Annotated in this window: 54 protein-coding genes and 2 pseudogenes (1 of these 56 cut by a window edge); 28 read left to right on the top strand and 28 right to left on the bottom strand. The window is 68.6% G+C overall.

Annotated features, from left to right (window positions below):
* Positions 1-512 carry the 3' portion of a crotonase/enoyl-CoA hydratase family protein gene (locus ACKOQ4_RS15910; RefSeq protein ID WP_526293549.1) on the top strand. The gene continues 283 nt to the left of window position 1, outside the view, so 512 of the gene's 795 nt are visible here — the last part of the coding sequence; its start codon lies off the left edge, out of view; it ends in the stop codon at positions 510-512.
* Positions 513-534: 22 nt separating this feature from the next.
* On the opposite strand, the gene ACKOQ4_RS15905 is transcribed toward ACKOQ4_RS15910, so the two are convergent.
* Positions 535-1731, bottom strand: coding sequence for a cytochrome P450 (locus ACKOQ4_RS15905; protein ID WP_526293547.1), 1197 nt, complete (start codon positions 1729-1731; stop codon positions 535-537).
* Positions 1732-1787: 56 nt separating this feature from the next.
* Here ACKOQ4_RS15905 and ACKOQ4_RS15900 point away from each other — a divergent pair, with 56 nt between their 5' ends.
* Positions 1788-2528 (top strand): acetoacetate decarboxylase family protein, encoded by a 741-nt coding sequence (locus tag ACKOQ4_RS15900; RefSeq protein WP_526293544.1) that lies wholly within the window; start codon positions 1788-1790, stop codon positions 2526-2528.
* Positions 2529-2586: 58 nt separating this feature from the next.
* Here the strand turns inward: ACKOQ4_RS15900 and ACKOQ4_RS15895 are convergent, their stop codons facing one another.
* Positions 2587-3618: an LLM class F420-dependent oxidoreductase gene (locus ACKOQ4_RS15895; RefSeq protein WP_526293542.1), complete on the bottom strand. Its 1032-nt coding sequence runs from the start codon at positions 3616-3618 to the stop codon at positions 2587-2589.
* Positions 3619-3674: 56 nt separating this feature from the next.
* Between ACKOQ4_RS15895 and ACKOQ4_RS15890 the strand changes: the two genes are divergently transcribed.
* Genes ACKOQ4_RS15890 through ACKOQ4_RS15880 form a run of 3 tightly spaced genes read left to right on the top strand, consistent with a single transcriptional unit; the run spans position 3675 to position 6906 of the window.
* A complete protein-coding gene (locus ACKOQ4_RS15890) occupies positions 3675-4667 on the top strand; it encodes a Zn-ribbon domain-containing OB-fold protein (RefSeq protein ID WP_526293541.1) in 993 nt (330 codons plus the stop codon).
* A gap of 9 nt (positions 4668-4676) precedes the next feature.
* Positions 4677-5738, top strand: a complete 1062-nt coding sequence (locus ACKOQ4_RS15885) for a beta-ketoacyl-[acyl-carrier-protein] synthase family protein (protein ID WP_526293539.1) — start codon at positions 4677-4679, stop codon at positions 5736-5738.
* Positions 5731-6906: a thiolase family protein gene (locus ACKOQ4_RS15880; protein WP_526293537.1), complete on the top strand. Its 1176-nt coding sequence runs from the start codon at positions 5731-5733 to the stop codon at positions 6904-6906. The genes ACKOQ4_RS15885 and ACKOQ4_RS15880 overlap by 8 nt, the downstream gene beginning before the upstream one ends.
* Before the next feature lies 1 nt (position 6907).
* Here the strand turns inward: ACKOQ4_RS15880 and ACKOQ4_RS15875 are convergent, their stop codons facing one another.
* Positions 6908-7435: a gamma carbonic anhydrase family protein gene (locus tag ACKOQ4_RS15875; protein WP_526293574.1), complete on the bottom strand. Its 528-nt coding sequence runs from the start codon at positions 7433-7435 to the stop codon at positions 6908-6910.
* Between the two features lie 58 nt (positions 7436-7493).
* Here ACKOQ4_RS15875 and ACKOQ4_RS15870 point away from each other — a divergent pair, with 58 nt between their 5' ends.
* The 3 genes from ACKOQ4_RS15870 (at position 7494) to ACKOQ4_RS15860 (ending at position 10430) form a co-directional block, all read left to right on the top strand.
* The gene (locus ACKOQ4_RS15870) at positions 7494-8756 is read left to right on the top strand and encodes a hypothetical protein (RefSeq protein WP_526293535.1); all 1263 of its coding nucleotides are present in this window, start codon (positions 7494-7496) and stop codon (positions 8754-8756) included.
* 76 nt (positions 8757-8832) lie between these two features.
* Positions 8833-9978 (top strand): 3-ketosteroid-9-alpha-hydroxylase subunit A, encoded by a 1146-nt coding sequence (locus tag ACKOQ4_RS15865; protein WP_526293533.1) that lies wholly within the window; start codon positions 8833-8835, stop codon positions 9976-9978.
* Entirely contained in the window at positions 9975-10430 is a 456-nt protein-coding gene (locus ACKOQ4_RS15860; RefSeq protein WP_526293531.1) for a hypothetical protein, read from the top strand. The genes ACKOQ4_RS15865 and ACKOQ4_RS15860 overlap by 4 nt, the downstream gene beginning before the upstream one ends.
* A 15-nt stretch (positions 10431-10445) precedes the next feature.
* Here ACKOQ4_RS15860 and ACKOQ4_RS15855 read toward each other — a convergent pair whose 3' ends face one another.
* The 6 genes from ACKOQ4_RS15855 to ACKOQ4_RS15830 are packed head-to-tail and all read right to left on the bottom strand — an operon-like array spanning position 10446 to position 16342.
* Positions 10446-11621, bottom strand: coding sequence for a sulfotransferase (locus ACKOQ4_RS15855; protein ID WP_526293529.1), 1176 nt, complete (start codon positions 11619-11621; stop codon positions 10446-10448).
* A gap of 31 nt (positions 11622-11652) precedes the next feature.
* Positions 11653-12435, bottom strand: coding sequence for an SDR family NAD(P)-dependent oxidoreductase (locus ACKOQ4_RS15850; RefSeq protein WP_526293527.1), 783 nt, complete (start codon positions 12433-12435; stop codon positions 11653-11655).
* Positions 12436-13566 carry a hypothetical protein gene (locus tag ACKOQ4_RS15845; protein ID WP_526293573.1) on the bottom strand — a complete coding sequence of 377 codons (1131 nt, stop codon included), beginning with the start codon at positions 13564-13566 and terminating at the stop codon, positions 12436-12438.
* Position 13567: 1 nt separating this feature from the next.
* A complete protein-coding gene (dmpG, locus tag ACKOQ4_RS15840) occupies positions 13568-14623 on the bottom strand; it encodes a 4-hydroxy-2-oxovalerate aldolase (protein WP_526293525.1) in 1056 nt (351 codons plus the stop codon).
* Positions 14620-15534 carry an acetaldehyde dehydrogenase (acetylating) gene (locus ACKOQ4_RS15835; RefSeq protein ID WP_526293523.1) on the bottom strand — a complete coding sequence of 305 codons (915 nt, stop codon included), beginning with the start codon at positions 15532-15534 and terminating at the stop codon, positions 14620-14622. The genes dmpG and ACKOQ4_RS15835 overlap by 4 nt, the downstream gene beginning before the upstream one ends.
* Positions 15535-15556: 22 nt before the next feature.
* On the bottom strand, positions 15557-16342 hold the full coding sequence (locus ACKOQ4_RS15830) for a 2-keto-4-pentenoate hydratase (protein WP_526293521.1): 786 nt from the start codon (positions 16340-16342) through the stop codon (positions 15557-15559).
* 76 nt (positions 16343-16418) lie between these two features.
* On the opposite strand from ACKOQ4_RS15830, the gene kstD reads away from it, so the two are divergent.
* Positions 16419-18101 carry a 3-oxosteroid 1-dehydrogenase gene (gene kstD / locus ACKOQ4_RS15825; protein ID WP_526293519.1) on the top strand — a complete coding sequence of 561 codons (1683 nt, stop codon included), beginning with the start codon at positions 16419-16421 and terminating at the stop codon, positions 18099-18101.
* A gap of 1 nt (position 18102) precedes the next feature.
* Positions 18103-18963, top strand: a complete 861-nt coding sequence (chsH3, locus tag ACKOQ4_RS15820) for an enoyl-CoA hydratase ChsH3 (protein WP_526293517.1) — start codon at positions 18103-18105, stop codon at positions 18961-18963.
* Positions 18964-19013: 50 nt separating this feature from the next.
* Here chsH3 and ltp2 read toward each other — a convergent pair whose 3' ends face one another.
* From ltp2 to ACKOQ4_RS15790, 6 genes are read right to left on the bottom strand one after another with little or no spacing between them, the layout of a single operon-like run.
* Positions 19014-20180 (bottom strand): 17-hydroxy-3-oxo-4-pregnene-20-carboxyl-CoA lyase, encoded by a 1167-nt coding sequence (gene ltp2, locus ACKOQ4_RS15815; RefSeq protein WP_526293515.1) that lies wholly within the window; start codon positions 20178-20180, stop codon positions 19014-19016.
* Positions 20177-20575 (bottom strand): MaoC family dehydratase, encoded by a 399-nt coding sequence (locus ACKOQ4_RS15810; RefSeq protein WP_526293513.1) that lies wholly within the window; start codon positions 20573-20575, stop codon positions 20177-20179. The genes ltp2 and ACKOQ4_RS15810 overlap by 4 nt, the downstream gene beginning before the upstream one ends.
* Complete coding sequence (locus ACKOQ4_RS15805; protein WP_526293511.1) at positions 20572-21528, bottom strand: OB-fold domain-containing protein; 957 nt, start codon at positions 21526-21528, stop codon at positions 20572-20574. Before ACKOQ4_RS15805 ends, ACKOQ4_RS15810 begins: the two co-directional genes overlap by 4 nt.
* Positions 21525-22688 (bottom strand): acyl-CoA dehydrogenase FadE29, encoded by a 1164-nt coding sequence (gene fadE29 / locus ACKOQ4_RS15800; RefSeq protein WP_526293509.1) that lies wholly within the window; start codon positions 22686-22688, stop codon positions 21525-21527. The genes ACKOQ4_RS15805 and fadE29 overlap by 4 nt, the downstream gene beginning before the upstream one ends.
* Positions 22689-22706: 18 nt before the next feature.
* Positions 22707-23717: an acyl-CoA dehydrogenase family protein gene (locus tag ACKOQ4_RS15795; RefSeq protein WP_526293507.1), complete on the bottom strand. Its 1011-nt coding sequence runs from the start codon at positions 23715-23717 to the stop codon at positions 22707-22709.
* Positions 23718-23739: 22 nt separating this feature from the next.
* Positions 23740-24996 carry a cytochrome P450 gene (locus ACKOQ4_RS15790; protein WP_526293505.1) on the bottom strand — a complete coding sequence of 419 codons (1257 nt, stop codon included), beginning with the start codon at positions 24994-24996 and terminating at the stop codon, positions 23740-23742.
* Positions 24997-25119: 123 nt separating this feature from the next.
* Here ACKOQ4_RS15790 and ACKOQ4_RS15785 point away from each other — a divergent pair, with 123 nt between their 5' ends.
* The 4 genes and pseudogenes from ACKOQ4_RS15785 (at position 25120) to ACKOQ4_RS15770 (ending at position 28491) form a co-directional block, all read left to right on the top strand.
* Complete coding sequence (locus ACKOQ4_RS15785) at positions 25120-26283, top strand: steroid 3-ketoacyl-CoA thiolase (RefSeq protein ID WP_526293503.1); 1164 nt, start codon at positions 25120-25122, stop codon at positions 26281-26283.
* Positions 26237-26623, top strand: a pseudogene (locus ACKOQ4_RS15780) (DUF8021 domain-containing protein); the annotation flags it as partial. The gene ACKOQ4_RS15785 and the pseudogene ACKOQ4_RS15780, both read left to right, overlap by 47 nt.
* Before the next feature lie 60 nt (positions 26624-26683).
* A complete protein-coding gene (locus ACKOQ4_RS15775; RefSeq protein ID WP_526293572.1) occupies positions 26684-27145 on the top strand; it encodes a nitroreductase family deazaflavin-dependent oxidoreductase in 462 nt (153 codons plus the stop codon).
* Between the two features lie 44 nt (positions 27146-27189).
* Positions 27190-28491 carry an esterase-like activity of phytase family protein gene (locus tag ACKOQ4_RS15770; RefSeq protein ID WP_526293501.1) on the top strand — a complete coding sequence of 434 codons (1302 nt, stop codon included), beginning with the start codon at positions 27190-27192 and terminating at the stop codon, positions 28489-28491.
* A 3-nt stretch (positions 28492-28494) separates the two neighbouring features.
* Here the strand turns inward: ACKOQ4_RS15770 and ACKOQ4_RS15765 are convergent, their stop codons facing one another.
* Together ACKOQ4_RS15765 and ACKOQ4_RS15760 are read right to left on the bottom strand one after the other, a co-directional pair.
* Positions 28495-29400, bottom strand: coding sequence for an SDR family oxidoreductase (locus tag ACKOQ4_RS15765; RefSeq protein ID WP_526293499.1), 906 nt, complete (start codon positions 29398-29400; stop codon positions 28495-28497).
* A 9-nt stretch (positions 29401-29409) separates the two neighbouring features.
* Positions 29410-30165 carry an SDR family oxidoreductase gene (locus tag ACKOQ4_RS15760; RefSeq protein WP_526293497.1) on the bottom strand — a complete coding sequence of 252 codons (756 nt, stop codon included), beginning with the start codon at positions 30163-30165 and terminating at the stop codon, positions 29410-29412.
* Between the two features lie 39 nt (positions 30166-30204).
* Between ACKOQ4_RS15760 and echA20 the strand changes: the two genes are divergently transcribed.
* From echA20 to ACKOQ4_RS15735, 5 genes are read left to right on the top strand one after another with little or no spacing between them, the layout of a single operon-like run.
* Positions 30205-30960: a (7aS)-7a-methyl-1,5-dioxo-2,3,5,6,7,7a-hexahydro-1H-indene-carboxyl-CoA hydrolase gene (gene echA20, locus ACKOQ4_RS15755; RefSeq protein WP_526293495.1), complete on the top strand. Its 756-nt coding sequence runs from the start codon at positions 30205-30207 to the stop codon at positions 30958-30960.
* Entirely contained in the window at positions 30957-31844 is an 888-nt protein-coding gene (gene ipdA / locus ACKOQ4_RS15750; protein WP_526293493.1) for a cholesterol ring-cleaving hydrolase subunit IpdA, read from the top strand. The genes echA20 and ipdA overlap by 4 nt, the downstream gene beginning before the upstream one ends.
* Positions 31841-32587 carry a cholesterol ring-cleaving hydrolase subunit IpdB gene (gene ipdB / locus ACKOQ4_RS15745; RefSeq protein ID WP_526293491.1) on the top strand — a complete coding sequence of 249 codons (747 nt, stop codon included), beginning with the start codon at positions 31841-31843 and terminating at the stop codon, positions 32585-32587. Before ipdA ends, ipdB begins: the two co-directional genes overlap by 4 nt.
* The gene (gene ipdC, locus ACKOQ4_RS15740) at positions 32584-33651 is read left to right on the top strand and encodes a (3aS,4S,5R,7aS)-5-hydroxy-7a-methyl-1-oxo-octahydro-1H-indene-4-carboxyl-CoA dehydrogenase (RefSeq protein WP_526293489.1); all 1068 of its coding nucleotides are present in this window, start codon (positions 32584-32586) and stop codon (positions 33649-33651) included. Before ipdB ends, ipdC begins: the two co-directional genes overlap by 4 nt.
* Positions 33652-33667: 16 nt before the next feature.
* Positions 33668-34081 (top strand): PNPOx family protein, encoded by a 414-nt coding sequence (locus ACKOQ4_RS15735; RefSeq protein ID WP_526293487.1) that lies wholly within the window; start codon positions 33668-33670, stop codon positions 34079-34081.
* Between the two features lie 10 nt (positions 34082-34091).
* On the opposite strand, the gene fadA6 is transcribed toward ACKOQ4_RS15735, so the two are convergent.
* Genes fadA6 through ipdE1 form a run of 4 tightly spaced genes read right to left on the bottom strand, consistent with a single transcriptional unit; the run spans position 34092 to position 37817 of the window.
* The gene (gene fadA6 / locus ACKOQ4_RS15730) at positions 34092-35240 is read right to left on the bottom strand and encodes a steroid 3-ketoacyl-CoA thiolase FadA6 (protein WP_526293484.1); all 1149 of its coding nucleotides are present in this window, start codon (positions 35238-35240) and stop codon (positions 34092-34094) included.
* Between the two features lie 11 nt (positions 35241-35251).
* A complete protein-coding gene (gene kstR2, locus ACKOQ4_RS15725; RefSeq protein ID WP_526293482.1) occupies positions 35252-35851 on the bottom strand; it encodes a TetR family transcriptional regulator KstR2 in 600 nt (199 codons plus the stop codon).
* Positions 35848-36639 (bottom strand): (5R,7aS)-5-hydroxy-7a-methyl-1-oxo-2,3,5,6,7,7a-hexahydro-1H-indene-carboxyl-CoA reductase, encoded by a 792-nt coding sequence (gene ipdF / locus ACKOQ4_RS15720; protein ID WP_526293480.1) that lies wholly within the window; start codon positions 36637-36639, stop codon positions 35848-35850. Before ipdF ends, kstR2 begins: the two co-directional genes overlap by 4 nt.
* Positions 36639-37817, bottom strand: a complete 1179-nt coding sequence (ipdE1, locus tag ACKOQ4_RS15715; RefSeq protein WP_526293478.1) for an acyl-CoA dehydrogenase IpdE1 — start codon at positions 37815-37817, stop codon at positions 36639-36641. Before ipdE1 ends, ipdF begins: the two co-directional genes overlap by 1 nt.
* 59 nt (positions 37818-37876) lie before the next feature.
* Between ipdE1 and fadD3 the strand changes: the two genes are divergently transcribed.
* The 5 genes from fadD3 to ACKOQ4_RS15690 all read left to right on the top strand — a co-directional run bounded on the left by fadD3 (position 37877) and on the right by ACKOQ4_RS15690 (position 43668).
* Positions 37877-39424: a 3-((3aS,4S,7aS)-7a-methyl-1,5-dioxo-octahydro-1H-inden-4-yl)propanoate--CoA ligase FadD3 gene (gene fadD3 / locus ACKOQ4_RS15710; RefSeq protein ID WP_526293476.1), complete on the top strand. Its 1548-nt coding sequence runs from the start codon at positions 37877-37879 to the stop codon at positions 39422-39424.
* Positions 39425-39435: 11 nt separating this feature from the next.
* Positions 39436-40572: an acyl-CoA dehydrogenase family protein gene (locus ACKOQ4_RS15705; RefSeq protein WP_526293474.1), complete on the top strand. Its 1137-nt coding sequence runs from the start codon at positions 39436-39438 to the stop codon at positions 40570-40572.
* Complete coding sequence (locus ACKOQ4_RS15700; protein WP_526293472.1) at positions 40569-41540, top strand: acyl-CoA dehydrogenase family protein; 972 nt, start codon at positions 40569-40571, stop codon at positions 41538-41540. Before ACKOQ4_RS15705 ends, ACKOQ4_RS15700 begins: the two co-directional genes overlap by 4 nt.
* Positions 41540-42478, top strand: coding sequence for an acyl-CoA dehydrogenase IpdE2 (gene ipdE2 / locus ACKOQ4_RS15695; protein ID WP_526293470.1), 939 nt, complete (start codon positions 41540-41542; stop codon positions 42476-42478). Before ACKOQ4_RS15700 ends, ipdE2 begins: the two co-directional genes overlap by 1 nt.
* 68 nt (positions 42479-42546) lie before the next feature.
* Positions 42547-43668, top strand: a complete 1122-nt coding sequence (locus ACKOQ4_RS15690) for a pyridoxal phosphate-dependent aminotransferase (protein ID WP_526293571.1) — start codon at positions 42547-42549, stop codon at positions 43666-43668.
* Positions 43669-43688: 20 nt separating this feature from the next.
* Here the strand turns inward: ACKOQ4_RS15690 and ACKOQ4_RS15685 are convergent, their stop codons facing one another.
* On the bottom strand, positions 43689-45023 hold the full coding sequence (locus ACKOQ4_RS15685; protein ID WP_526293468.1) for an MFS transporter: 1335 nt from the start codon (positions 45021-45023) through the stop codon (positions 43689-43691).
* 70 nt (positions 45024-45093) lie between these two features.
* Complete coding sequence (locus ACKOQ4_RS15680; RefSeq protein WP_526293466.1) at positions 45094-46314, bottom strand: esterase-like activity of phytase family protein; 1221 nt, start codon at positions 46312-46314, stop codon at positions 45094-45096.
* Positions 46315-46448: 134 nt separating this feature from the next.
* Between ACKOQ4_RS15680 and ACKOQ4_RS15675 the strand changes: the two genes are divergently transcribed.
* Positions 46449-47228 carry an alpha/beta hydrolase gene (locus tag ACKOQ4_RS15675; protein WP_526293464.1) on the top strand — a complete coding sequence of 260 codons (780 nt, stop codon included), beginning with the start codon at positions 46449-46451 and terminating at the stop codon, positions 47226-47228.
* Here ACKOQ4_RS15675 and hsaB read toward each other — a convergent pair.
* Genes hsaB through hsaA form a run of 4 tightly spaced genes read right to left on the bottom strand, consistent with a single transcriptional unit; the run spans position 47225 to position 50807 of the window.
* On the bottom strand, positions 47225-47788 hold the full coding sequence (hsaB, locus tag ACKOQ4_RS15670; RefSeq protein ID WP_526293462.1) for a 3-hydroxy-9,10-secoandrosta-1,3,5(10)-triene-9,17-dione monooxygenase reductase subunit: 564 nt from the start codon (positions 47786-47788) through the stop codon (positions 47225-47227). The genes ACKOQ4_RS15675 and hsaB overlap by 4 nt on opposite strands.
* A gap of 3 nt (positions 47789-47791) precedes the next feature.
* The gene (hsaC, locus tag ACKOQ4_RS15665) at positions 47792-48694 is read right to left on the bottom strand and encodes an iron-dependent extradiol dioxygenase HsaC (RefSeq protein WP_526293570.1); all 903 of its coding nucleotides are present in this window, start codon (positions 48692-48694) and stop codon (positions 47792-47794) included.
* Between the two features lie 11 nt (positions 48695-48705).
* On the bottom strand, positions 48706-49605 hold the full coding sequence (hsaD, locus tag ACKOQ4_RS15660) for a 4,5:9,10-diseco-3-hydroxy-5,9,17-trioxoandrosta-1(10),2-diene-4-oate hydrolase (RefSeq protein ID WP_526293460.1): 900 nt from the start codon (positions 49603-49605) through the stop codon (positions 48706-48708).
* Positions 49606-49622: 17 nt separating this feature from the next.
* The gene (gene hsaA / locus ACKOQ4_RS15655) at positions 49623-50807 is read right to left on the bottom strand and encodes a 3-hydroxy-9,10-secoandrosta-1,3,5(10)-triene-9,17-dione monooxygenase oxygenase subunit (RefSeq protein WP_526293458.1); all 1185 of its coding nucleotides are present in this window, start codon (positions 50805-50807) and stop codon (positions 49623-49625) included.
* 153 nt (positions 50808-50960) lie between these two features.
* Between hsaA and ACKOQ4_RS15650 the strand changes: the two are divergent.
* Positions 50961-51248: pseudogene (locus tag ACKOQ4_RS15650) on the top strand (2Fe-2S iron-sulfur cluster-binding protein); the annotation flags it as partial.
* Between the two features lie 62 nt (positions 51249-51310).
* Here the strand turns inward: ACKOQ4_RS15650 and ACKOQ4_RS15645 are convergent.
* Positions 51311-53416 carry an acyl-CoA dehydrogenase family protein gene (locus tag ACKOQ4_RS15645; protein ID WP_526293456.1) on the bottom strand — a complete coding sequence of 702 codons (2106 nt, stop codon included), beginning with the start codon at positions 53414-53416 and terminating at the stop codon, positions 51311-51313.
* A 188-nt stretch (positions 53417-53604) separates the two neighbouring features.
* Between ACKOQ4_RS15645 and kstR the strand changes: the two genes are divergently transcribed.
* Both kstR and ACKOQ4_RS15635 read left to right on the top strand, forming a co-directional pair.
* On the top strand, positions 53605-54210 hold the full coding sequence (kstR, locus tag ACKOQ4_RS15640; RefSeq protein ID WP_526293569.1) for a cholesterol catabolism transcriptional regulator KstR: 606 nt from the start codon (positions 53605-53607) through the stop codon (positions 54208-54210).
* Positions 54211-54287: 77 nt separating this feature from the next.
* Positions 54288-54730 (top strand): metal ABC transporter solute-binding protein, Zn/Mn family (locus ACKOQ4_RS15635; RefSeq protein ID WP_526293454.1); only part of this gene is annotated, 443 nt, incomplete at its 3' end.

Raw genomic sequence — 54730 nt, 5'->3', positions numbered from 1 at the left:
TCAAGGGACGGCGGCTGACCAAGCCGCTGATCGCGGCCGTGGAGGGCCCGGCCATCGCGGGCGGCACCGAGATCCTGCAGGGCACCGACATCCGGGTGGCCGGGCGGAGTGCGAAGTTCGGCATCTCCGAGGCGCGCTGGAGCCTCTACCCGATGGGCGGGTCGGCGGTGCGCCTGGTGCGCCAGATTCCGTACACCATCGCCTGCGATCTGCTGCTGACCGGCCGCCACATCACCGCCGGGGAGGCCCTCGAGTACGGGTTGATCGGCCATGTGGTGCCGGACGGTGAGGCACTGGACAAGGCGCTGGAGATCGCCGGGATGATCGCGGCCAACGGTCCGCTGGCGGTGCAGGCGATACTGCGGTCGATCCGGGCGACCGAGGCCATGCCCGAGGACGAGGCGTTCGCGATCGACACCCGGATCGGTATCGAGGTGTTCCTCTCCGAGGACGCCAAGGAGGGCCCGCTGGCCTTCAAGGAGAAGCGCCCGCCGCAGTTCAAGATGCGCTGACCTGCCGTCGAAGGCGCGCCTATCAGGCCAGCACCGGCTGCGACGGGGTGAACACCACCGGCATCCTCTCCAGGCCGCTGACGAAGTTGGCCGGCCGCAGCGGCAGCGGGGAGTCGTCGGCCAGACGCAGGTCCGGCAGCCGCTGAAGGATCCTGCGCAGCATCGTGGTCAGCTCGAGTCTGGCCAGCTGGTTGCCCAGACAGAAGTGCGTGCCGAAGCCGAACGCCAGATGGCTGTTCGGGTTGCGGTCGATCCGGAAGTTCTCCGGGTCGCCGAACACCGCCTCGTCGAAGTTGGCCGACTCGAACAGCAGCAGCATCTTCTCGCCCGCACGCAACTGCGTGCCGTGGAACTCGTTGTCCCGCATCACGGTTCGCGCCATGTTCTTCACTGGAGCGGTCCAGCGAAGCATCTCCTCCACGGCCCCTGCCACCAGAGCCGGGTCGGCCAGCAGTCGCCGCCACTGGTCGGGACGGCGCAGCAACTGCTCGACTCCGCCGGTCAGCGTGTGACGGGTGGTCTCGTCGCCGCCGATCAGGATCAGCAGCGTCTCGAAGACGATCTCGTCGTCGCTCATCCGCTGGCCGTCCACCTCCGAGTTCACCAGGATGGAGAACAGGTCCCCGGTCGGCTCGGCCCGGCGCTTGAGGGTGGTCTGCATCGCGAAGCCCTGGTAGCCGGCGAACGCCTCCATCACCGCCTGAAGCGCCGCGGCGTCGGCGCTGGCACTGAGTCCGCATACCAGGTCGTCGGACCACTTCAGCAGCGTCGCCCGGTCCTCCGGCAGCACGCCGAGCATGTCGCCGATGACCGCCATCGGCAGCGGAGCCGCGAGGTCCCGGACGAAGTCGCACTCGCCGCGCTCGCAAACGGCGTCGATGAGGGTGTCGCACAGCGTTTCGATGCCGGCGGCCTTGTCCGTCAGCTGCTTTCGGGTGAAGCCGGCGTTGACGAGCTTGCGGCGCAGCAGGTGCTCGGGGTCGTCCATGTCGATCATGTACGGCATCGCCGGCTGATCGGGCCGGATGCCGCCGGTGTTGGAGAAGACCTCCGGGTTCCGTTCGGCGTCGAGCACCGCCTGGTAGGTCGCAGCGGCGGCCAGACCGTTGCGGTCGCGGAACACCGGTTCGTTGGCACGCATCCAGCGGTAGGCGCCGCCGGCCGACCCGTCGGCGAAGAACGCGCCGTCGGTGAGGTCCACGTCCGGTCTGGTACTCATCGGCCGGCCCCTTCCGGTTCTTCCGCCGCACTCACCCGGCGGTTTAGGGTGGTGACATGCCCGCGGCCCGGTACACGATCGCCGGCACGGTGCTGACCATGCCGGTGCGGGTCCGCAAGGCCGACGTGCACACGGCGATGTTCTCGGTGCCCGCCGACGCCGCCCAGCGTCTCATCGACTACAGCGGTCTGCAGGTGTGCCGGTTCCGGCCGGGCCGTGCGGTGGTGACGCTGATGCTGGCCCGCTACACCGACGGAGACCTCGGCCGCTACAACGAGTTCGGCACCTGCGTGATGGTCAACCCGCCCGGTTCGAACGCCGGCGGCCTGCGGACCCTGGCCGGCGCGGCGGCCTTCATCCACCATCTCCCGGTCGACCAGTCCTTCACGCTGGAGGCCGGCCGCGCGATCTGGGGCTTCCCGAAGATCATGGCCGACTTCACCGTTCGCGACGGCGGCGGCCACGGCGCGTTCGGCTTCTCGGTGTCCGAGGGCGGATCGCTGATCGCAAGCATGGATTTCAGCCGCGGCCTGCCGATCCCCTCGCTGCGCTCGGACCCCGCGGTCCTCAAGACCTACGCCTTTGCCGACGGAACCACCCGCGAGGTGCCGTGGGAGATGCGGAACTCCCGGGTGCGGCTGCGCCCGGGCGGCGCCCGGTTGCGACTCGGAGACCACCCCTACGCCAGGGAACTGGCCGCCCTCGGCCTGCCGAAGCCGCCGATGGTCTCCGGCTCGGTCGGCAACGTGGAGATGACCTTCGGCGACGCCGCGGTCATCGCTCACACCCCACGCTGAGCGCCCTGTCGCCACCCGGCCAATCTAGAACGTGTTCTAACGGCGTCGCAAGGCCCGCTCAGAGCAGGCCCGCCAGGTCGCGGATCTGCTCGGGGCTCCGGGCGCCGATGACCATCATCGTCACGCCGGCCGCCTCCCACAGGGCGATCTGCTTACGGACGTAGTCGACGTCGCCGACGATCGCCGAGTCGTCCACCAGTTCGTCGGGGATGACGGTCGCCGCCTCCTCCTTCCGCCCGGACCGGAACAGCCGGGTGACGTCCTCGACGACGTCGGAGTAACCCATCCGCCGGTAGACGTCGGCGTGGAAGTTGGTGTCCTCGGCGCCCATGCCGCCCATGTAGAGGGCCAGGAACGGCTTGATCATCTCCATCGTCGCGGCTCGGTCCTCGGTGACGACGACCTGTGCGGTTGCGCAGATCTCGAAGTCGGTGCGGCTGCGTCGGGCCCCGGGCCGGGCGAAGCCCTCGTCGAGCCATTCGTTGTACATGCCGGCCAGCCGCGGGGAGTAGAAGATCGGCAGCCAGCCGTCGCAGATCTCGGCAGCCAGCGCGACGTTCCTGGGACCCTCGGCTCCCAGCATGATCGGGATGTCGGCGCGCAGCGGATGCACGATCGGCTTGAGCGCCTTGCCCAGGCCGGTGGTGCCCTCGCCGCTCAGCGGCAGCGGGTAGTGCGGGCCGGGGCTGGTGACCGGTGCCTGCCGCGCCCAGACCTGACGCACGATGTCGATGTACTCGCGGGTGCGCGCCAGCGGTTTGGGGAAACGCTGGCCGTACCAGCCCTCGACCACCTGCGGGCCGGAGACGCCGAGGCCGAGAAGGTGCCGGCCCCCGGAGAGGTGGTCGAGAGTCAGCGACGCCATCGCGCACGCGGTCGGCGTCCGGGCCGAGAGTTGCACCACCGAGGTGCCCAGCCGCATCCGCACCGTCTGGCGGCCCCACCACGCCAGCGGGGTGAACGCATCCGAGCCCCACGCCTCGGCGGTGAACACGGTGTCGAAGCCCGCCTCCTCGGCCGCGGCCACCAGTTCGGCGTGGTTGGCAGGCGGCTGCGCGCTCCAGTACCCGAGTTGCAGACCCAGCTTCATGAGGCGTCCTCGTTCCGTCCTTGCGAGCGTTCTTAGAACCTGTTCTACTCGAAGCCGTGAGCGTCAGCCAGAGCACCACTCCTGCTGTCAGAGCCCTGATAGATTCCCACGAACCCCCGCTCTCCGCTCCGCTGACACTGTCATTCGACTACAAGCGTTCGGTCGGCCCGACGCTGAGCGCCTTCTTCACCGCCCTGCGCGAGCGGCGCATCGTCGGGGTTCGCGGCACCGACGGACGGGTGCACGTACCCGTCGTCGAGTACGACCCGGTCAGCTGTGCGCGGCTCACCGAGATCGTGCCGGTCGGCAGCGTCGGAACCGTGCTGTCGTGGACCTGGCAGTCCGAGCCCCTGGAAGGCCAGCCGCTGGACCGGCCGTTCGCGTGGGCGCTGATCAAACTCGACGGCGCCGACACCCCCCTGCTGCACGCGGTGGACGGCCAGGTGCGTACCGGTGACCGGGTGCACGCGCACTGGGTGGACGAACCGGTGGGCGCGATCACCGACATCGCCTGCTTCGCCCCCGGGGACACCCCGGAACCGGTTCCCGGCACGATCGACGACCGCGACCCGATCGCGATCATGGAGGTGCCGGAGTTCCTCCGGGTGCAGCACAGTGCGTCGCGGCCGGAGAGCATCTTCCTGCGCGCCCTGCAGAACGGCACACTGCTGGGCGCCCGGTCCGGCGACGACGGCAAGGTGTACTTCCCGCCGCGGGAGGCCGACCCCGCCACCGGCAGGGAACTCGACCAGTTCGTCGAGCTTCCCGACAGGGGCGTCGTCACGACCTTCGCCATCATCAACATCCCCTTCCCCGGGCAGCGCATCAAACCCCCGTACGTGGCGGCCTACGTCCTGCTCGACGGTGCCGACATCCCGTTCCTGCACCTGGTCACCGAGATCGACGCCGCCGACGTCCGGATGGGCATGCGCGTGGAGGCGGTCTGGAAACCGCGGGAGGAAAGGGACTTCGGCATCGACAACATCGACTACTTCAGGCCGACCGGGGAGCCCGACGCCGACTACGACACCTACAAACAACACCTTTAGGAAGCCACGATGAGAGACGTCGCGGTCGTCGGCTTCGCCCACGCCCCGCACCTGCGCCGAACAGACGGCACCACCAACGGCGTCGAGATGCTGATGCCGCTTTTCCACCAGGTGTACGGAGAACTGGGCATCAGCCAGAAAGACATCGGGTTCTGGTGCTCGGGGTCCTCGGACTACCTCGCCGGACGCGCGTTCTCCTTCCTCAACGCGATCGACGCGATCGGCGCCGTCCCGCCGATCAACGAGTCACACGTCGAGATGGACGCGGCGTGGGCGCTCTACGAGGCCTACATCAAGGTGCTCACCGGCGAGGTCGACACCGCACTGGTCTACGGGTTCGGCAAATCCAGTGCCGGCACCCTGCGGCGCGTCCTCGCCCTGCAGACCGACCCGTACACGGTGGCCCCCCTGATGCCGGATGCGGTGTCGATGGCCGGCCTGCAGGCCCGGTTCGGGCTGGACAACGGCAAATGGACTCAGGAGCAGATGGCTCAGGTGGCGCTGGATTCCCTTGCGGCCGCCCCGCGATCCGACTCGGTGAGGCCGGCCGACAGTATCGACGACCTGCTGAGCCGGCCGTTCTTCGCCGATCCGCTGCGCCGGCACGATATCGCGCCCATCACCGACGGCGCTTCTGTGGTCGTGATCGCCGCCGACGGCCGGGCCCGCGAACTACGCGAAAGACCGGCTTGGATAACGGGTTTCGAGCATCGCATCGAGACGCCGGGGCTCGGTGCCCGCGATCTGACCACCTCACCGTCGACGACGGCCTCGGCTGAGGCAGCCACCGGCGGTGACACCGGCGCTATCGACGTGGCGGAGATCTACGCTCCGTTCACCCATCAGCATCTGATCCTGGCCGAGGCGATCGGGCTGCAGCCGTCCACGAAGATCAACCCCTCCGGGGGCGCACTGGCCGCAAACCCGATGTTCTCCACCGGACTGGAGCGCATCGGGTTCGCCGCCCGGCACATCTTCGACGGATCGGCGCAACGGGTACTGGCTCATGCGACGAGCGGTCCGGTGCTGCAACAGAATCTGGTCGCCGTGCTGGAGGGACGGAATGCCTAAGCACCTCGCCGCCGTCATGGGTACCGGTCAGACGAAGTACGTCGCCGCGCGCCACGACGTCTCGATGAACGGCCTGGTCCGGGAGGCCATCGACCGGGCGCTGGCCGACAGCGGTTCCACCCTCGAGGACATCGATGCCGTGGTGGTCGGCAAGGCGCCGGACTTCTTCGAGGGCGTGATGATGCCGGAGTTGTTCATGGCCGACGCCCTGGGCGCGACGGGCAAACCGCTCATCCGGGTCCACACCGCCGGTTCGGTCGGCGGCTCGACCGGCGTGGTGGCCGCCAGCCTGGTGCAGTCCGGAAAGTACCGCCGGGTTCTGGCGGTCGCCTGGGAGAAGCAATCCGAGTCCAACGCGATGTGGGCGCTGTCGATTCCGGTCCCGTTCACCAAACCGGTGGGCGCCGGGGCCGGCGGCTACTTCGCGCCGCACATCCGGGCCTACATCCGCCGGTCGGGCGCCCCTTCGCACATCGGGGCGATGGTGGCTGTCAAGGATCGGCTCAACGGGGCCCGAAACCCGTTGGCGCATCTGCGGCAACCCGACATCACCCTGGAGAAGGTGCTGGAGTCCCCCATGCTGTGGGACCCGATCCGTTTCGCCGAAACCTGCCCGTCCTCCGACGGGGCGTGCGCGGTGGTCATCGGGGACGAGACGACCGCCGACCGCCGCGTTGCACAGGGACACCCGGTGGCCTGGGTGCATGCCACCGCCCTGCGAACCGAACCGATCGCCTACTCCGGGCGCGATCAGGTCAATCCCCAGGCCGGCCGGGACGCCGCCGCCGCGCTGTGGAAGGCGGCCCGCATCAGCAGTCCGATCGACGAGATCGACGTGGCGGAGATCTACGTCCCGTTCTCCTGGTTCGAGCCGATGTGGCTGGAGAACCTCGGCTTCGCCGCCGAAGGCGAGGGCTGGAAGCTCACCGAGGCCGGCGAGACCGCGATCGGGGGACTGTTGCCGGTCAACCCTTCCGGCGGGGTGCTGTCGTCGAATCCCATTGGCGCATCGGGATTGATCCGCTTCGCCGAGGCCGCCATCCAGGTGATGGGCGGTGCCGGCGAGCACCAGGTGCCCGGTGCCCGCAAGGCGCTGGGCCACGCCTACGGCGGGGGCTCTCAGTACTACTCGATGTGGGTGGTCGGGGCCGACAAGCCGGCGGCCTGAGCTACTCGACGGGACGCAAACCGTCGATGTACCGCTGGGCCAGGTCGCGGTAAGCCTGCGGGTTCGCCTCCACCCAGACCTCGGAGCGGGTGCCCGCGATCGGGCCCTTGACCTTCGCCGGCGCGCCGGTGACCAGCACCTCGGGGGGAATCTGGGTTCCGCCCACCACCAGGGATTGCGCCGCGATAAGGCTGCGCGCACCGATGACCGCGCCGTCGAGGATCGTGCAGTGGTTCGCGACCAGCGCCTCGGCCCCGATGTGCGCGCCGTGCACGGTGCACATGTGGGCGATGGTGGCGCCCGGCCCCACATCGACCGGGATTCCCGGCGGCGCGTGCAGAACCGAACCGTCCTGAACGTTGGCGCCCTCCCTGATCACCACCGGGGCGTAGTCGGCGCGCAGCACCACGTTGAACCAGACCGATGCACCCGCCTCGACGGTGACGTCTCCGACAAGGACGGCGGTCGGGGCGACGAAGGCGGTGGGATCGACCTTGGGCGATCGGCCCTCGAAGGAGTACATCGGCATCGTCCAGATATACCGCAGCACCGGACTAGGCTGTGAATTATCGACCGAAGGGACCAGCATGGCCACGTCGCGCCACCGGTGGCTGGGTGCCGGGACCCTGCTGGTCGGTGTGGGCGCGGCCCTGGCCGGATCGGGCGTCGCCCACGCCGACTCCGCGGGCGGCGGTGTCTCCCGCGTCGAGAGCTCCGATAGTCGGGCCGCTGGATCCGTGCGGGCCCTCCCCCGGGTCCGCACTCCCGTCGTTTCGGTTCCGGCGGCGGCGAAGACCGCCCGGCCCGGCCCGGCCCGGGCGGCCGCCGCGCCGCGCTCCGGCTCCGCGCCCCGGCCGGCATCCCGGGCCGCTGCGCCGGTCACCACCTACCGCGTCGCCAACCCCATTCCGTCCCGTCGGCAGTGGTACACCAACTCCGGCTACTGCGGTGAGATGTCGTTCGTCAGCGCCGGCCTCAACTACGGCCAGTACATGTCGCAGTACGACGCACGGGCGCTGGCGAGCAACAACGGCCGGCAGAACCTGCGTTCGTCGCAGTTGCTGCTGGGTGTCAACGACGTGGCCGCCGCCAAGGCGATGCACCTGAGGGCGGTGCCGTTCAACACCGCCAAGCAGACCGGCACGGCCCAATTCCTGAGCTGGGTCAAGTCCAACGTGACCGCGGGTTACCCGGTGGTGATCGGCGTCTACATGAACCAGCGGAGTTTCTACGGATCGGCGAACCCGAACGCCGGCGATGCCGAGTACGACCACATCGTGACGGTGACCGGGTTCTCGTCCACGCGCCCGCTGACCACGCCGGCCGCCTACTACTCCGACGACGTCATCACGTTCAGCGACAACGGTCTGTGGACCGGCACGCCCGACGGCCTGCCCCAGTACGTGTTCAGCTACGCGCTGGGCGGCTTCCCCGCGACCCGGCGGCAGGCCAACTCCGCACAGGCCCCGGTGTACTCGCTGAGCAGCGGAGCCGACTACGGGATCGCCATCACCGGGGTCGCCGACCTCGACCGCGAGACCGTGCCGGTGCGGCTGACGACGAGCGTGAACGGCGAGTCACCGGCGATCGCCAACGGGTCGAACGCCCGCCCCGCAGCCAAACCGGTGACGCTGACCATCACCGTCTCCGGTCTGACCGCCGGGAAGACCTACAACCTCTACCGCTACAACACGATGGCCGCGGTGCCCGACAGCAGGTTCAACGCCAGCGCCGGCAAAGCCTCCCAGAAGTGGACGATCGCCGCGACGGGCCCGACGTACACCCTGACGCAGACCGTGATGTCCAACGAGATCGCGGCCTACCGGGCGGTGCCGGTCACCGCACGCTGAGGACGCGTTGCGCGCCGGGGCGGCAAAACTGTAACGTGTTCTAGTTATAACGGCGGAGACGACAGCGAGGCGCGAGATGACCACCGACATTCGCGAGATAGACACCGGGATCCTGCCGGACCGGTACGCGCGTGGCTGGCACTGCCTGGGCCCGGTCACGCACTTCCTGGACGGCCGGCCGCACCCGATTCATGCCTTCGGCACCAAGCTGGTGGTGTTCGCCGACTCCGAGGGCGCGCTGCACGTGCTGGACGCGTACTGCCGGCACATGGGCGGCGATCTGTCGCAGGGCACCATCAAGGGGGACCAGGTCGCCTGCCCGTTCCACGACTGGCGCTGGGGCGGCGACGGCCGGTGCAAGCTGGTTCCCTACGCCAAGCGGACCCCGAAACTGGCCCGCACCCGGTCCTGGCACACCGACGTCCGCGGCGGGCTGTTGTTCGTCTGGCACGACCACGAGGGCAATCCCCCGCAGCCGGAGGTGCGGATTCCGGAAATACCCGAGCACGCCAGCGACGACTGGACGAACTGGCGGTGGAACTCGATGCTGATCGAGGGCTCGAACTGCCGGGAGATCATCGACAACGTCACCGACATGGCGCACTTCTACTACATCCACTTCGGGCTGCCGACATATTTCAAGAACGTCTTCGAGGGTCACATCGCCTCGCAGTACCTGCATAACGTCGGGCGCCCCGACATCAACGACATGGGCACCTCCTACGGCGACTCGCAGCTCGATTCCGAGGCGAGCTACTTCGGCCCGTCGTTCATGATCAACTGGCTGCACAACACCTACGGCACGTACAAGGCTGAATCGATACTGATCAACTGCCACTACCCGGTGACCCAGGACTCCTTCATGCTGCACTGGGGAGTGATCGTCGAGAAGCCGAAGGGACTCGACGACGCCATGTCCGAGCGGGTTGCCGAGGCGATGACCGCGGGCGTGAGCAAGGGTTTCCTGCAGGACGTCGAGATCTGGAAGCACAAGACCCGCATCGAGAACCCGCTGCTGGTCGAGGAGGACGGCGCGGTCTACCAGATGCGCCGGTGGTACCAGCAGTTCTACGTCGACGTCGCCGACGTGACCCCGGAGATGACCGACCGCTTCGAACTCGAGGTGGACACCACCAAGGCCAACGAGAAGTGGGGCGTCGAGGTGCAGGAGAACCTGCGCAGGCAGGCTGAGGCGTCCGAAGCGGGACAGCCGGCATCATGACCTCCGATCAGATCCCCGATGCCGACCGGTTGGCCCGGTCGATGCTGATGCTGCACGGGGATCACGGCGACGAGCACCGACCGGGCGACGACGACGACGTCACGACGTGGTCGAAGGCCCCGGACTTCGCCGACGACCCCGTGCGCGCGGCGGCCGTGCATGCGGCCACCCGCCGGGACCGGGAGCGCTACCTGACCGCCGGGCTCGCCGGGATCGACTGCCGCTTCTGCCACGCCTCGGTGAAGGTGAAGAAACTCGGCGCTCCCTACACCGCTGTGCAGTGGAACACCGACGCGTCGGACCGCTGCGCCTACTTCGCCGAGATCCGCGCCTCCGGCGGCGACAGTGCCCGGACACCCTCCTGCCCGCGCCTGGTCGACAGCATCAAACACGCCGTGGCCGAGGGGTGTCTGGAGGAGTACTCCAGCGCCCCCGCCCCGGGCGACGGCTGACTCGCCGGGACGTCACTACAGGCCCCTGAAGCGTTCCTTGACCTGATCCTCGGTCAACCCGTAGTCGGCCAGCGAGTAGCTGTGCTTGGGTGCGCGGGGACCGTGCTTGCTCGCGTCGTCGGTCAGGGCGATCGCGGCGCGCGCCGCGTCGGTCATGGTGATGCCGAAGTGCCCGTAGATTCGCTCCACGGTGCCGACCGGGTCTGCGAACAACTCGTCGAAGTCGACGTCGCAGAACTGGGCCGGATTCTGAGTCGCCCGAACCGCGTTGAACCGCTCCAGGCCGCGGGACCAGGTCTCCAGCGAGTCGGTGCCGACAGTCGGCCCGACGAAGGTGTTCGACCAACCGGCCGTCGTGTGCTGGGCCAGCGAGCACATCGACGCCATGATGGTCTCCGCCGGCCGGTGGCACTGGATCACCAGGGCGTCGGGGTAGGTGTTGAACAGCGCGTCGAGGGCGAACAGGTGGCTGGGATTCTTGAGGACCCAGCGTTTCCCGGGTTCGTTCAGTCCGATCAGCTGGAGGTTCCGCCGGTGGCGCCGGTAGGGCCTGGTCCAGTCCTGGCCGGCCAGCCACCGCGCGTAGGTCGGCACGTGGGCCAGGGTCTCGTAGGACACCGAGTGCACCGACTGGCGCAGCAGTTGCCAGCACTCCTCGACCTCGTCAGCGGTCATGTAGTGCAGACCGGTGTAGTCCGGATTCTCGCTGTGCGCCTTGGCGAATCTCGACTGCATCTCGACGAAGACCGGGTTCTCAGACCAGCTTTCCCGGGGCGGGCGGGGCTGCGGGAACTCCGCCAGCCACAATTCCAGGCCCTGATGCCGCGGATCCCCGCACAGCAGGCGGTGCAGGGCAGTCGTCCCGGTCCGCGGCAGCCCGGTCACGAAGATCGGTGCGGTGACCTCGACGTCGGCGTACCGCGGATAGCGCTTCCAGGACGCCTCGCTGAGCAGCCGGGCAACCAGGGCGTTGCGCAGGAAGAACCGGGACATCTTGCTGCCCAGCTCGGTGAAGTCCGCGTCGCGGCGGTAGGACTCCAGAAGCACCGAGAGCGCTTCGAGATAGTTGTCGTCGTCGGCGCCGAAGTCGTCCAGGCCGACGGCCTTGACGGCCGAGGCCTTCAGGTCGTCGACGGTTCCGACGTCCGTTCGCGCCGCCCCCGGACTCACTCGCCGTCTCCTGCTCGGCATACGTAGCCCGTGCCGCGTCGCCGACTCGCGGTCATGCCTTGTACTCCCCGCAGTTGACGTCCAGAGTCGCTCCGGTGATGCCGCTGGACAGGTCGCTGGCCATGAACAGGATCGCCGAGGCGACCTCGTCCTCGGTCGGCAGCCTCTTCAGATCGGACTGCGCGGCGGTGGCCGCATAGATCTGCTCGACGGTGGTGCCGTACTTGCCGGCCTGATGGTTGAAGTAGCTCTTGAGCGTGTCGCCCCAGATGTAGCCCGGAGCGACCGAATTGACCCGGATTCCCTTGTCCCCCAGTTCGGTCGCCAGCGACTGCGACATCGCCATGAGCGCCGACTTCGCCATCTTGTATGCGCCGTACTTCGGCTGGGAGTGCCGGATCACCATCGAGTTGACGTTGACCACCGAGCCGCCGGCTTCGGCCAGGGCGGGGGTGAACCCCTGGATCATCCGCAGCGCACCCAGCACCGTCAGTTCGATGGCATCACGGATGTGCTGGAAGGTGGTGTCGGCCAGCGGCTTCATCGACGGCACCCGGAAGGCGTTGTTGATCAGCACGTCGACTCTGCCGTAGGCCTCCAGGCTCTGTTCGACGAGATCGTCGACCTGGCGGTCGTCGGTGATGTCGGTGGTCACCGCCACGGCACGCCGGCCCAGAGCGGTGGTCTGCCTGGCGACCTCCTCGAGGCGTTCGGCCGTTCGGGCCGCGAGCACCAGGTCGGCACCCTCCTCGGCGCACCGGCGGGCCAGTGTGGTCCCCAACGCGGGCCCGACACCGCTGATGACCACAACCTTGTTCTCGAGCATTCCGGCCACCTATCCCACCATCCTGTTCTGTATCTGCAGCTGGCGCAGCGCGATCCGAGCGCGCCAGTCCGCTTCGGAAATCCGGTTGCTCTCGTAGTACGGCAGGCTCTGCGGCACGGCGGCGACATCGAGCACTTCGACGGTGGGGCCGTCGGCGTCGGTCAATTCCCGCGACACCCGCTGCCAGCGGAACTGGAGGAAGCCCTTGCGGTGACCCGTGGTCTCCACCCAGTTGGTCACGCCGGGGTTCTGTTCGGCGACCACGATGCGGATCCTGCCGTCCGGGTCGGCCTGCGCCTGAGTGCCGTTCAGCGACGTCTGATGGTTGATGTAGTCCAGTGAGACGTACCACAGGCTGCCCAGCTGGAAGCCCAGGTACGGCGCGTCGGTGACGGGCAGGGTGATGACCAGTGCCTGCTGCGGCGTGAGCTCGAAATGCCCGGCGGAGGAGTACTGGGTCGCCAGGCCGCCGGGGGTCAGGCGGGGGGCGACCATGGTGTTGACCGGAATGTTCATGTAGAACCACTGCGGGAACTGCAGCCACGTCCTGACCCGCTGGACCAGCTGTTTTCCCGCGGTGGCCCAACGCTTCTCGATGAGTTCCCGGGTCAGCGGCGGCGGGGCGGTGCCGGCGGTGTCGGTGCGGGCGATGGCCACCGTCCCCCGCTGGGCCGACCAGTCGTTGTACACCTCGCGGATCACCAGTTGTGCGTTCGTCCCGGGTGTGAAACGCCACTCGAAGCGGCCGTCGGCCCCGACCCCGAGTCTGCGGTCGTCGAACGCCGTCTCGCTGTCCGGAACGTTGGCGTCGGTGTACTCGCCGCCCAGCAGCTGGAAGCTCAGATCCGTTGTGGTGCCGCGGGTTCCGGTGACCAGGTACTCGCGGCCGGCCTGCACCCGCGTGCCGAAGTACAGGGTGTCCGGATTGTCCAGTCCCATCTTCGTGAACGGCCCGGTGCCGGACTGCAGGAAGGGGTGGTCGCGGTCGTAGTCGAAGGCGATGTGGGTGCAGGCGGCGATCCCGCCGGCCAGATACTGCAGACCCTCGAGCAGGTCCGCCTCGCACTCGATGTGCGGCGCCTCGCGGACGAGTCGTTCGGCTTCGGCGATCGCCTGGGTGAATGTGCTGCTGCAGTCCAGTTCAGCCACGACCGGGCGCCTCGGCGGTTGCCCCCTGCTCCTGCTCTCGCTTGATCTCGAGGGCGATGTCGATCAGCTGGTCCTCCTGGCCGCCGATGAGCTTGCGCTGTCCGGCCCGGTGCAGCAGCTGATGGGCCGGGACGCCGTACCGCTCGGACTGGCGGATGGCGTGTTTGAGGAAACTGGAGTAGACCCCCGAGTAGCCCATGATGAGCGCGTTGCGGTCCAGCAGGCATTCGGACGGCATCGCCTTGGCGACCACGTCCTCGGCGGCGTCGGCGATCTCGAAGAAGTCGATCCCGGTTTTGACGCCGATCTTGTCGAACACCCCGATCAGTGCCTCGACCGGGGCGTTGCCGGCGCCCGCGCCGAACCGCCGGCAGCTCCCGTCGATCTGCTTGGCGCCGGCCCGGACCGCCTCCACGGAGTTCGCCACTCCCAGACCCAGGTTCTCGTGGGCGTGGAAACCGACCTGGGCGTCCTCTCCGAGTTCGGTGACCAGCGCCGAGACCCGGTCGGCGACGTCGCTGAGGACGAGGGCCCCCGCCGAGTCGACCACGTACACGCACTGGCAGCCGGCGTCGGCCATGATCCGGGCCTGCCTGGCCAGCTTCTCCGGCGGGATGGTGTGCGACATCATCAGGAAGCCGACGGTCTCGAGTCCGAGTTCCCGGGCCAGCCCGAAATGCTGGACGGACACGTCGGCCTCCGTGCAGTGGGTGGCGATCCGGCAGATCGAACCGCCGTTGTTCTGGGCCTCGCGGATGTCGTCCTTGGTGCCCACCCCGGGCAGCATCAGGAAGGCGATCTTCGCTTCCTTCGCGGTCTCGGCGGCCAGCTTGATCAGTTCCTGCTCGGGGGTCTTGGAGAACCCGTAGTTGAAGCTCGACCCGCCCAGCCCGTCGCCGTGGGTCACCTCGATCACCGGAACCCCGGCCGCGTCGAGGGCGGCCACGATCGCATGCACCTCGTCGGCGGTGAACTGGTGGCGCTTGTGGTGGGAGCCGTCGCGCAACGAGGTGTCGGTGATCCGTACATCCCAGATGTGATCGCTCATCGTGCACCTCCACGGACTGTCGCGGCCTGCTTGGCCATCTCCTCGCCGACCTTCGTCGCCGCCGCGGTCATGATGTCGAGGTTTCCCGCGTAGGGCGGCAAATAGTCCCCGGCGCCCTCGACTTCCACGAACGTCGTCACCACGTGGCGGCCGCCGTTGACCACCGACGGCTCGTCGAACTGTGGCTCGTTGAGAAGCCGGTACCCCGGCACATAGGTCTGCACCTCGGCCACGACGTCGCGGATTGAGCGCACGACGGCGGCTTGATCGGTGTCGGGGGGGATCTCGCAGAAGATGGTGTCGCGCATGATCATCGGCGGCTCTGCGGGGTTGAGGATGATGATCGCCTTGCCCCGGGCGGCACCCCCGATGGTCTGCACGCCCTTGGCCGTGGTCTTGGTGAACTCGTCGATGTTGGCCCGGGTTCCCGGACCGGCCGAGACCGAGGCCACCGACGCCACGATCTCGGCGTAGGGCACCTCGGTGACTCTCGACACGGCGTAGACGATCGGGATCGTCGCCTGTCCGCCACAGGTCACCATGTTGACGTTGGGGGCGTCGAGATGCTGGCGGAGATTGGCGGGCGGGACCACCCCGGGGCCGACCGCGGCCGGGGTGAGGTCGATCGCGGTGATCCCGGCGGCCTGGTAGCGCGGGGCCGCGGCCTTGTGAACGTAGGCCGACGTGGCTTCGAACACCATGTCGGGCTTCTCCGACCGGGCCAGCAGCCAGTCCACACCCTCGTGACTGGTCTGCAGTCCGTGGCTGCGGGCAAGCGCAAGACCCTCACTGGCCGGGTCGATGCCGATCATCCAGCGCGGTTCGAGCCACTGCGACCGCAGCAGCTTGAACATCAGGTCGGTGCTGATGTTGCCTGAGCCGACGATGGCGACCGACTTCTTCTGAGGCACTGGGCTTCTCCCGCTTGAGTCTCTACTGGAACGACAGCCGGACCGAGCCCAGCCCGGCGAACTCGGCCACGAAACCGTCCCCGGCCCGGACGTCGATCGCCCGCGTGCAGGACCCGGGCAGCACGATGTCGCCGGCCTTGAGCCGAACCCCGAAGCCGTCGACCTTGCGGGCCAGCCAGGCCACCGCCGTGACCGGGTTGCCGAGTACCGCGTCGCTGCGGCCTTCGGCCACCACCTCGCCGTTGCGGGTCAGCACCGCGTCGATGCCCTTGATGTCGACATCCTTCGGCGAGACCCGCTGCTGCCCGAGCACGAAGCCGGCCGAGGAGGCGTTGTCGGCGATGGTGTCGCACAGGGCGATCTTCCAGTCGGTGATCCGGGTGTCGATCAGTTCGATCGCCGGGGCGAAGGCGGCGGTGGCGGCCAGCACGTCGTCCTCGGTGCAACCGGCACCGGGCAGGTCGTCGGCGAGAATGAACCCGACCTCGACCTCGACCCGCGGGAACAGGTAGCCGGCCGCATCGACCGGCCTGTCCTCGAAGACCTCCATGTCGGCCAGCAGATGGCCGTAGTCGGGTTCGTCGACGCCCATCATGGTCTGCATGGCCTCCGAGGAGAGCCCGACCTTGTGCCCGACGACCGTGGCACCCTCGGCCACCCGTTGCCGGATGTTGATGAGCTGGATCTCGTAGGCGTCGACGACGTCGATCTCGGGGTGCGCGGCCGTCAGCGGCGACATCGGCACGCGGGTCCGTTCCGCCTCGGCGAGCTCGGCGGCGAGTTCGGCACGGGTTGCGCTGCTGAGCATTCCCGGGATCCCATCATCGACGTCAGCGCGGTCACCAGTAGCGCCCGCACGGTGCGATTCTATAACGTGTTCTAGTATGACTGCCCAGGAGTTCGACGTCGTCGTCGTCGGAAGCGGGGCGGCCGGCATGGTCGCCGCCCTCACCGCCGCCCACCAGGGTCTATCGGCGGTGGTTGTGGAGAAGGCAGCCCATTTCGGGGGCTCGACGGCCCGCTCGGGCGGCGGAGTGTGGATCCCCAACAACGAGATACTCAAGCGCGACGGCGTGACCGACACCGCCGAGGCGGCCCGCACCTACCTGCACACCATCATCGGCGGCGTGGTTGCCGAGGAGAAGATCGACACCTACCTGCGGCGCGGGCCGGAGATGCTGTCCTTCGTACTGCGGCACACCCCGTTGAAGATGTGCTGGGTTCCGGGCTACTCCGACTACTACCCCGAACAACCCGGCGGCCGGCCGGCCGGCCGTTCGATCGAGCCGGAGCCCTTCGACGCCAAGAGGCTCGGACCCGATCTGCCCGGGCTGGAACCGGCCTACGGCAAGGTTCCGCTCAACGTCGTGGTGATGCAGCAGGACTACGTGCGGCTCAACCAGATGAGACGCCATCCCCGGGGCGTGCTGCGCAGCGTGAAGGTGGGCGCTCGCACGGCCTGGGCGGGCCTGCGCGGCAAGAACCTGGTGGGCATGGGCCGGGCCCTGATCGCACCGCTTCGGATCGGGCTGCGCGAGGCGGGAGTGCCGGTGCTGCTCAACACCGCGCTGACCGATCTGTACGTCCAGGACGGTGCGGTGCGCGGCATCTACGTACAGGACGTGACCGCGCCGGAGACCGCGGAACCGCGGCTGATCCGTGCCCGACGGGCCGTCATTCTCGGCAGCGGCGGCTTCGAGCACAACGAGTCCATGCGTCGCAAGTACCAGCGCGAGCCGATCGGCACGGAGTGGACGGTCGGTGCCGCGGCCAACACCGGTGACGGCATCGTCGCGGCCGAAAAGCTCGGCGCGGCACTGGATCTGATGGAAGACGCGTGGTGGGGGCCGACGGTGCCGCTGGAAGGGACGCCGTGGTTCGCGCTGTCGGAGCGCAACTCGCCGGGGTCGATGATCGTCAACACGTCCGGCAGGCGCTTCATGAACGAGTCGATGCCCTACGTCGAGGCCTGCCACCGGATGTACGGCGGTGAGTACGGTCAGGGGCCCGGCCCCGGCGAGAACGTCCCGTCCTGGCTGGTCTTCGACCAGCGCTACCGCGACCGCTACATCTTCGCCGGACTGCAGCCGGGGCAGCGGATCCCGAAGAAGTGGATGGAGTCGGGCGTGATCGTCAAGGCCGACTCGATCGAGGAACTCGCCCGCGCGACCGGACTTCCCCCCGCGGAGTTCCGTGCCACGGTCGACCGTTTCAACGGGTTCGCCCGATCGGGTGTGGATTCGGACTTCCACCGCGGCGAGAGCGCCTACGACCGCTACTACGGCGATCCGACCAACAAACCCAACCCGAACCTCGGCGAGATCACCCACCCGCCGTACTACGCCGCCAAACTGGTGCCGGGCGACCTGGGCACCAAGGGCGGCATCCGCACCGACGTCCACGGCCGGGCACTGCGCGACGACGGGTCGGTGATCGAGGGCCTGTATGCGGCCGGCAACGTCAGCGCCCCGGTGATGGGCCACACCTATCCGGGCCCGGGCGGGACCATCGGGCCGGCGATGACGTTCGGCTACCTGGCGGCCCTGCACGCGGCCGGGAAAGCCTGACGTGCCGATCGACCTCGCCGCAGCGCTCGGGGCGGAACTCGAACCGGTGGAGTTCTCCTGGACGAGCAGCGACGTCCAGCTCTACCACCTGGCCCTGGGCGCGGGCACGGATCCGATGGACACCCGCGAGCTGGCCTACCTCGCCGACGGGACCCCGCCGGTGCTGCCGACCTTCAGCAGCGTGGCGGCCTCGTTCCACATGACCGAGCCCCCGGCGGTGAGCTTCCCCGGCGTCGAGATCGAACTGGCCAGGGTGCTGCACGCCAGCGAGGCGGTCGACGTGCCGGCGCCGCTCCCGCCGAGCGGCTCGGGCCGTGCCGTCACCCGAATCACCGACATCTGGGACAAGGGCAAGGCCGCGGTGATCGTCAACGAGACGACGGTGACCGACCCCGGCGGAAAGCTGCTGTGGAGCACCAGGCGGTCGATCTTCGCGCGCGGCGAGGGAGGTTTCGGCGGCGAACGCGGTCCCTCGACATCGACCGAATCCCCCGGCCGTGCACCGGATTTCGAGGTCGACATCCCGGTGCTACCGCAACAGGCGCTGCTCTATCGGATGTGCGGCGACCGCAATCCCCTGCACTCCGATCCCGGGTTCGCCGCCGCGGCCGGGTTCCCGCGGCCGATTCTGCACGGTCTGTGCACCTACGGCATGACGTGCAAGGCCCTGGTCGACACCCTGCTGGACGGTGATCCGACCCGCGTGCGTTCCTACGGCGCCCGATTCGCCGGCGTGGTGTTCCCCGGCGAGACCATCCGGGTGCGGGTGTGGCGCGAGGGCGACCGCTGTCTCGGCGTCGTCACCGTGCCGGCGCGGGATGACGTGACGGTACTCTCCGGCGTGGAGTTCGTCCCGGTATAGCCGGCCCGGAACGACCACACGCCTCACGTTCGGCGCGGGCCCGACGCGCCTCAGCCCAGGATGAGGCCCGAGGTCGGCACACCGGTGCCGGCGGTGACGAGCACGTGCTCGACTCCGCCGACCTGGTTGACCGAGGTCCCCCGCAACTGGCGCACACCCTCGGCAATCCCGTTCATCCCGTGGATGTAGGCCTCGCCGAGCTGGCCGCCGTGGGTGTTGATCGGCAACCGCCCGCCGATCTCGATCGCCCCCCCGGCGATGAAGTCCTTGGCCTCGCCCCTACCGCAGAACCCCAGCTCCTCGAGCTGGATCAGGGTGAACGGCGTGAAGTGGTCGTAGAGGATCGCGGTCTGGATGTCGGCGGGCGCCAGCCCGGACTGCGCCCAGAGTTGACGGCCCACCAGTCCCATCTCGGGCAGGCCGAGCTCGGGACGGTAGTAGCTGACCATCGAGTACTGATCGGGGCCGGAGCCCTGTGCGGCCGCCTCGACGATCACCGGCCGGTGCCTGAGATCCTTCGCGCGCTCCGCGGAGGTCACCACTATCGCCACACCGCCGTCGGTCTCCTGACAGCAGTCCAGCAGCCTCAGCGGCTCGGCTATCCACCGCGAGTTCTGGTGGTCCTCGATGGTTATCGGCTTGCCGTAGAAGTAGGCCTTCGGGTTGTTGGCGGCATGCCTGCGGTCGGCCACCGAAATCGCGCCGAAGTCGCGGCTGGTCGCACCGGACAGGTGCATGTAGCGGCGCGCGATCATCGCGACCTGGGCCGCCGGGGTGGACAGCCCGTGCGGGTAGGAGTACGAGTTGTCCACGCTGGTGGAGTCCGCGCCCTGGATCAGCCGCAGCTGAACCTGGCCGAAGCGCATACCGGACCGCTCGTTGAACGCCCGGTAGGCGACCACGCAGTCCGCGACTCCGGTGGCCACCGCGATCGCCGCCTGCTGGATGGTCGCGCAGGCCGCACCGCCGCCGTGGTGGATCTTGGAGAAGAACCTCAGATCTCCCATCCCGGTGGCGCGTGCGACGGCCACCTCGGTGTTGGAGTCCATCGTGAAGGTCACCATGCCGTCGACGTCGGCGGGCGTCAGACCGGCGTCGTCGAGCGCGTCCAGAACCGCCTCGGCGGCGAGCCGCAACTCACTCCGGCCGGAGTCCTTGGAGAAGTCGGTGGCGCCGATGCCGACGATCGCGGCCCTGCCGGCGAGTCCGCCGGTCATGATGCGCCCCCGATCGTCAGGGTCGAGGTGGCGACGACGTGGTCGCCGAGGCTGTTGCTTCCGATCACCTTCACCGTGACGACCCCGTCGTCGACCGACGTCACCTCCCCGGTGAACGTCACCGTGTCGTAGGCGTACCACGGCACACCGAGGCGCAGGCCGATGGATCTGATGATCGCGTTCGGCCCGGCCCAGTCGGTGATGTAGCGCTGCACGAGGCCGGTGTCGGTGAGGATGTTGACGAAGATGTCCTTGGATCCCTTGGCCTGGGCCTTGTCCCGGTCGTGATGCACGTCCTGATAGTCCCGCGTGGCGATCGCGGTGGACACGATGAACGTCGGGTCGCCGTAGAGCGACAGTTCGGGCAGTCTGGTCCCGACTTCCGGGAGTTTCACGGCACCGGCTCCCACGCGTAGAGGGTCCAGGCCGGGCCGCTCTCCCCGGCGGGGAAGTCGATATACGTTGCCCGGACGGGCATTCCGATCTCCACCGCCGAAGGGTCGGCGCCGCGCAGTTCGCCGAGCATCCGGACGCCCTCGTCGAGTTCGACCAGCGCGATGACGAAGGGCAGTGTCCGCCCGGGAACCTGCGGGGCGTGGTGCACCACGTAGCTGAAGACCGTGCCGGTGCCCTTGGCCACGACATAGTCGGCCGGTTCGTCCCTGTCCTGCCAGATCGCGGGCACCGGGGGGTGCTGCAGTGTTCCGTCGGGACGCTTCTGGATGCGCAGTTCGTGGGCGCCGACCCCGTCCCAGAAGAACCCGGTGTCCCGGGACACCGCGGGCCGCATCATCAGCTCCGCGTCGAGATCGGCCGGCACGGCCGGCCCCGCGGCCCGCTCGGCGGGCTTGAATTTCATGATCCGCCACATCATGTCGGCGACCACCTCGTCGCCGACGGACCAGGTGATCTTCTGGGTGATGAAGAAGCCCTCGCCCAGCGCGGTGTTCTTCGGTCCGGCGACGTCGGTCAGCTCCGCGGTGACGCTGACCTCCTCGCCCGGGCGAAGGTAGCGGTGGTAGGTCTGCTCGCAGTTGGTGGCGACGACGCCGATGTAGCCGTTGTCGTCGAACATCCCGATGATCCGGCCCAGCGGATCGTCGTCGGCGCGAACGCCGCCCAGTCCGGCCATGGTCCAGACCTGGATCATCGCCGGCGGCGCGACGACCCCCGGGTGTCCGGCGGCCCGGGCGGCGGCCTCGTCGGTGTAGATCGGGTTCGCATCGCCGATGGCGTCCAGCCAGTGGTCGACCATCGGCTGATTGACGGCGTGACGGCCCTTGCGGGGCTTGCTCTTTCCCGAGGCCTTGATCCGGTCGGCGGCTTGTTGTATCTGCTCGAGGCTCACCGCGGAACCCTCGGCACACCGAGTCCGGCCGCTGCGACCTGCTCGCGCATCACTTCGTTGACACCGCCGCCGAACGTGATCACCAGGCTCCGCTTGGTCTGGGCGTCCAGCCAGGCGAGCAGTTCGGCCGTCTGGGCCTCGGCTGGATTCCCGTACTTGCCGACTATCTCCTCGGCCAGTCTGCCGATCCGCTGGATGCGCTCCGTGGAGAACACCTTGGTGGCGGCGGCGTCAGCGATGTCGACGGTCTCGCCGGCCGCGGCGACCTGCCAGTTGAGCAGTTCGTTGATCCGCCAGATCGCCCTGATCTCACCGAGTGCCCGGCGCACGTCGTCGTGGTCCAGCGGGGTCACCCCGTCGCCGCCGGGCTTGGCGGCCCAACCGTAGACACGGTCGTAGAGTCCGGCGATCTTTCCCGCCGGCCCGAGCATCACCCGCTCGTGGTTGAGCTGGGTGGTGATCAGCCGCCAGCCGGCGTTCTCCTCACCGACGAGCATGTCGGCCGGAACCCGGACGTCGTTGTAGTACGTCGCGTTGGTGTGGTGCGCGCCGTCGGAGAGGATGATGGGCGTCCAGGAGTACCCGGGATCGCTGGTGTCGACGATCAGGATCGAGATCCCCTTGTGCTTGGGTGCCTCCTGGTCGGTGCGGCAGGCCAGCCAGACATAGTCGGCGTCGTGACCGCCGGTGGTCCATATCTTCTGGCCGTTGACGATGTACTCGTCGCCGTGTCGCACCGCCGCGGTGCGCAGCGCGGCCAGGTCGGTGCCGGCCTCCGGTTCGGAGTAGCCGATCGCGAAGTGCACCTCTCCGGCCAGGATGGCCGGCAGGAACTTCTTCTTCTGCACCTCGCTGCCGTAGACCATCAGCGTCGGGCCCACGGTCTGCAGTGTGACGGCGGGCAGTGGAACGTCGGCCCGGGCCGCCTCGTTGACGAAGATCTGCTGCTCTATCGGGCCGTAGCCGAGGCCGCCGTACTCCCTGGGCCAGCCCACCCCGAGTTTGCCGTCTGAGCCCATCCGCCTGATCACCGCGCGGTAGGCCTTGCCGTGCCGGTCGGTCTCCATCTCAGCGGCCTCCTCCGCCGAGATCAGAGTCGCGAAGTACTGCCTGAGTTCAGCCTGCAGGTGCCGCTGCTCGGGGGTGAGTTCTATGTACATTGCGCTCCGATTCTCCAGTTAGTGGCGATCCGCCACGAGATCCAGACGATGAGCCGGCCCGCCCAGCAGACGGGTGAGGTCTTTGACCGCCGAGTAGTAGCGGTGCATCGGGTAGGTGATGTCCATTCCCATCCCACCGTGCAGATGGTGGCAGGTCTGCATGGCCGGGGGCAGTTGGGAGGTGAGCCAGTAGGACATGATGTCCAGATCCTCGTCGGCATCCCGGCCCTCGGCGAGCCGCCACACCACCGACACCGCTGCCAATCCCATTGTGCGCGAGGTGATGTAGACATCGGCGAGCTGAGCGGCGACGGTCTGGAAGGTCGCCAGCGGCCGGCCGAACTGATGCCTGTTCGAAACGTAGTCGGCGGTCAGGCGAACCGCGCCGGCCGCCAGCCCGGCCGCGTAGGACCCGACGGCGGCCAGTGCAAGCTGGTTGAGGCGGAGGACGCTCGTACCGTCCAGCACGGCCTCGGGCCCGACCGCGACGTCGCGAAACTCGACCGCGAACTCGTCACCGCCGGCCGAACTGGGAGTCCTGGTCATCAGCACGCCGTCGTCGTCCGGCGACACCACGGCGACGCCGTTGCCGGTGCTGACCAGTATCCAACTCGCCTGCCCGGCATAGGGAACGGCGATCTTGGTCCCGTTCAGAACGCCGTCGGCGAGGGTGGTGGCCGGCCGTTGCGGCAGCGCGGCGCCTGGTTCGTTCAGTGCCGCGGTGAGGAGCGCGCCGTCGGCGACGCCGGCCAGGTAGCGGTCCTGCTGGGCCTCGGTGGCCGAGTCGAGCAGGGGCAGCAGTCCCAGTCCCAGGGTCGCCAATGCCGGCGAGACCGTTGCGTGCCGGCCGATCTCGGTGAGAGCCGTCGTGATCTCGGGCAGGCCCACCCCGTCACCGCCGAGACGCTCGGGCACACCGAGGGCGGTCACACCGCCGGAAACCAAAGCCTCCCAGCGGTTGTCGCGATCCAACACGGTATTGACGACATCGGCGACGGCCTGCTGCTCCGGCTCCGGAGTGAAGTCCACCGGGTCTCCCTTCGAGGTGGCGTTACGAGGATGCCGAACCGGTGTACTCGACCTGCCAGTGTTTGATCCCGTTGAGCCATCCCGAACGAAGGCGCTCCGGCGTGCCGGCCGACGTGAGGTCGGGCATGTCGTCGGCGATCGCGTTGAACATCAGGTCGATGGACATCCGCGCGAGGTTCGCGCCGATGCAGTAGTGCACACCGGTGCCTCCGAAGCCGACGTGCGGGTTGGGGTCCCGCAGGATGTTGAAGGTATGCGGATCCCCGAACACCTCCTCGTCGAAGTTGGCCGAGCGATAGAACATCACCACCCGCTGTCCGGCCTTGATGTGCGCGCCGCCCAGTTCGGTGTCGACCACCGCGGTGCGCTGGAACGCGGTGACCGGGGTGGCCCACCGGACGATCTCATCGGCCGCGGTGACCGGGCGCTGCCGGCGGTACAGCTCCCACTGGTCCGGGTTGTCCAGGAAGGCGATCATCCCGTGGGTGATCGAGTTGCGGGTGGTCTCGCTTCCCGCGACGGCGAGCATCAGGACGAAGAAACCGAACTCGTCGTCGGAGAGTTTCTCGCCCTCGATGTCGGCGTTGATCAGGGCGGTGACGATGTCGTCGCCCGGCTCCTTGGCCTTCAGCGCGGCCATCTGCATCGCATAGGCGAGCAGTTGAACCGACGACATTCGGCTGTCGATCTCGGCGAACTCCGGGTCCTCGTTGCCGGTCATCTCGTTGGTCCAGCGGAACAGCTGCGCCCGGTCCTCCTGGGGTACGCCGAGGAGTCCCGCGATCACCTGCAGCGGAAGCTCGCAGGCGACCTGCTCGACGAAGTCCCCCGAGCCTTCGGCGGCGGCGCTCTTGACGATGTTCTCGGCGCGCTGGGTCAGCTCCGCGCGGAGCCGTTCGACCGCGCGGGGGGTGAACCCGCGGGAGATGATGCGCCGCAGCCTGTCGTGGTGCTCGCCGTCCATGTTGAGCAGGATGACGCTCTGCATGTCGATGTCTTCGCGCTTCATGTCGTCGGCGAACTGCGGCAGGGCTGTGTTGGGACCGGAGTGGTAGACGTCGCTGCGCCGGGAGACCTCCTTGACGTCCCTGTGCTTGGTGACGACCCAGTACCCGCCGTCGTTGAATCCGCCCTTGCCGATCTGCTGTTCGCACCACCAGACGGGGGCGATCCTGCGCAGCTCCGCGAGCTCGTCGACCGGCAGGCGCACGACGTTGCGGTCCGGGTCGAGGAAATCGAAGCCGTGCGGCAGGTGGGGACCGGCGCCGGAAGTGGCCATGGCTGGTGAACTCCTGAAACTGTGACGTGTTCTAGTGCCAGTAAAACACGGCTCCACCGCAGACAAAAGGCATCGCGGCAACCTCGCTTGTCAGATTACTGAAACCTGTTCTAGCCTGACCGAATGGGCAATCCCGTGATCGTCGAGGCCACCCGCAGCCCGATCGGCAAACGCAACGGCTGGCTGTCCGGATTGCACGCCACCGAGTTGCTCGGCGCGGTTCAGAAGGCTCTTGTGGACAAGGCCGGCCTCGATCCGGCGGCGGTCGAGCAGGTCATCGGCGGGTGCGTGACGCAGTTCGGTGAACAGTCCAACAACGTCACCCGGGTGGCCTGGCTGACCGCCGGACTTCCCGAGCAGGTGGGCGCCACCACGGTGGACTGCCAGTGCGGCAGCGCGCAGCAGGCCAACCATCTCGTGGCCGGCCTGATCGCAGCCGGCGCCATCGACGTCGGCATCGCCTGCGGAATCGAGGCGATGAGCCGGGTGGGTCTGGGCGCCAACGCCGGGCCGGACCGCGCGAAGATCCGGGCCGCGTCGTGGGACCTGGACATGCCCGACCAGTTCACCGCCGCCGAACGTATCGCCAAACGCCGCGGGATCACCCGCGCCGACCTCGACCACCTCGGCCTGGTCTCCCAGCAGAAGGCCAGGCGGGCCTGGGACGAGCGCCGCTTCGACCGCGAGATCTCCCCCCTCGAGGCGCCCGTGCTCGATGACAACAAACAGCCCACCGCCGAACTGCACACCGTCAGCCGCGACCAGGGACTGCGCGACACCACCGCGGAGGGACTGGCCGCGCTCAAGCCCGTCCTGGAGGGCGGCCTGCACACCGCGGGCACCTCGTCGCAGATCTCCGACGGCGCGGCGGCGGTGCTGTGGATGGACGAGGACAAAGCACGGGCACTGGGCCTTAAGCCCCGCGCCCGCATCGTCGCCCAGGCCCTGGTGGGCTCCGAGCCGTACTACCACCTCGACGGGCCGGTGCAGTCCACCGCGCGGGTGCTGGACAAGGCCGGCATGAAGATGGGCGACATCGACCTGGTCGAGATCAACGAGGCCTTCGCGTCGGTGGTGCTCAGCTGGGCCCAGGTGCACAACGCCGACATGGACAGGGTCAACGTCAACGGCGGGGCCATCGCGCTGGGCCACCCGGTCGGCAGCACCGGCAGCCGGCTGATCACCACCGCGCTACACGAGTTGGAGCGCACCGGCCAGAGCACCGCCCTGATCACCATGTGTGCCGGCGGGGCGCTGTCCACCGGAACCATCATCGAGCGGATCTAGAACGATCCCGACCTCCGAATCAGGCCGGATCGCAGCGGCCCAGGCATACATCGACGCGCTGGTCACGCACGACGGCGACGCCGTGCCGTTCGCATCGGACTGCACCCGGGTCGAACAGGGCATCCGGAACGGATTCTCCGGAGAACACCTGCGCCGCAGCCTGAACCGCGGACCGCAGTACCGGATCGTCGCCGCCACCAGCACGCCGGAGTACAGCGTCGAGGGCGACGAGGTGCGGGCCCGCTACACAGTCCTGACGACGCTGTCACTGGCGGGCCGGCGGGCCGCGGCGCGGGTCGACGAGACATTCGTCATCCCGCCGTCCGACGGTCTGATCCACCACATCCGGGTTAGATTCCACCCGACCCTCGTTAGGAGCGACGCCGTGTCCGACAAGCCCGTGCCCAAACCGCGACCGCGGGGACTGGACTCACCGCGAACCGAGACCATCATCAAATGGATGTCGCGGGCCCAGACCTGGCTGTACAGGAAGACCGGCGGCAGACTCGGCGGCACGTTCCTCCAGGGCGCACCGGTGGCACTGCTGACCACGACGGGACGAAAGACCGGCGAGCCGCGGGTCAGCCCGCTGCTCTACCTCAGGGAGGGCAACCGGATCGTGCTGATCGCCTCCAAGGGCGGAGCGGCCGCCAACCCGATGTGGTACCTCAATCTCAAGGCCAACCCCGAGGTTTCGGTGCAGATCAAGGACGAGGTGCTGAACCTCACCGCCCGCGACGCCACAGAGGATGAGCGTGCGCACTACTGGCCCAGGATGGCCGCGATGTACACCAGCTTCGACGACTACCAGTCCTGGACCGACAGGGTGATCCCGGTGGTCATCTGCGACCCCCGGCGGTAGCCGGGCGCTAAGGTCGACCGACGCAACAGTGCGGACGATCGGGGATGGCTGTGCACCATGTCACGTGGCAGATGATCGGGGTCGGACGAGCCGCGGCCGTTGCGGTCGCCCTGGGGATCGGCTGCGGGATCGGCTGCGGGATAGCGGCGGCTGCGCCTGCCGCATCGGCCGACTCCGCCGGCAACACGGCCGCTGCGCAGTCCACCCACACCGGGCCTGCCCGCCCGGCCAGCCAGCGCGGCCGCCGCACCGTGGTGCGCGCTCCGGCCGCGGTGACGGCGCAGAGCCAGAGCGGGACGGCGGGTCCGGTGTCCGCTCAGGCTGCCGGACCCGCGGGCGCCAAGACGGTCACGGCCGCCGCGGTAGCCAGGACACTCAAGGTCCGCTGGCCGGGTCAGCCCCCGATCCGGCTCAAGCGCGGCACCACCGCGGCGACCGAGCTCAGCGGAATCGCCTACGGCGCAGGCAACGACTACTACGCGGTGGGTGACAACGGCGCCACCACGATCTGGCAGGTCGACGCTCCGCTGCGGCCCCGCAACGGGAAGATCAAGTCCGCCCTCGTCACCGGCGGCATCGACGCCCCGATGATGGGCAGCGACTCCGAGGGAATCACGCTCTCACCGGAGCGGACCAGCGCGTGGGTGTCCGATGAAGTCGCCTCGACGATCGACAAGTTCAGCCTCGTCTCCGGCCTGATGCTGGGTTCGGTCTCGGTTCCGTCGATCTACCGTCCGGCCAACCTGCAGGGGAACTTCGGCCTGGAGTCGCTCAGCTACGGGGCAGGCACATTGTGGACCGGCAACGAGGAAGCCCTCAAGTCCGACGGGCCGCTGTCGACCACCTCAGCGGGAAGCTGGGTCAGACTGCAGAGCTTCACCGGCCCGGATCAGACGCCGCAGCAGCAGTACGCCTACCGCACCGACCCGATCGCGGCGATGTCACCGTTCACCTCCGCCGAACGAAGCGGCCTGGTCGACATGCTCGCGCTCCCCGATGGTCAGGTGCTGACCCTGGAACGCGAACTCGGCGGCTTTTTCCCGCTCTACCGGACCAGGGTTTACCTGCTCGACTTCACCGGCGCCACCGACGTCAGCGAGATCCCGAGCCTGAGCGCGGGCGGGTTCACGCCCACCGGCAAGAAACTGCTCTGGCAGGGCTGGTTCACCTCCACCAACTTCGAGGGAATCACCCTCGGGCCCGCACTCGACAACGGTTCCTACCCCCTGGTGCTGGTGTCCGACGACGGTCAGGGCCAACTCGGCCAACTTCAGACCCTGTTCAGCCTCAACCTGATCGGCATGACCGTGCCGGCCGGCGCATCCTCGATGCCGGCCAGGGTGTGAGATTCACGCGCCGTAGACGGGCACCGGCGGTGACGCCTGGGCCAGCAGGCTGCGCACGACGGGTCCCAGTTCGCCGGGCTCCCAGCGCGCCCCCTTGTCCACCTCGGGACCGTGCCGCCAGCCTTCGGCCGCCCGGATGACACCGCCTTCGACTTCGAACACCCGGCCGGTGATGTCGGCCGATTCGGAGCTGCCCAGCCAAACCACCAGAGGTGAGATGTTCTCCGGCGCCATGGCGTCGAATCCGCTGTCCGGCCTGGCCATCATGTCGGCGAACACGGTCTCGGTCATCCTGGTCCGGGCCGACGGGGCGATCGCGTTCACCGTGACCCCGTAGCGGCCCATCTCGGCGGCGGCCACCACTGTCAGAGCGGCGATACCGGCTTTTGCCGCGCTGTAATTGCCCTGCCCGACGCTGCCCTGCAGTCCGGCCCCCGAACTGGTGTTGATGATCCGGGCATCGACGGGTTGGCCCTCTTTGGACAGGGCGCGCCAGTACGCCCCGGCGTGCCGGGTTGTGGCGAAATGGCCCTTGAGATGGACCGCGACGACCGCGTCGAACTCCTCCTCACTGGTGTTGGCGATCATCCGGTCCCGGACGATACCGGCGTTGTTGACCAGGACGTCCAGGCCACCGAAGGTGTCGACGGCGGTCCCGATCAACTGGGCGGCCTGCGCCCAGTCCGCCACATTGGCTCCGCTGGGGACGGCTTCGCCTCCCGCGGAACGGATTTCGTCCACCACGGCCTGGGCCGCGCTGCCTCCGCCGCCGGCCGAGCCGTCGAGGCCGACGCCGATGTCGTTGACCACGACCCGCGCTCCCTGCGCGGCGAATGCCAGCGCGTGGGCACGTCCGATGCCGCCGCCGGCGCCGGTGACGATGACCACCCGGCCGTCGAGCAATCCCATGGTTCTCCTCTATTTCCCGTGAACGCTGGACACGTCGATATAGGGCGGTGGTTCGCCGCCGCCGTGTACCGGAAGTACGGCACCGCTGATATACGACGCCGCGTCAGAGGCGAGAAATGCTGCCGCCCAGCCGATATCGCTGGGCTCAGCCATCCGTCCCAGCGGGACCGTACTCGCGACAGCGGCCTGCGACTCGGCGTCACCGTAGAACTGTTCCACCTGTTCGGTGACCACCATGCCGGCCACGACCGCGTTGACCCGCACCTTCGGAGCCCACTCCACAGCCAGCGTCGCGGTGAGACTGTCCACCCCTGCCTTGGCGGCCCCGTAGGCGGCATGCCCGGGCGATGGACGCCGGCCGCTGACACTTGAGATCGAGATGATCGTGCCGCCGGTGTCCTGCTGCTGCATGACAGCGTTGGCCGCCTGGGAGACGTACAGCATTCCCAGCAGGTTGAGTTCGACCACCCTCTGCAGGAACCGCGGCGACGCCTCGGCGACAGGGACGGACGGCGATCCGCCGGCGTTGTTCACCACGACGTCCAGCCGGCCGTGCCGCCCCGCGATCGTCTCGACGAGACCGGCGACGGCCTCGGGATCGCGGACGTCGCAGCTGTGGAACTCGTACGGCAGTCCGTCGACGGGGCGGCGGGCGCAGGTGACGACCGTGGCACCCTGCCTCGCGAAGACCTCACTGATGCCGGCGCCGACCCCGCGGACACCACCGGTCACCAGCACGATGCGGCCGCCGAGGTCGAAGTCCACCGTGCTAGCCTACCAAGCAAGTGCTTGCTTAGGAGTGCCATGCCGATCACGACATCCACCATCGAACCCGGGGTCGTCGCGGTGACGGTTGACTATCCGCCGGTCAATGCGATCCCGTCGCGCGGGTGGTTCGAGCTCGCCGATGCGATCACCGCGGCAGGCCGCGACATGGCCACCCACGCGGTGATCCTGCGGGCCGAGGGTCGCGGCTTCAACGCCGGTGTCGACATCAAGGAGATGCAGCGCACCCCCGGCTTCGCCGCGCTGATCGACGCCAACCGTGGGTGCTTCGCAGCCTTCAAAGCGGTCTACGAGTGCGCGGTCCCGGTGATCGCCGCGGTCAACGGGTTCTGCGTCGGCGGCGGTATCGGATTGGTCGGCAACGCCGACGTGATCGTGGCCTCCGACGACGCCACCTTCGGTCTGCCCGAGGTCGAGCGCGGCGCCCTCGGTGCGGCCACGCACCTGTCGCGCCTCGTTCCCCAGCACCTGATGCGGCGGCTGTTCTTCACCGCGGCCACCGTCGACGCGGAGACGCTGCATCACTTCGGATCCGTCCACGAGGTGGTCCCGCGGGCCGACCTGGACGAGGCCGCGCTGCGCGTCGCCCGCGACATCGCGGCCAAGGACACCCGGGTCATCCGCGCGGCCAAGGAGGCGCTCAATCTCATCGACGTCCAACGGGTCAACGCCAGCTACCGGATGGAGCAGGGCTTCACCTTCGAGTTGAACCTGTCCGGGGTGTCCGACGAGCTGCGGGACGACTTCGCCGGAACCAAGAAAGCCGGCCCGTGAGGGACAAGCGAACGACGCTCGATGAGGCGGTCGCCGACATCACCAGCGGAATGACCATCGGGATCGGGGGCTGGGGTTCGCGCCGCAAACCGATGGCCTTCGTCCGTGCGTTGCTGCGCACCGGCGTCACCGACCTGACCGTGGTGACCTACGGCGGACCGGACATCGGCCTGCTCTGCTCGGCGGGCAAGGTCGGCAAGGTCTACTACGGTTTCGTTTCGCTGGACTCCCCGCCGTTCTACGATCCGTGGTTCTCGCGGGCCCGCACGACGGGTTCGATCGTGGCACGCGAAATGGACGAGGGCATGCTGCGGTGCGGGCTGCAGGCCGCCGCACAGCGTCTCCCGTTCCTGCCGATCCGGGCCGGACTGGGCAGTTCCGTGCCGGACTTCTGGGACGGTGAGCTGAGCACCGTCAGGTCGCCCTACCCGACCGGCAGCGGTTTCGAGGAACTCATCGCCATGCCGGCCCTGCGCCTGGATGCCGCCTTCGTCCACCTCAATCTGGGCGACAAGCACGGTAACGCCGCCTACACCGGAGTCGACCCCTATTTCGACGACCTGTTCCTGATGGCCGCCGAGCGCCGTCTCCTGTCGGTCGAGAGAGTGGTTCCGACCGACGAACTCATCAAAGCCGTTCCGCCACAGGCGCTTCTGGTCAACAGGATGATGGTGGACCACGTCGTGGAGGCCCCGGGCGGAGCGCACTTCACCACAGCGGAGCCCGACTACGGCCGCGACGAGAAGTTCCAGCGGCACTATGCGCAGGCGGCCGGCGACGAGGACGGCTGGAATGAGTTCCTCACCACTTACCTGTCTGGATCCGAGAGCGACTACCAGGCCGCCGTCCGCCGGTTCGCCGAACAGCAGGAGCCGGCACGATGATCCAGGCCAGCCGGGCCGAGGTGTGCGTGATCGCGTGCGCCGAACTGTTCCGCGGCGCCGGGGAGATCATGGTCAGCCCGATGGCGACCATGGTGGCAATCGGGGCACGGCTGGCCCGGCTCACTTTCGCACCCGACATCCTGCTGACCGACGGCGAAGCCCTCCTGCTCGCCGAGACCCCGGCGATCGGTGCGCCCGGCGCGGTGGAGGGCTGGATGCCGTTCGGACGGGTCTTCGAGACCCTGGCCTGGGGGCGCCGCCACGTGGTGATGGGTGCCAACCAGGTCGACCGGTACGGCAACCAGAATCTCTCGGCCTTCGGGCCGCTGCAGCATCCCACCCGCCAGATGTTCGGTGTGCGCGGGGCGCCGGGGAACACCGTCAACCACGCGACCAGCTACTGGGTCGGCAACCACTCGCCCCGGGTGTTCTGCGATGCGGTCGACATCGTCTGCGGGATCGGCTGGGACAAAGCCGACGCCGCCAACCCGGCCTTCCGCTTCGTCGACGTCCATCGGGTGGTGAGCAACCTCGGGGTCTTCGACTTCAACGGTCCCGACCACACGATGCGGGCCGTGTCGCTACATCCCGGAGTGCGACCCGAGGAGGTTCGGGACAACACCGGCTTTGCGATTCACGGTCTCGACGAGGCCCCGGCAAGCCGGATGCCGTCGGCCGCCGAACTCGAACTCATCGACGACATCGATCCGAAGGCCCTGCGGGACAAGGAGGTCAAAACATGAAAATCCAGACCGCACTGACACGCCTGGTGGGTATCGAGCACCCCGTGGTGCAGACCGGAATGGGCTGGGTGGCCGGAGCGCGACTGGTCTCGGCCACCGCCAATGCCGGCGGGCTGGGCATCCTGGCATCGGCGACCATGACCCTTGACGAGCTCGCGACGGCGATCGGCAAGGTCAAAGCTGGCACCGACCGTCCGTTCGGGGTGAACCTGCGCGCCGACGCCGCCGACGCCGGTGACCGTGTCGATCTGATGATCCGCGAGGGGGTCAAGGTCGCATCCTTCGCGCTGGCCCCCAAGCCGGACCTGATCGCCCGCCTGAAAGAGGCCGGGGTCGTGGTGATCCCGTCGGTGGGCGCGGCCAAGCACGCCCGCAAAGTGGCCGGATGGGGCGCGGACGCGGTGATCGTGCAGGGCGGCGAAGGCGGAGGGCACACGGGCCCGGTGGCCACCACCCTGCTGTTGCCGTCGGTCCTCGACGTACTGGACGGCACCGGCATCCCGGTGGTGGCCGCCGGCGGGTTCTTCGACGGCCGCGGTCTGGCTGCCGCGCTGTCCTACGGCGCGGCTGGCGTGGCGATGGGCACCCGGTTCCTGCTCACGTCGGATTCGACGGTCCCGGACGCGGTTAAGCAGCGCTATCTCAGCGCAGCCCTCGACGGCACGGTGGTCTCAACCCGGGTCGACGGGATCCCGCACCGTGTCCTGCGCACCGGGCTGGTGGAGAACCTCGAAAGCGGCTCGCGCGTCAAGGGATTCACCGCCGCGGTTGTCAACGCGGCCAAGTTCAAGAAAATGTCGAAAATGAGTTGGGCCGCGATGGTTCGTGACGGTCTGGCCATGCGGCACGGAAAGGACCTCACCTGGTCGCAGGTGCTGATGGCGGCCAACACCCCGATGCTGCTCAAGGCCGGACTGGTCGACGGCAACACCGAGGCCGGCGTGCTGGCCTCCGGTCAGGTGACCGGGATCATCAACGATCTGCCATCGTGCGCCCAACTCATCGACGGCATCGTCAGCGAGGCGATCAAGCACCTGCAGGCGGCGGTTGAGCTCATCGAGTGAGGGGTAACGTCAATTCATGGGACTCGCACCGGAATCCTGGCCCGATCCGTTTCTGACGGCGATCCGCACCTCGAACAAGTACCTGCTCAATCCGCTCATGCTGAGGTTGGCGGGGCGGCGCTGGTGGTACGCCTCGGTGATCGAGCACACCGGCCGCCGGTCCGGTAAGCGCTACATCACGCCGATCGTCGCCGACCGGGTCGGCGCCCACTTCATCGCCCCGCTTCCGTACGGCACCACAGCCGACTGGGTTCGCAACGTCCTGACGGCCGGCGAGGCCGACATCGTCAGCAAGGGCCGGACGTTTCACGTCGTCGACCCCGAGTTGATCGACTCCACCCAGGCGCTGCCGGAACTGCCGCGAGACCGTCGCCGCACCTTCGAACGACTGAGCATCGGGCATTTTCTGAGGGCGCGGATCGCGGACTGAGGACTCCCGGCTACAGCCGTTCGATGATCGTGACGTTGGCGGTGCCGCCTCCCTCGCACATGGTCTGCAGTCCGTAGCGGCCACCGGTCCGCTCCAGCTCGCCCAGCATGGTGGCGAACAGCTTCGCGCCGGTCGCGCCGAGCGGGTGGCCCAGGGCGATGGCGCCGCCGTTCGGGTTCACCCGGGCGGGGTCGGCGCCGGTCTCCTTGATCCAGGCCAGCACGACCGGCGCGAACGCCTCGTTGATCTCGACGACGTCGATGTCGTCGATGCTCAGCCCGGTCCTGTCCAGGGCGTAGCGGGTCGCCGGGATGGGGCCGGTGAGCATGAACACCGGGTCCGCGCCGCGGCAGCTGATGTGGTGGATCCGTGCCCGGGGTGTGAGTCCGTGTTCGTCGACTGCCCGCTGTGAAGCCAGCAGCACCGCGCTGGCGCCGTCAGAGATCTGGCTGGCGACCGCGGCGGTCATCCGGCCGCCCTCGCTGAGCGGGGACAGCGCCGCCATCTTCTCAAGCGTTGTCTGCCTGGGCGTTTCGTCGACAGCGAATCCCTCCACTGCGACAATCTCGTTATCGAAGTGCCCCGCCGCAATCGCAGCCAGCGCCCGCTGGTGGCTGGACAGCGCCCAGTGCTCCATGTCTTCGCGGGAGATGTCCCACTTCTCGGCGATCATCTCCGCGCCGCGGAACTGGGAGATCTCCTCGTCGCCGTAGCGGGCCTGCCAGTACTTCGATTCCGCGGTCGGGGTGGTGAAGCCGAACTGGCCGCCGACGACCATCGCCGAGGAGATCGGGATCTGGCTCATGTTCTGCATCCCGCCGGCCAGGATCAGGTCCGCGGTTCCCGCCATGATCGCCTGCGCCCCGAAGGAGACCGCCTGCTGGCTCGATCCGCACTGGCGGTCCACGGTGACCCCGGGAACCTCCTCGGGGTAGCCGGCCGCCAGCCAGGCCAGCCGGCCGATGTTGCCCGCCTGGCCCCCGATCGCATCGACACAGCCGACGATCGCGTCGTCGACGGCGGCGGGGTCGACGTCGTTCCGCTCGAAGATTCCCCGGAAGGCGTGGACCCCGAGGTCGATCGGGTGGATCCCGGCCAGTGATCCGCCGCGCTTGCCGACCGGGGTCCGGACGGCGTCGATGACATAGGCCTCTGTCATACGAACTCCTGTCAGTGGGTCACGGCGATACCGCCGAGGACTATCGAAAGGTACTGCCGGCCAACCTGTTCGGCGGTCAGGGGACCGCCGGGCTGATACCAGCGGACCGACACCCAGGTGGTGTCGCGGATGAACCGATAGACCAGGTCGACGTCGATGTCCGGGTGGAAGTAGCCCTGCTCGATACCCTCGGTGAGGACGTCGACCCACATCTTGCGCTGGCGCCGGTTGAGTTCCTCGACGTAGCCGAAGCGCGGCTGGCCGGAGAGACGCTTTGCCTCGTCCTGGTAGATGACCACTTCGGCGTGGTGGTGCTCGATGGCGTCGAAGGAGGCCATGAACAGGCCCTTGAGCCGCGCGAGCGGGTTGGGCTCGGTGTCGATGATCCGCTGGTAGCGGTCGAACAGCCAGTCGAGGAACCCGCGCAGGACCTCGTCGACCATCTCCTCCTTGGAGGAGAAATGGTGGTAGAGGCTGCCGGAGAGGATTCCCGCGGCGTCGGCGATGTCGCGCACGGTGGTGGCCCGCAGGCCGCGTTCGGCGAACATCGACGCCGCCAGTTCGAGCAACTCGTCACGCCGGGTGGCCGGCTGCGGGTCCGGGGCCGTCATGGGTGCTGACTCGACACCGAAATGACCTCACCGGTCAGGTAGCCGGAGTAGTCACTGGCCAGGAAGGCGATGGTGGCGGCGACCTCCCACGGCTCGGCGGCCCGGCCGAAGGCCTCGCTCTCCGAAAGCCGGTCGAGCAGTTCGGCCGAACTGGTCTTCTCCAGGAACCGGTGCCGGGCGATGCTGGGCGAGACTGCGTTGATCCGCACCCCGAATTCGACGGCCTCGATCGCGCTGCACCGGGTCAGCGCCATCACACCGGCTTTCGCGGCGGCGTAGTGCGACTGGGAGTGCTGGGCGCGCCAGCCCAGGACGCTGGCGTTGTTGACGATCGCTCCGCCGTGACCGGCGTCGCGGAAGTAGGCCAGTGCCGCCCGGGTGGTTCGCATCACCGATGTGAGTGTGACGTTGAGGACGCGGTCCCACTCCTCGTCGGTCATATCGACCACCGGGGTCTGGCCGCCCAGGCCGGCGTTGTTGACCAGCACGTCGAACCGGCCGAACCGGGCCGTGGTGGAGTCGATGAGCGCGTCGACCTGCGCCGAGGAGGTCACGTCGCACACCACGCTCTCCACCCGGCCGAGTCCCATCGCCGCCAACCCGTCCCGGGTCTCGCCCAGACGGCGCTCGTGGTGGTCGGAGATCATCACCTCGGCGCCCTCGAGCAGGGCCCGCCGCGCGGTGGCCGAGCCGATCCCGGTGCCCGCGGCAGCGGTGACGACGACGACCTTGCCGTTCAGCAGGCCGTGTCCGCCGAACTCCTCGGGTGGCGTTGCCAGGGATGCCATCAGCCCCGTGCCTCCCGAGGCAGGCCGAGCACCCGCTCGGCGATGATGTTGCGCTGGACCTCGTTCGAACCGCCGTAGATGGTGTCGGCCCGGGAGAACAGGAACAGCCGCTGCCACTCGTCGAACTCGTCGCCGTCGAGAACGAGGCCGGCCTTGCCGCGGATCTCCATCGCCAGTTCCCCGAGATCCCGGTGCCAGTTGGCCCACAACAGCTTCGAGACACTGTCCTGACCCGGGCGCTCGTCGTCCATGGTCGCCAGCGCGAAGGACCGCATGGTCCGCAGTCCGGCCCAAGCCCGGGTGAGCTGCTGGCGGATCAGCGGATCCTCGGCGGCCCCGCTCTTGCGGGCCAGCTCGACGAGTGCGGAAAGCTCACGGGCATAACGAATCTGCTGTCCCAGGGTCGAGACGCCACGCTCGAACATCAGCGTGCCCATCGCCACCCGCCAGCCGTCGCCGGGCTCACCCACGACCAGGTCGGCGTCGGTGCGGGCGTCGGTGAAGAAGACTTCGTTGAACTCCGAGTCGCCGGTGAGCTGGACGATCGGGCGGATCTCGATGCCCGGTTGGTCCAGCGGCACAAGCAGATACGACAGTCCGGCGTGGCGTTTGGATCCCTTTTCAGAGCGGGCGAGTACGAAACACCACTGCGCCCAGTGCGCCAGCGACGTCCAGACCTTCTGGCCGTTGATCAGCCACTGCCGTTTGCCCGTCGCCCCGCCCGACCCGGGCTCCGCCTCGAGTGTCGCCGTGGTGGACACGTTCGCCAGATCACTGCCCGCCCCGGGTTCGGAGTAGCCCTGACACCACAGTTCGCTCACGTCGCGGATCGCCGGCAGGAAGCGCTGCTGCTGTTCGGGGGTGCCGTAGGCGATGAGGGTCGGGCCGACGAGTTCCTCGCCGAGGTGATTGACCTTGTCCGGGGCGTCGGCGCGGGCGTACTCCTCGTAGAAGGCCACCCGGTGGGCCACCGACAGACCCCGGCCGCCGTGCTCGACCGGCCACCCCAGGCAGGTCAGTCCGGCAGCGGCGAGGTGGCGGTTCCAGGCCAGCCGCTCGGCGAACGCCTCATGCTCGCGGCCCGGTCCGCCCAGACCCTTGAGCGCGGCGAAGTCGCCGACCAGATTCGCGGCCAGCCAGTCGCGCACCTCCGCCCGGAACGCGTCGACCGTGATCACCCTTGTAGGCTACCTACCAAGCACTTGCTTTGTCGGACTGGGGCCAGGTAGGAGCACCAATGAGCGGGCATCAGCTGACCACACCCGCGGTACTGGCCCGGATGGCCCTCGACCTGGCCGACCACCCCGCACTCGTCACCCCGCAGCGCAGTCTCACCTTCGCCGAGCTGCACGAGGAGGTGCGCCAGACCGCGGCCGCGATCGCCGGCCTGGGGGTCGGTCCGGGCGACCGGGTGGCGATCTGGTCGCCGAACACCTGGCACTGGGTGGTCGCCTGCCTGGCCGTGCACCACGCGGGCGCGGTTCTGGTTCCGCTCAACACCCGCTACACCGCCGAGGAGGCCGCCGACATCATCGGCCGGACCGGCGCTCCCCTGCTCATCGCAATGGGCCGGTTCCTCGGCACCGACCGCCCCGCCGACCTCGACCGTGCGGCGTTGCCGGCGCTGCGGCACGTCGTGCGGATACCGGTCGAGGACACCGGAGCCGCCGCCGATTCCTGGGAGGAGTTCCTCGCCGGGCCCCGGATTCCGCTCTCCGAGGTCGACGCCCGGGCGGCCGCGGTCCGGCCCGACGACGTCAGCGACATCCTGTTCACCTCCGGGACCACGGGGCGAAGCAAAGGCGTGCTCTGCGCGCACCGGCAGTCGCTGTCCGCGTCGGCGGCGTGGGCGGCCTGCGGCGAGGTCACCAGCGCCGACCGGTACCTGTGCATCAACCCGTTCTTCCACAACTTCGGATTCAAGGCCGGGATCCTGGCCTGTTTGCAGACCGGCGCCACCCTCGTCCCGCTGCTGACCTACGACCCCGAGGAGGCGATGCGCACCGTGCAGGAGCAGCGGATCACCGTGCTGCCCGGGCCGCCGACCATCTACCAGACCCTGCTGGACCACCCGGCGCGCGGCAGCTACGACCTCAGTTCGCTGCGCTTCGCGGTCACCGGCGCGGCCACCGTGCCGGTGGTGCTGATCGAGCGCATGCAGAGCGAACTCGACTTCCGCATCGTGCTGACCGCGTACGGCCTGACCGAGGCCAGCGGGTTCGGCACCATGTGCCGCCCGGACGACGACCCGGTCACGGTGGCCAATACATGCGGACGTCCCATCGCCGACTTCGAGTTGCGCATCGACCGACCGGATGCCACCGGCGCAGGCGAGGTCCTGTTGCGCGGACCCAACGTGATGCTGGAGTACCTCGACGACCCGGAGGCCACCGCCGAGGCCGTCGACCAGCAGGGCTGGCTGCACACCGGCGACATCGGAACCGTCGACGCGGCCGGGAACCTGCGCATAACCGACCGGCTCAAGGACATGTACATCTGCGGCGGATTCAACGTCTACCCCGCCGAGGTCGAACAGGCGCTGGCGCGCCTGGACGGGGTGGCAGACGTCGCGGTGATCGGCGTGCCTGACGAGCGCCTCGGTGAAGTGGGCCGGGCCTTCATCGTCCTCCGGCCCGGTCATGACATCGACGAGCAGACCGTGATCGACTACAGCCGGATGCATCTGGCGAATTTCAAGGCACCCCGGTCGGTGGTCTTCCGCGACGCCCTGCCGCGCAACGCCGGCGGCAAGGTGCTGAAGACGACGCTGCGCGAGACGGCCTGAGCGGCGGCACGATGGATCTGGACTACGACGAGGCCACCTGCGACTTCCGGGACGAGGTCCGGGACTTCCTGCGCGCGAACTCCGAGGCTTTCCCCACCGAGTCCTACGACACCGCAGAGGGTTTCGCCCAGCACCGTCGCTGGGACCGGGTGCTGTTCGACGCCGGGCTGTCGGTCATCACCTGGCCACGGAAGTACGGCGGACGCGACGCCACGCTGCTGCAGTGGGTGGTGTTCGAGGAGGAGTACTTCCGGGCCGGCGCGCCCGGCCGGGCAAGTGCCAACGGAACCTCGATGCTGGCCCCGACGCTGTTCTCGCACGGCACGTCCGAGCAGCTGGACCGGATCCTGCCGAGAATGGCCAGCGGGGAGGAGATCTGGGCGCAGGCCTGGTCCGAACCCGAGTCCGGCAGCGACCTGGCCTCGCTGCGCTCCACCGCCGTCCGGACCGACGGCGGCTGGCTGCTCAACGGCCAGAAGATCTGGAGCAGTCGTGCGGTCTTCGGCGACCGCGCCTTCGGGCTGTTCCGGTCGGACCCCGAAGCGCGGCGTCACCACGGCCTGACCTACCTGATGTTCGACCTCAGGGCCGACGGTGTGACGGTGCGCCCGATCGAACAACTCGGCGGGGCAACAGGTTTCGGGGAGATCTTCCTCGACGATGTCTTCGTCCCGGACGCCGATGTGATCGGCGGGGTGCACGAGGGCTGGCGGGCGGCGATGAGCACGGCGAGCAACGAACGCGGGATGTCGCTGCGCAGCCCGGCCCGCTTCGCCGCCCCGGCGGAGCGCTTGGTGCGGGAGTGGAGGGAACGCGGCCGCCAGCCGGCCCTGGCCGACCAGGTGGCCGACGCGTGGATCAAGGCGCAGGCCTACCGGCTGCACACCTTCGGAACGGTGACCCGGCTGGCCGAGGGCGGAGAACTCGGAGCCGAGTCGTCGGTGACGAAGGTGTTCTGGTCGGACCTCGACGTCGCCCTGCACCAGACCGCGCTGGACCTGTGCGGACCCGACGCCGAGCTCGCCGGAAACTGGAGCGACGGCCTGCTGTTCGCCCTCGGCGGCCCGATCTACGCCGGCACCAACGAGGTTCAGCGCAACATCATCGCCGAACGACTGCTCGGCCTGCCCCGGGAGGGCGCGTCGTGAAGTTCGCGCTGGACTCCGAACAGCGCGACTTCGCGTCCAGTGTCGACGCCGCACTGGGCGGCGCGGGCGTGCCGGCCGCGGTGCGGGCCTGGCAACGGGGCGACACCGGACCAGGCCGGGTGGTCTGGGCGCGACTGGCGGAACTGGGCGTCACCGCGCTGGCCGTCCCGGAACACTGCGGAGGCATCGGTGCGCATCCGGTGGATCTCGTCGTCGCGGTCGAACGGCTGGGCCGCTGGTGTGTGCCCGGCCCGGTCGCGGAATCCCTTGCGGTGGCGCCGGTCCTGCTGGCCGGAGACGACCGGGCAGCGGCGCTGGCCGCCGGCGAGGTGGTGGCAACGGTGGCGATGCCGCCCGAGGTCCCGCGCGCGCCCGACGCCGACTTCGCCGGCGTGGTGCTGCTGGCCGGCGAGGGCACGGTCTGCGACGCAGCACCGGGTATCGGGCACGAGTCGGTCGATCCGGCCCGCCGGCTGTTCGACCTCACGGCTTCACCAGACATCCGACCTGCCGATACCGCCCGGGCCTACGACTTCGGTGCCCTGGCGACGGCGGCGCAACTCCTCGGTGCCGGGCAGGCGATGCTGGACATGTCGGTGGCATATGCCAAGCAGCGCAGCCAGTTCGGCCGGCCGATCGGCAGCTACCAGGCCATCAAGCACAAGCTGGCGGACGTGCACGTCGCGCTGGAACTCACCCGGCCTCTGGTGTACGGGGCGGCACTCGCCTTGGCCGACCGCTCCCCCGACGCGGCCCGCGATGTCAGCGCCGCCAAATCCGCGGCCGGCGACGCCGCGCTACTGTCCGCGCGCGCGTCGCTGCAGACCCACGGGGCGATCGGGTACACCACCGAGCACGACCTGTCCCAGTTCCTGCTGAGGGTGCAGGCTCTGCGCTCGGCCTGGGGCGATCCGGCCACCCACAGACGCCGGGTCCTGAAAGCACTGGACGAGCGGACGGAGACCTGATGAGCGAGGAACGCCAACTCCTTCGGCAGAGTGTCGCCGCGCTGGTGGACAAGCACGCCCAGCCCGACGCGGTGCGCCGCGCGATGGACTCCGCGACGGGCTACGACGAGACGCTGTGGCAGATGCTGTGCGACGTGGGGGCTGCGGCTCTGGTGGTTCCCGAGGAGTTCGGCGGCGCCGGCGGTGAGCTGGCCGACGCCGCGGCGGTCCTGGAGGAACTGGGCCGCGCTCTGGTGCCGACCCCGCTGCTGGGTACGACGCTGGCCGAGCTGGCGCTGCTGGCCGCCGACCACCCGGATGCCGAAACCCTGGAGCGGTTGGCCGCGGGCGCGGCAGTCGGGACGGTGGTGTTCGACCGCGACTACGTGCTGTACGGCGACACCGCCGCCGTGGTGCTGGCAGCCGAGGACGGCCAGCTCGTGCGGTGGACCGAGGTGAGCGCCCAACCGTGCCACGCCATGGACCCCACGCGCCGGCTGGCCCGTGTCGCACCGCTGGGCGTCTGCGTGATCGGCGCCGATCCCGGTATCGCCGACACCGCTGCGATCCTGCTGGCGGCCGAGCAGATCGGCGCCGCGACCCGTTGTCTCGAGCTGACCGTGGAATACACCAAACAGCGCGTCCAGTTCGGCCGTCCGATCGGCAGCTTCCAGGCACTCAAACACCGGATGGCCGATCTGTACGTGGCCGTCGAGTCCGCGCGCGCCGTCGTCGCCGAAGCGGTGGCGGACCCGTCGGCGGTGTCGGCCGCACTGGCACGGCTGGCCGCCAGCGAGGCGTTCTGCACGGTCGCCGGGGAGGCCATCCAGTTGCACGGCGGCATCGCCATCACCTGGGAGCACGACATGCACCTGTACTTCAAGAGGGCCCACGGCAGCGCGCAGTTGCTCGGCGCTCCGCGCGACCAGCTTCGGCGGCTGGAACCGGAGGTCTTCTAGCGTGCTCTAGCCTGGACGGAGTGAGCGGTGAGATCGCGCGCAGGGCATTGATCCCGCCCTTCTACGTCATGGACGTCTGGCTGGCCGCCGCGGAGCGCCAGCGCACCCACGGCGACCTGGTGAATCTCTCGGCCGGTCAGCCCAGTGCCGGCGCTCCCGAGCCCGTACTCGCCGCCGCGGAGAGGGCGTTGCGCGCGGGGCCGCTGGGATACACCGTGGCACTGGGCATTCCGGAACTGCGTGAGGCGATCGCGAAGGACTACACCGACCGGTACGGACTCGATGTCGCCGTCGACGACGTCGTCCTCACGACCGGATCCTCAGGCGGTTTCCTGCTCACCTTCCTGGCCTGCTTCGACGCCGGCGACCGCGTCGCCATCGCCAGCCCCGGCTACCCCTGTTACCGGAACATCCTCTCCGCACTGGGTTGCGAGGTCGTGGAGATCGAGTGCGGGCCGGACACCCGTTTCCAGCCCACCGCGGGCATGCTGGCCGAACTGCACCCACCGGTCAAGGGGATCATCGTCGCCAGCCCCGCCAACCCCACCGGCACGGTGATCGCTCCGGACGAACTGGCCGCGATCGCGCGCTGGTGCGACGCCCAGGGAGTTCGCCTGATCAGCGACGAGGTCTACCACGGCCTGGTCTACCCCGGTTCGCCAGAGACTTCCTGCGCATGGCAGAGCTCGCGCAATGCCGTTGTGGTGAACAGCTTTTCGAAGTACTACGCGATGACCGGGTGGCGGCTGGGCTGGCTTCTGGTGCCGGAGGAACTACGCCGGGCGGTGGACTGCCTGACCGGCAACTTCACCATCTGTCCGCCGGTGCCGGCTCAGCGCGCGGCGATCGCGGCGTTCACACCTGAGGCCGTGGCCGAGGCTCGGGGTCATCTGAGCCACTACGCGGCCAACCGGGAGACGCTGATCTCCGGACTGCGCCAGCTGGGCATCACCCGGTTGGCGCCGGCCGATGGCGCGTTCTACGTCTACGCCGACGTCTCCGACTTCACGTCGGACTCGCTGCGCTTCTGCGAGCGGCTGCTGGCCGACACCGGGGTGGCGATCGCGCCGGGTATCGACTTCGACACCATGTGGGGCACCTCGTTCGTCCGGCTGTCGTTCGCCGGTCCGTCCGCCGACATCGACGAGGCGCTGCGCCGACTGGGGCCCTGGCTGACCCGGCAGGCGTGATCGGTGACGAGGGCGGGGGGTCAGCGGGCCGCGTCGGCGGCGTCGAGGCTCGCCAACTCAACGCCCCGGGTCTCCCGGGTGAATGCCAGCGCGCACAGCGTGATGGCGGCGGCGCCGGCCAGGTACAGCGCGATCGGCACCGAGGACTTGTAGGTCTGTAGCAGCTTGACCGCGATGATCGGGGCCAGTGAGCCGGCGAAGATGGCGGTGACCTGATAACCCAGGGAGACACCCGAGTACCGCATCCGGGTGGGGAACATCTCGGCCAGCAGGGCCGGCTGCGGGGCGAACATGAGTCCGTGCGACACCAGGCCGAGCACGACCGCCGCGATGATCAGCGGGTAGCGCCCGGTGTCCATCATCGGGAAGGCGTAGAAACCCCACGCGGCAGCGCCGAGCGCACCGATCAGGTAGACCGGCCTGCGGCCGAACCGGTCGGCGGCCCGGCCGGCCTGCGGGATGACGGCGAAGTGCACGGCGTGCGCGATCAGCAGCCACCACAGGATGTGGGCGGTGTCGGCTTTCACCTGGGTCTTGAGGTAGGTGATCGAGAACGTCACCACCAGGTAGTAGAGGATGTTCTCCACCACCCGCAGCCCCATCGCGGTGAAAACGCCACGGGGATAACGCCTTATCACCTCGACCACGCCGAAGGAGCGATCCTTGAACCGCTGTGCTTCCTGCTGGGCAGCGACGAAGATCGGGGCGTCGGTGACCTTGGTCCGGATGTAATAGCCGACCAGCACCACCACAGCCGAAAGCCAGAAGGCGATCCGCCATCCCCACGACAGGAAGGCCGCTTCGGGCAGGGTCGTCGTCAGTGTCAACAGCACCACGGTGGCCAAGGCGTTGCCGACCGGAACCGCGGCCTGCGGCCAGCTGGCCCAGAAGCCGCGCCCGTCGGCCGGGCTGTGCTCGGCGACCAGCAGGATGGCCCCGCCCCACTCACCGCCGACGGCGAAGCCCTGGATGAACCGCAGGATCACCAGCATCGCGGGCGCGAGATAGCCGATCTGGGCGAACGTCGGCAGGCATCCCATCAGGAAGGTCGCGGCGCCGACCAGCAGCAGACTGAACTGCAGCAGTTTCTTGCGGCCGTGCCTGTCGCCGAAGTGTCCGAACACCACGCCGCCGAGCGGACGTGCCGCGAAGCCGACCGCGTAGGTGACGAACGCGGCGAGGATGGCGTCGAGGTCGCTGGTGCCCTTGGCGAAGAACACCTTGTTGAACACCAGGGTGGCGGCAGTGCCGTAGAGGAAGAATTCGTACCACTCCACCACCGTGCCCGCCATCGAGGCGGCCACCACCCGCCGCAGTCGAGGCCCGCTCTCAGTGGCCGCCACGACGTCTCCCATAGCCGAATCTCCTCCAAACTGCTGCGTTGACATTGTCCATCAGCACTGCGGGCCGGGTAAGCGCCCGGCCTCAGCCGGCATTCAACAGCGACCCAACCTCCAGAAGGGCCAGTTCGCTGTCGTCCCCGAGCTGCGGGTCCCGGCCCCGTGTGCGGGACAGATTGTTGTCATTACCCACCACGATGTGGAGATCGTCGACCTGTGCGACGGTCTCCACAGTCGCGAACGGCATAGCGAACGACCCATTGTTAAGCGGCTTGCGCGCCAGGGCCCCCGGGTCGGCGATGGACATGAGGTCGACGTACCCGATCTTGGGCACCGCCAGCCCGGCGTGATCTTCGTCCATCCGGATCTTGTACACCCGCTTGAACGCCGCCTGGGCTCCCTCGTAGTCATCCCGCTCGATGACCAGAGCAGAGGTGGCGTCGATCAAGGAGAAATCACCGACCGCATTCCGCGGGTGCTCGAGAAGATACTTCCAATACCGGCCGGTCCAGCTCTCGGCCTGGACATCGAACTCAAGAATACGGACGTACGGCCTGCCGTCCTCGGACTCGACGGGCCCGGTGGTCCGTTCCGACAACGGTCCCTCCAGCATGGCGTACAACTTCGATTCATCGGGCGAGACGGCCAGTCCCTCGAATCCTTTCGAGGTCGCCACGTGTAGAGAGCCGGCCGCGCCCCGGGCACTCGGGCTGTCCGGCGAGACAACGCGCTTACCGCCGGCCCATGTCTCATGGACCGCGACAACATGGCCGCGGCGGTCGAGCTTAATCAGGTAGGGGCCGAATTCCTCGGCGATCCAGATGGATCCGCGTGCAAATTGCATGCTCTCCGGATCGAAGTCTGCTCCGGTCAGATACCGCGGCTCTGTACCTGCGGTGACAATCCGAAACGGGACCTCAGCTGAGGGGTCGCTGATGAAGACTGTCTCCAGCCGGACGAACGATCCGCTGTCGAAGTCGACGCGGTAACGGGTCAGGTACAACATGAAGTCAGCTGAGTTTGAGCGCAGGCCCGCACCGTTGTCCGTCAGCATCCAATATGTGCCGTCGGGAGCCCGGGTGATGCCGGAGTGCCCGTGCAACGGCTGTCCGTCGAACGCCGGGGCCTCGCCTGTTCCCCCGGAATCCGCCAGCCAGCGACCACTCGAGTGAAGGCTGACCGGCGCGTCAGCAGGGGGGTCGATCAGCGGCAGGGCCGGCATAACGGCGTGACCGGCCAGGGTCGCCTGATACCGGCGCGGGTCCGCCGTATTCGGAGCGCAAGCGAGCGCCAGCAACAGGAGCATTGCGGACAGACAAACCCCGCGGTGCTGCACTTTTCACCTCCCAGGGGACTTTTCACCTCCCAGGAGACACGGTAGCGCCCCCTACCACGACAGGGCCCTTGCCTTCGGGCGACAATCCTGCTGCAGTCAGGGGCATGCCATTTCTGGACCACGAGACCGGCGGCCTCTACTACCGGCACTGGGCTGCCGTCGGGCCCCGGGCGGCGGTGGTGTTCCTGCACGGGTTCGGTGAGCACACCGGCCTCTACCACCGTTACGGCTTCGCCCTCAATGCCGCCGGGATCGACCTGTGGGCCGTCGACCTTCCCGGACACGGACTCTCACCGGGCGAACGGGGGCAATTCGGAACGCTGGAGGACAGCTCCGCGTTGGCCGCATGCCTCGCCGGACTGGCTGCGGATCAGACGCCCGGCATTCCCCTTGTGGCGCAGGGACATTCCTACGGGGCGGTGGTGACGCTGTTCGCCCTTCTCCAGAGTCCCGACAGGTATCGGGCGGGCGTGGTTTCCGGCGCACCGCTGGTTCCGGTCAAGGACCTGGTGGATCTCAACACCGCGATGAACCTGGACACCCGCGGACTGACGAGTGACCCGTTCTACCTGGATTGCATCGAGAACGATCCACTCGCATTCACCAGCGCCGACGGCAGGGCCCTGACCCGCGAACTGGATCGCGCCTGGGACCGCTTCGGCGCCGAACTGCCGAAGCTGACGGTGCCGACGCTGGCCGTGCACGGCGAGATCGACCCGATCGCCGCACCGGGGGCGGTCCGCGCCTACGCCGAGCAGATCCCGGCGCTGAGCTACCGGGAGTTCCCCGGCACCCGCCACGACGTGCTCAACGACGTCACCCACCGCGAAGTGGCCGCCGCGATCATCGGGTTCATCGACGGGCGGGTCGCACCGGCCGTCTAGAGCCAGGTGTCCGGTGTGGTGGCGGTGAGAAAGGCCTCGAGGTCGTCCCGCCACTGGGCCGGGGTGGTCTTGTCGGGCTCGATCCCGGTGTACTCACCCCGGTAGAACAGCAGCGGCCGGGGTTTGACTGCCGGCACCTCCGAGAGCGCCTCGACGGCCCCGAACACCACGTAGTGATCCCCGCCGTCGTGCACCGAGTGCACCGTGCAGTCGATGTGCGCCAGTGATCCGTCGATCACCGGGGAGCCCAGTGGCGAGAGGTGCCAGTCCAGGCCGGTGAACTTGTCGGCGTCACGGGAGCCGAACCGGGCGCAGATCTCGCGTTGCCTTTCGGTGAGAACGTTCACGCAGAATTTCCCACTTGCCTCGATCGCCTTCCAGGACCGGGAGATCTTGGTGGGGCAGAACAGCACAAGCGGCGGGTCCAGCGAGAGCGCGGCGAAGGACTGGCATGCGAAGCCGTTGGGGACATCGTCGTGCATCGTGGTGATGATGGTGATGCCGGTGCAGAACTGTCCGAGCGCCTGACGGAACGCGCGTGGGTCGATAGGTTCGGCCATCGGCTAGGCGTTGCCGTGCGAGCCGATGCTGAAGTCATGACCCCACAGGCTCACCGCGGTGCTCTCCCGGGCGATCCAGTCCCCGTCGTCGACTTGCATGCCCTCGCAACCGAACTCGACGTCGAATCCACCAGGTGTCTTCATGTAGAACGACAGCATCTTGTCGTTGACGTGGCGCCCGAGCGTCGCCGACATCGGGACCTTGCGCCGCAGGGCGCGGTCCAGGCACAACCCGACGTCGTCGCTGTTCTCCACCTCGACCATGAGGTGCACGATCCCGCTCGGGGTGGGCATCGGCAGAAAGGCGAGGCTGTGGTGTCGCGGGTTGCAGCCGAAGAAGCGCAGCCAGGCCGGCGGTCCGTCGGCTGGGCGACCGACCAGTTGCGGAGGAAGCCGCATGGAGTCGCGCAGAGTGAAACCCAGGACGTCGCGGTAGAAGTGCAACGCCTCGGCGTCGTCGCGGGTGGACAGCACGACATGTCCGAGGCCCTGCTCGGCGGTGACGAACCTGTGCCCGTACGGGCTCACCACGCGCCGGTGTTCGAGCGCGGCGCCGCAGAAGACCTCCAGGCGGTTGCCGGACGGGTCGCAGAAGGTGATGAGCTCGTCCACGCGCCGGTCGGCGAGCTGGGCGGCGGTTGCCTCCTTGTAGGGCACACCCTCGACGTCAAGCGCGTTGCGGATGCTCTGCAGGCCCTCGGCGTTGGCGCACTCCCAGCCCGCCTCGGAGAGCCGGTCGTGTTCGCCGGGAACGATCACCAGCCGGGCCGGGAAGTCGTCCATGCGCAGATAGAGCGCACCATCGACGGTGCCCTTGCCCTCCACCATGCCGAGCACCTTCAGGGCGTACTCGCGCCAGGCCGGAACGTCGGTGGACTCGATCCGCAGATATCCCAGCGAACGGATGGGGCTGCTCGTCACGCGCCGCCTCCCAGAAAGTCGATGGCAAGTTTGTTGAACTCGTCGAACTTCTCCAGCTGGGCCCAGTGGCCGCACTGACCGAACACGTGGAGTTGCACCCGGGGAATCGTCTTGAGCGCCACCAGCGCACCGTCGAGAGGATTGACCCGGTCCTCACGCCCCCAGATGAGCAGGACCGGCTGGCGCAACTTGTAGGCGTCGCGCCACATCATCCCGAGTTCGAAATCGGCTCCGGCGAAGGACTTGCCCATCGCCCGCGCCGCGGCCAGCGACTCCGGCTCGCTTGCTATGGCGAAGCGCTCGTCGACGAGTTCGGGGGTGATCAGCTTCTGGTCGTAGACCATGATCCGCAGAAAGCGCTCCAGGTTCTCCCGGGTCGGATCGACGGCGAACCGGCCCAGCAGTTTGACGCCCTCGGTGGGGTCGGGCGCGAACAGGTTGACGCTCAGCCCGCCCGGACCCATCAGCACCAGTCGGCCGGCCCGGCCCGGGTGGTCCAGCGCCAAGCGCACGGCGGTGCCGCCGCCGAGCGAATTGCCCACCAGCGCAGCGCGTTCGATGCCGAGGTGGTCGAACAGCGCCAGCACCGCCTCGGCGCTGTACCGGTTGTACTGCTCGTGCTCGGCGTGCTTGTCTGAATGGCCGTAGCCGGGCTGGTCCACGGCGATGACGTGGAAATGCCGCGCCAGCACCGCGATGTTGCGGCCGAAGTTCGACCAACTCGACGCTCCCGGCCCGCCTCCGTGCAGCAGCACCACCGTCTGGTCACGACCTTCGCCGGCCTGGTGGTAGTGCAGTCGGATGTCGCGGCCGCCGGAATGCACCCGGGCGTACCGGGACGTCGACTCGAACGTGATGTCCTGCTGGGACTCCGCTTCGCGGATGAACGATGTCATCGGGCCGACCAGACCCCCTAGACCATCGTGTCGCCGAGCGGCAACCCGAATTCCTGGTTCCCGTACATCACGTAGGCGCGCTCGGCGTCGTTGGCCGCATGCACCCGCCCGGCGTGCGCGTCGCGCCAGAAGCGCTGCAGCGCCTGGTCGTTGTTGAGCGCGGTCGCACCGGCCGCCTCGAACAGCCGGTCGATCGAGGCGATGGCCCGGGCGGTCGCGCGGACCTGGTCGCGGCGGGCGCGGGCCCGAAGCTCCATCGGAACCTCCCTGCCCTCGCAGAGCAACGTGTACTCCTCGCCCAGGTTTCCGCTGAGCTGGCGCCAGGCGGCGTCGATGTCGCTGGCCGCCTCGGCGATGCGGATCTTCGCGAAGGGGTCGTCCTTGGCCTTCTCGCCGGCGAAGGCAGCCCGGACCCGCTTGCCCTGGTGCTCGACGTGGGCGTGGTAGGCACCGTAGGCCATTCCCACGATGGGCGTGGAGATCGTCGTGGGATGCATTGTGCCCCAGGGCATCCGGTATACCGGGGCCGTATTGGTCTTCAGCCCGCCGGCCGACCCGTCGTTCATGGCGCGGTAGGAGAGGAACCGGTGCCGGGGCACGAACACGTCTTTGACGATCAGGGTGTTGCTGCCGGTGCCCTTGAGGCCCACCACGTGCCAGTAGTCGCGGATCTGATAGTCGCCGAGCGGCATCAGGAAGCTGCCGAAGTCCACCGGGCGGCCGTCCTTGATGACCGGGCCGCCGACGAAGGTCCAGTTGGCGTGGTCGCAGCCCGACGACCACAGCCAGGTCCCGTTGACGAGGTAGCCGCCGTCGACGACCATCCCCGCGCCCATCGGCGCGTAGGACGAGGACACCCGGACGGTCGGGTCGTCGGCCCAGACGTCCTCCTGGGCCTGCTGGTCGAACTGGGCCAGGTGCCAGTTGTGCACACCGAGGATGCCCCCGGCCCACCCGGTGGACCCGCAGGCGCTGGCGATCCGGCGAACCGCCTCGAAGAACACGGTCGGATCACACTGCAGTCCGCCCCACTGCTCGGGCTGGAGCAGTTTGAAGAACCCGGCCTCGTCGAGTTCGGCGATGTTCGCGTCGGGCAGGCGGCGTAGTTCCTCGGTCTCCGGGGCCCGCTCGTGCAGCCGCGGGAGAAGGTCGTCGATGGCCGCCAGGACAGTCTGCGCGTCGCGCTGCTCAATGGACGTCACTGCATAGCCTCCCAGTGTGCGTTGCTGCACCTCAGACTAGAACACGTTACGATTTGTGTCGAGTGTTCCGAACCCGTAGCTGGTCGTTCATTGTATTGTCATTTCTATAACGTGTTCTAATTATTCCGGAAGGACTGATCGCCTCTCGTGACGACCGCCGACGGTCCGGCCAGTGTCGTGGTGCACCTGGACGGGCAGACCCACACCGTGTCGTGGCCCCGTGATGGCAAGTTGCTCGACGTCCTGCTCGACGAGGGCATCGAGGCGCCGTACTCCTGCCGGGAGGGCCATTGCGGCGCCTGCGCGACGACGCTGGTCACCGGTGAGGTCGAGATGGAGGTCAACGACGTCCTCGAGCCCGCCGACCTGGCCGAGGGTCTGATCCTGGCCTGCCAGTCCCGGCCGCTGTCGGACTCACTCGAGGTGACATACGACGACTAGCGACCGGCGCTTGATCGTCGCCATCGTCATCGTCGCCATCGTCCTCCGCGCACCCGACGGGATCAGCGCGGCAGTCCGAGCAGGCGCTCGGCGGCCAGGTTGAGCAGGATCTGCTCGGTTCCGCCGGCGATCGACAGGCACCGGGTGTTCAGGAAGCTCTGCACCGCCTCGTTGCCGACGATGCCGGCGCCGGGCGACAACTCCATGCGGAACTCCTCGAGCGCCTGGCGGTAGCGCACGCCGATCAGCTTGCGGGCGCTGGCTTCCGCGCCGGTGTCCTGGCCCGACACCGCGAGTTGGGCGATCCGGTGGTCGAGCAGCGACCCCACCTGTGCGGCCAGCAGCAACTCTCCCAGGCGGTCGGTCAGCGCCGGGTCCATCGGCCGCTCGGCGATGTCCCGCAGCATCTGTTCCATCGGGTTTCCGAGCGCGGTGCCATGCGCCATGGCGACCCGCTCGCTGGCCAGCGTGCCCCGGGCCAGCCGCCAGCCGTCGTTGACCGCCCCCACCACCAGGTCGTCGGGCACGAACACGTCGTCGAAGAACACCTCGTTGAACAGGTCGTCACCGGTGATCTCCCGCAACGGGCGGATGTCGATGCCCGGCGAGCGCATGTCGACCAGGAAGTAGGTGATGCCCTTGTGCTTCGGTGCGCCCGGGTCCGTCCTGGCCAGGCACACCCCCCAGTCGGCCTTGTGGGCGGCCGACGTCCACACCTTCTGGCCGTTGAGCCGCCAACCCCCCTCCGCGCGTTCGGCTTTCGTCCGCAATGCCGCCAGGTCCGATCCCGCGCCGGGCTCACTGAAGAGCTGACACCAGACGATCTCACCGCGCAGAGTGGCGGGCACGAATCGCTCGATCTGTGCAGTCGTGCCGGCATCCAGGATGGTCGGCACCGCCCACCACCCGATCACGAGATCGGGGCGCTGTACCCCGGCCTGAGTCAACTCCGCGTCGATGAGCAGCTGCTCGGCCGGCGAGGCCGCCCGGCCATACGGCCTGGGCCAGTGCGGCGCGAGCAGTCCCGAGTCGGCGAGGGCCTGCTGGCGGTTCTGCACCGGCAGCGCGGCCACTGCGGCGACAGCAGCGCTGATCTCCGGACGCAGATGCGCCACCGAATCAAGGTCGATGTGCAGGTCCCGCCGCAGACCGCCGGCGGTCAGCGCGGCAACCCGCCGCAGCCAGCGGGTCCGGCCACCGAGGAACTGGGCGATACCGTAGGCCCTGCGCAGGAACAGGTGTGCGTCGTGCTCCCAGGTGATGCCGATCCCGCCGAGCACCTGGATGCAGTCCTTGGCGTTGCCCGTCGCGGCCGTGATGCCGCCGGCCGCCGCGACGGCCGCGGCGATGGAAAGCTGATCGTCGCCGTCGCCCCCGGCGGCAGTCGCCGCGTCCGCCGCGGCGACCGCGATCTGCTGCGATCGCAGCAGCATCTCCGCGCACAGATGCTTGACGGCCTGAAAGCTGCCGATCGGCCTGCCGAACTGCTCTCGTACCTTGGCGTAGTCCGCAGCGGTGTCCAGCGTCCAGCCGGCGACCCCGGCGGCTTCGGCGGCCAGCACCGTGGCGACCAGATCGGCGAACCGCGATCGGCCGACGGCCAGTCGAAGGGCGGCAGCCTGCCGAAGAGTCACCCGGGCCAGCGGCCGGGAGAAGTCCGCCGCGGCCAGCGGTTCGACGGTGACACCCGGCGCCGCCGAGTCGACGAGGACGACATGCTCGCCGGCCGGCAGCAGCAGCACCCCGCGACCATCGGCGCCAAGCACGTAATCGGCCACCCCGGACAACCCGCCCGCATCCTCGGTGAGATCGGCATCCAGTGCCATCCCGGCCGTCAGTTCCCCCGATGAGATCGCCTGCAGCACAGTCGGATCAGCAATGACCAGGGTTGCCAGCGCGGTGCTGGCGACCGGGCCGGGGACCAACGCGCGCGCGGCCTCCTCGACCATCGCGCAGAGATCCTCCACCGAGCCGCCCGCCCCGCCGCAATCCTCGTCCACGGCGACCCCGAACAGCCCCAGCTCGGCGACTCCGTCGTACACCGGCCGCCACGCGTCCACGTCGCCGCCTTCGATCGCGCGCACCGCGGCCGAGGCGCCGGCACCCGCCGACCAGCTGCGGACCAGATCCCGGGCTGCGAAGCGCTCGTCGGTGATGGGGGCTGCCACCCGGGGCTCCTCAAGTCGGCGGAGTTGAACTTCTTACATTCCGAGGCACACTAGAACGTGTTCTAATAGTGCCAGCGATGCACCGTCAAGTCGACAGCGCTCGCCCCGCGGAGAAGGAGCTCACACCAGTGTCGTCGCCTTCGCAGAAGCCGTCGGCCGCCGGCGCCGGGTCCCAGCCGCGCGAGGTGATGCCGGTTTCCGTGCTGGCCGAGTCGGAGTTGGGCTCGGAAGCACAGCGGGAGCGACGCAAGCGCATCCTCGACGCCACGCTGGCGATCGCCTCCAAGGGCGGCTACGAGGCCGTTCAGATGCGCGCGGTCGCCGACCGTGCCGACGTCGCGGTGGGCACGCTCTACCGGTACTTCCCCTCCAAGGTTCACCTGCTGGTCTCCGCCCTGGGCCGGGAATTCGAGCGCATCGACTCCAAGACCGACCGCCCGGCCGGTGCCGGCGGAACCCCCTACCAGCGGCTGAATTTCATGGTCAGCAAGCTCAATCGGGCCATGCAGCGCAACCCGTTGCTGACCGAGGCGATGACCCGCGCCTACGTCTTCGCCGACGCCTCGGCGGCGGGCGAGGTGGACCACGTGGAGAAGATCATCGACAGCATGTTCGCCCGCGCGATGGCCGACGGCGATCCGACCGAGGACCAGTACCACATCGCGCGGGTCATCTCCGATGTCTGGCTGTCCAACCTGCTGGCGTGGCTGACCCGGCGTGCGTCGGCCAACGACGTCAGCAAGCGACTCGACCTCGCAGTGCGCCTGCTGATCGGCGACGACGTCCGCGCCTAGAACAACCGAACCGACCCTGCCGCGCCCCGGCTTCGGCTACTATTGGAAACGGTTTTCGTTATCGTCGGAGGGCTTCGGTGCGCAGGGCAGGGACGTCGGCCGCGCGTGCCGTCGCGGCGGTGGTGGCGGTGCTGGTCGCCGTCTTCGCCCTGGCCGGGTGTTCGGGCGGTTCTCCGCAGCGCGGCGCGCGGACCGGACCGCCGTCGGTGGTCGCCTCCACCGACGTCTGGGGCAGCATCGCGAAGGCCGTGGCCGGCGATGACGCCACGGTCACGTCGATCATCACCAGTGGTTCGGCCGACCCGCACTCCTTCGAGGCCAGTCCCTCGGACGCGGCGAAGATCGCCGACGCCTCGATCGTGGTGTTCAACGGCGGCGGCTACGACCCGTGGGTGCAGGCCGTGCTGGACAACCATCCCGAGGTGCCGGCCGTCGACGCCTACTCGCTGCTCGACGCCGCGGCGGTCGGTGAGCCTGCGCCGGCCAACGAGCACGTCTTCTACGACCTCGGCACCGCCGG

The sequence above is a fragment of the Mycobacterium sp. genome (genome assembly GCF_046095365.1).
GTDB lineage: Bacteria > Actinomycetota > Actinomycetes > Mycobacteriales > Mycobacteriaceae > Mycobacterium.
The sequence above is the reverse complement of the archived record's forward strand: the minus strand, read 5'-3'. Positions and strand labels throughout refer to the sequence as shown.

Bases quoted from the DNA above. Each gene is read 5' to 3' on its own strand.
- ACKOQ4_RS15905 (WP_526293547.1), bottom strand. From the start codon at position 1,731: ATGAGTACCAGACCGGACGTGGACCTCACCGACGGCGCGTTCTTCGCC.
- ACKOQ4_RS15900 (WP_526293544.1), top strand. From the start codon at position 1,788: ATGCCCGCGGCCCGGTACACGATCGCCGGCACGGTGCTGACCATGCCG.
- ACKOQ4_RS15895 (WP_526293542.1), bottom strand. From the start codon at position 3,618: ATGAAGCTGGGTCTGCAACTCGGGTACTGGAGCGCGCAGCCGCCTGCC.
- ACKOQ4_RS15885 (WP_526293539.1), top strand. From the start codon at position 4,677: ATGAGAGACGTCGCGGTCGTCGGCTTCGCCCACGCCCCGCACCTGCGC.
- ACKOQ4_RS15880 (WP_526293537.1), top strand. From the start codon at position 5,731: ATGCCTAAGCACCTCGCCGCCGTCATGGGTACCGGTCAGACGAAGTAC.
- ACKOQ4_RS15875 (WP_526293574.1), bottom strand. From the start codon at position 7,435: ATGCCGATGTACTCCTTCGAGGGCCGATCGCCCAAGGTCGATCCCACC.
- ACKOQ4_RS15870 (WP_526293535.1), top strand. From the start codon at position 7,494: ATGGCCACGTCGCGCCACCGGTGGCTGGGTGCCGGGACCCTGCTGGTC.
- ACKOQ4_RS15865 (WP_526293533.1), top strand. From the start codon at position 8,833: ATGACCACCGACATTCGCGAGATAGACACCGGGATCCTGCCGGACCGG.
- ACKOQ4_RS15860 (WP_526293531.1), top strand. From the start codon at position 9,975: ATGACCTCCGATCAGATCCCCGATGCCGACCGGTTGGCCCGGTCGATG.
- ACKOQ4_RS15855 (WP_526293529.1), bottom strand. From the start codon at position 11,621: ATGCCGAGCAGGAGACGGCGAGTGAGTCCGGGGGCGGCGCGAACGGAC.
- dmpG (WP_526293525.1), bottom strand. From the start codon at position 14,623: ATGAGCGATCACATCTGGGATGTACGGATCACCGACACCTCGTTGCGC.
- ACKOQ4_RS15830 (WP_526293521.1), bottom strand. From the start codon at position 16,342: ATGCTCAGCAGCGCAACCCGTGCCGAACTCGCCGCCGAGCTCGCCGAG.
- kstD (WP_526293519.1), top strand. From the start codon at position 16,419: ATGACTGCCCAGGAGTTCGACGTCGTCGTCGTCGGAAGCGGGGCGGCC.
- ltp2 (WP_526293515.1), bottom strand. From the start codon at position 20,180: ATGACCGGCGGACTCGCCGGCAGGGCCGCGATCGTCGGCATCGGCGCC.
- fadE29 (WP_526293509.1), bottom strand. From the start codon at position 22,688: ATGTACATAGAACTCACCCCCGAGCAGCGGCACCTGCAGGCTGAACTC.
- ACKOQ4_RS15790 (WP_526293505.1), bottom strand. From the start codon at position 24,996: ATGGCCACTTCCGGCGCCGGTCCCCACCTGCCGCACGGCTTCGATTTC.
- ACKOQ4_RS15785 (WP_526293503.1), top strand. From the start codon at position 25,120: ATGGGCAATCCCGTGATCGTCGAGGCCACCCGCAGCCCGATCGGCAAA.
- ACKOQ4_RS15770 (WP_526293501.1), top strand. From the start codon at position 27,190: ATGGCTGTGCACCATGTCACGTGGCAGATGATCGGGGTCGGACGAGCC.
- ACKOQ4_RS15765 (WP_526293499.1), bottom strand. From the start codon at position 29,400: ATGGGATTGCTCGACGGCCGGGTGGTCATCGTCACCGGCGCCGGCGGC.
- echA20 (WP_526293495.1), top strand. From the start codon at position 30,205: ATGCCGATCACGACATCCACCATCGAACCCGGGGTCGTCGCGGTGACG.
- ipdB (WP_526293491.1), top strand. From the start codon at position 31,841: ATGATCCAGGCCAGCCGGGCCGAGGTGTGCGTGATCGCGTGCGCCGAA.
- ipdC (WP_526293489.1), top strand. From the start codon at position 32,584: ATGAAAATCCAGACCGCACTGACACGCCTGGTGGGTATCGAGCACCCC.
- ACKOQ4_RS15735 (WP_526293487.1), top strand. From the start codon at position 33,668: ATGGGACTCGCACCGGAATCCTGGCCCGATCCGTTTCTGACGGCGATC.
- fadA6 (WP_526293484.1), bottom strand. From the start codon at position 35,240: ATGACAGAGGCCTATGTCATCGACGCCGTCCGGACCCCGGTCGGCAAG.
- kstR2 (WP_526293482.1), bottom strand. From the start codon at position 35,851: ATGACGGCCCCGGACCCGCAGCCGGCCACCCGGCGTGACGAGTTGCTC.
- ipdF (WP_526293480.1), bottom strand. From the start codon at position 36,639: ATGGCATCCCTGGCAACGCCACCCGAGGAGTTCGGCGGACACGGCCTG.
- fadD3 (WP_526293476.1), top strand. From the start codon at position 37,877: ATGAGCGGGCATCAGCTGACCACACCCGCGGTACTGGCCCGGATGGCC.
- ACKOQ4_RS15705 (WP_526293474.1), top strand. From the start codon at position 39,436: ATGGATCTGGACTACGACGAGGCCACCTGCGACTTCCGGGACGAGGTC.
- ipdE2 (WP_526293470.1), top strand. From the start codon at position 41,540: ATGAGCGAGGAACGCCAACTCCTTCGGCAGAGTGTCGCCGCGCTGGTG.
- ACKOQ4_RS15690 (WP_526293571.1), top strand. From the start codon at position 42,547: ATGGACGTCTGGCTGGCCGCCGCGGAGCGCCAGCGCACCCACGGCGAC.
- ACKOQ4_RS15685 (WP_526293468.1), bottom strand. From the start codon at position 45,023: ATGGGAGACGTCGTGGCGGCCACTGAGAGCGGGCCTCGACTGCGGCGG.
- ACKOQ4_RS15680 (WP_526293466.1), bottom strand. From the start codon at position 46,314: ATGCTCCTGTTGCTGGCGCTCGCTTGCGCTCCGAATACGGCGGACCCG.
- ACKOQ4_RS15675 (WP_526293464.1), top strand. From the start codon at position 46,449: ATGCCATTTCTGGACCACGAGACCGGCGGCCTCTACTACCGGCACTGG.
- hsaB (WP_526293462.1), bottom strand. From the start codon at position 47,788: ATGGCCGAACCTATCGACCCACGCGCGTTCCGTCAGGCGCTCGGACAG.
- hsaD (WP_526293460.1), bottom strand. From the start codon at position 49,605: ATGACATCGTTCATCCGCGAAGCGGAGTCCCAGCAGGACATCACGTTC.
- kstR (WP_526293569.1), top strand. From the start codon at position 53,605: ATGCCGGTTTCCGTGCTGGCCGAGTCGGAGTTGGGCTCGGAAGCACAG.